Origin of the sequence: Pseudomonas sp. AMR01, from assembly GCF_041946035.1 — a bacterium.
In the GTDB taxonomy this organism is placed as follows: Bacteria; Pseudomonadota; Gammaproteobacteria; order Pseudomonadales; family Pseudomonadaceae; genus Aquipseudomonas; species Aquipseudomonas antarctica_B.
This window is the reverse complement of the sequence record NZ_JAUTYR010000010.1, coordinates 1-56424: the sequence shown is the minus strand read 5'-3', so window position 1 is coordinate 56424 and position 56424 is coordinate 1. Positions and strand designations below refer to the sequence as shown.

The 56424-nt window shown below is 59.2% G+C and carries 56 protein-coding genes, 5 tRNA genes and 1 pseudogene (1 of these 62 only partly in view); 16 read left to right on the top strand and 46 right to left on the bottom strand.

What is annotated here, in order from left to right:
* The 4 genes in view from rplT to thrS are tightly spaced (at most 59 nt apart) and all read right to left on the bottom strand, a layout consistent with a single transcriptional unit that may run on beyond the window.
* Positions 1-329 carry the 5' portion of a 50S ribosomal protein L20 gene (rplT, locus tag Q7C20_RS11840; protein ID WP_003174975.1) on the bottom strand. The gene continues 28 nt to the left of window position 1, outside the view, so only the first 329 of its 357 coding nucleotides appear in the window; its start codon is at positions 327-329; its stop codon lies beyond the left edge, outside the window.
* A gap of 27 nt (positions 330-356) precedes the next feature.
* Positions 357-551, bottom strand: coding sequence for a 50S ribosomal protein L35 (gene rpmI, locus Q7C20_RS11835; protein ID WP_002553160.1), 195 nt, complete (start codon positions 549-551; stop codon positions 357-359).
* A 59-nt stretch (positions 552-610) separates the two neighbouring features.
* The gene (gene infC, locus Q7C20_RS11830; RefSeq protein WP_015884933.1) at positions 611-1162 is read right to left on the bottom strand and encodes a translation initiation factor IF-3; all 552 of its coding nucleotides are present in this window, start codon (positions 1160-1162) and stop codon (positions 611-613) included.
* Positions 1162-3084, bottom strand: coding sequence for a threonine--tRNA ligase (thrS, locus tag Q7C20_RS11825; RefSeq protein WP_375067489.1), 1923 nt, complete (start codon positions 3082-3084; stop codon positions 1162-1164). Before thrS ends, infC begins: the two co-directional genes overlap by 1 nt.
* 366 nt (positions 3085-3450) lie before the next feature.
* Here thrS and Q7C20_RS11820 point away from each other — a divergent pair, with 366 nt between their 5' ends.
* Positions 3451-3765 carry a hypothetical protein gene (locus Q7C20_RS11820; protein ID WP_375067487.1) on the top strand — a complete coding sequence of 105 codons (315 nt, stop codon included), beginning with the start codon at positions 3451-3453 and terminating at the stop codon, positions 3763-3765.
* Between the two features lie 288 nt (positions 3766-4053).
* Positions 4054-4266 (top strand): cold-shock protein, encoded by a 213-nt coding sequence (locus Q7C20_RS11815; RefSeq protein ID WP_003234260.1) that lies wholly within the window; start codon positions 4054-4056, stop codon positions 4264-4266.
* Positions 4267-4340: 74 nt separating this feature from the next.
* Here Q7C20_RS11815 and Q7C20_RS11810 read toward each other — a convergent pair whose 3' ends face one another.
* Together Q7C20_RS11810 and Q7C20_RS11805 are read right to left on the bottom strand one after the other, a co-directional pair.
* On the bottom strand, positions 4341-4661 hold the full coding sequence (locus Q7C20_RS11810; RefSeq protein WP_375067483.1) for an I78 family peptidase inhibitor: 321 nt from the start codon (positions 4659-4661) through the stop codon (positions 4341-4343).
* Between the two features lie 143 nt (positions 4662-4804).
* Positions 4805-5113 carry a hypothetical protein gene (locus Q7C20_RS11805; protein ID WP_375067482.1) on the bottom strand — a complete coding sequence of 103 codons (309 nt, stop codon included), beginning with the start codon at positions 5111-5113 and terminating at the stop codon, positions 4805-4807.
* A 154-nt stretch (positions 5114-5267) separates the two neighbouring features.
* Here Q7C20_RS11805 and Q7C20_RS11800 point away from each other — a divergent pair, with 154 nt between their 5' ends.
* Positions 5268-5480 carry a hypothetical protein gene (locus Q7C20_RS11800; protein ID WP_348062665.1) on the top strand — a complete coding sequence of 71 codons (213 nt, stop codon included), beginning with the start codon at positions 5268-5270 and terminating at the stop codon, positions 5478-5480.
* Positions 5481-5512: 32 nt separating this feature from the next.
* On the opposite strand, the gene Q7C20_RS11795 is transcribed toward Q7C20_RS11800, so the two are convergent.
* From Q7C20_RS11795 to Q7C20_RS11765, 7 genes are read right to left on the bottom strand one after another with little or no spacing between them, the layout of a single operon-like run.
* On the bottom strand, positions 5513-6541 hold the full coding sequence (locus tag Q7C20_RS11795; protein WP_375067480.1) for a nucleoside hydrolase: 1029 nt from the start codon (positions 6539-6541) through the stop codon (positions 5513-5515).
* Between the two features lie 26 nt (positions 6542-6567).
* Positions 6568-6972, bottom strand: coding sequence for a D-ribose pyranase (rbsD, locus tag Q7C20_RS11790; protein ID WP_348059625.1), 405 nt, complete (start codon positions 6970-6972; stop codon positions 6568-6570).
* On the bottom strand, positions 6969-7886 hold the full coding sequence (gene rbsK / locus Q7C20_RS11785) for a ribokinase (RefSeq protein WP_375067478.1): 918 nt from the start codon (positions 7884-7886) through the stop codon (positions 6969-6971). Before rbsK ends, rbsD begins: the two co-directional genes overlap by 4 nt.
* A 23-nt stretch (positions 7887-7909) precedes the next feature.
* Positions 7910-8932, bottom strand: a complete 1023-nt coding sequence (locus Q7C20_RS11780) for a LacI family DNA-binding transcriptional regulator (RefSeq protein WP_348059621.1) — start codon at positions 8930-8932, stop codon at positions 7910-7912.
* Positions 8933-8935: 3 nt separating this feature from the next.
* Positions 8936-9913: an ABC transporter permease gene (locus tag Q7C20_RS11775; protein ID WP_375067476.1), complete on the bottom strand. Its 978-nt coding sequence runs from the start codon at positions 9911-9913 to the stop codon at positions 8936-8938.
* A complete protein-coding gene (locus tag Q7C20_RS11770; RefSeq protein WP_348059617.1) occupies positions 9910-11463 on the bottom strand; it encodes a sugar ABC transporter ATP-binding protein in 1554 nt (517 codons plus the stop codon). The genes Q7C20_RS11775 and Q7C20_RS11770 overlap by 4 nt, the downstream gene beginning before the upstream one ends.
* Before the next feature lie 57 nt (positions 11464-11520).
* Complete coding sequence (locus Q7C20_RS11765) at positions 11521-12480, bottom strand: sugar ABC transporter substrate-binding protein (protein WP_348059615.1); 960 nt, start codon at positions 12478-12480, stop codon at positions 11521-11523.
* Between the two features lie 564 nt (positions 12481-13044).
* Here Q7C20_RS11765 and Q7C20_RS11760 point away from each other — a divergent pair.
* The 3 genes from Q7C20_RS11760 (at position 13045) to Q7C20_RS11750 (ending at position 15265) form a co-directional block, all read left to right on the top strand.
* Positions 13045-14133: an asparaginase gene (locus tag Q7C20_RS11760; RefSeq protein ID WP_375067474.1), complete on the top strand. Its 1089-nt coding sequence runs from the start codon at positions 13045-13047 to the stop codon at positions 14131-14133.
* 186 nt (positions 14134-14319) lie between these two features.
* Positions 14320-14571: a DUF1654 domain-containing protein gene (locus Q7C20_RS11755; protein WP_375067472.1), complete on the top strand. Its 252-nt coding sequence runs from the start codon at positions 14320-14322 to the stop codon at positions 14569-14571.
* 4 nt (positions 14572-14575) lie between these two features.
* Positions 14576-15265 carry an endonuclease gene (locus Q7C20_RS11750; protein ID WP_375067470.1) on the top strand — a complete coding sequence of 230 codons (690 nt, stop codon included), beginning with the start codon at positions 14576-14578 and terminating at the stop codon, positions 15263-15265.
* 30 nt (positions 15266-15295) lie between these two features.
* Here Q7C20_RS11750 and Q7C20_RS11745 read toward each other — a convergent pair whose 3' ends face one another.
* A complete protein-coding gene (locus tag Q7C20_RS11745; protein WP_348059629.1) occupies positions 15296-15661 on the bottom strand; it encodes an SPOR domain-containing protein in 366 nt (121 codons plus the stop codon).
* A gap of 260 nt (positions 15662-15921) precedes the next feature.
* Here Q7C20_RS11745 and csrA point away from each other — a divergent pair, with 260 nt between their 5' ends.
* The 3 genes from csrA to Q7C20_RS11730 all read left to right on the top strand — a co-directional run bounded on the left by csrA (position 15922) and on the right by Q7C20_RS11730 (position 16981).
* A complete protein-coding gene (gene csrA / locus Q7C20_RS11740; protein ID WP_003192511.1) occupies positions 15922-16116 on the top strand; it encodes a carbon storage regulator CsrA in 195 nt (64 codons plus the stop codon).
* Between the two features lie 210 nt (positions 16117-16326).
* Positions 16327-16590 carry a hypothetical protein gene (locus tag Q7C20_RS11735; RefSeq protein ID WP_348059606.1) on the top strand — a complete coding sequence of 88 codons (264 nt, stop codon included), beginning with the start codon at positions 16327-16329 and terminating at the stop codon, positions 16588-16590.
* 94 nt (positions 16591-16684) lie between these two features.
* Complete coding sequence (locus Q7C20_RS11730; protein ID WP_348059604.1) at positions 16685-16981, top strand: hypothetical protein; 297 nt, start codon at positions 16685-16687, stop codon at positions 16979-16981.
* Between the two features lie 22 nt (positions 16982-17003).
* Here Q7C20_RS11730 and Q7C20_RS11725 read toward each other — a convergent pair whose 3' ends face one another.
* Positions 17004-17678 carry an HAD-IA family hydrolase gene (locus tag Q7C20_RS11725; RefSeq protein ID WP_375067465.1) on the bottom strand — a complete coding sequence of 225 codons (675 nt, stop codon included), beginning with the start codon at positions 17676-17678 and terminating at the stop codon, positions 17004-17006.
* A gap of 107 nt (positions 17679-17785) precedes the next feature.
* On the opposite strand from Q7C20_RS11725, the pseudogene Q7C20_RS11720 reads away from it, so the two are divergent.
* From Q7C20_RS11720 to Q7C20_RS11705, 4 genes and pseudogenes are all read left to right on the top strand, one after another.
* Positions 17786-18061: pseudogene (locus Q7C20_RS11720) on the top strand (alpha/beta hydrolase); the annotation flags it as partial.
* Positions 18062-18172: 111 nt separating this feature from the next.
* Positions 18173-18433: a DUF2790 domain-containing protein gene (locus Q7C20_RS11715; protein WP_375067463.1), complete on the top strand. Its 261-nt coding sequence runs from the start codon at positions 18173-18175 to the stop codon at positions 18431-18433.
* 42 nt (positions 18434-18475) lie between these two features.
* Positions 18476-19147 carry a heavy metal response regulator transcription factor gene (locus tag Q7C20_RS11710; RefSeq protein WP_375067462.1) on the top strand — a complete coding sequence of 224 codons (672 nt, stop codon included), beginning with the start codon at positions 18476-18478 and terminating at the stop codon, positions 19145-19147.
* Entirely contained in the window at positions 19144-20544 is a 1401-nt protein-coding gene (locus tag Q7C20_RS11705) for a heavy metal sensor histidine kinase (protein ID WP_375067460.1), read from the top strand. The genes Q7C20_RS11710 and Q7C20_RS11705 overlap by 4 nt, the downstream gene beginning before the upstream one ends.
* Before the next feature lie 68 nt (positions 20545-20612).
* Here the strand turns inward: Q7C20_RS11705 and pcp are convergent, their stop codons facing one another.
* The 5 genes from pcp to Q7C20_RS11680 all read right to left on the bottom strand — a co-directional run bounded on the left by pcp (position 20613) and on the right by Q7C20_RS11680 (position 25022).
* Positions 20613-21254 (bottom strand): pyroglutamyl-peptidase I, encoded by a 642-nt coding sequence (pcp, locus tag Q7C20_RS11700; RefSeq protein ID WP_375067459.1) that lies wholly within the window; start codon positions 21252-21254, stop codon positions 20613-20615.
* Positions 21255-21261: 7 nt separating this feature from the next.
* Positions 21262-22212: a DUF979 domain-containing protein gene (locus Q7C20_RS11695; RefSeq protein ID WP_375067458.1), complete on the bottom strand. Its 951-nt coding sequence runs from the start codon at positions 22210-22212 to the stop codon at positions 21262-21264.
* Positions 22209-22925: a DUF969 domain-containing protein gene (locus Q7C20_RS11690; RefSeq protein ID WP_348059590.1), complete on the bottom strand. Its 717-nt coding sequence runs from the start codon at positions 22923-22925 to the stop codon at positions 22209-22211. Before Q7C20_RS11690 ends, Q7C20_RS11695 begins: the two co-directional genes overlap by 4 nt.
* A 241-nt stretch (positions 22926-23166) precedes the next feature.
* The gene (locus tag Q7C20_RS11685) at positions 23167-23592 is read right to left on the bottom strand and encodes a GNAT family N-acetyltransferase (RefSeq protein ID WP_375067456.1); all 426 of its coding nucleotides are present in this window, start codon (positions 23590-23592) and stop codon (positions 23167-23169) included.
* A gap of 1353 nt (positions 23593-24945) precedes the next feature.
* Positions 24946-25022, bottom strand: a tRNA-Val gene (locus Q7C20_RS11680).
* A 184-nt stretch (positions 25023-25206) separates the two neighbouring features.
* Between Q7C20_RS11680 and Q7C20_RS11675 the strand changes: the two genes are divergently transcribed.
* On the top strand, positions 25207-26490 hold the full coding sequence (locus tag Q7C20_RS11675; protein ID WP_375067455.1) for an NAD(P)/FAD-dependent oxidoreductase: 1284 nt from the start codon (positions 25207-25209) through the stop codon (positions 26488-26490).
* Positions 26491-26730: 240 nt separating this feature from the next.
* Here the strand turns inward: Q7C20_RS11675 and Q7C20_RS11670 are convergent.
* The 19 genes from Q7C20_RS11670 to leuC all read right to left on the bottom strand — a co-directional run bounded on the left by Q7C20_RS11670 (position 26731) and on the right by leuC (position 45739).
* Positions 26731-26807: transfer RNA gene (locus tag Q7C20_RS11670), tRNA-Asp, on the bottom strand.
* A gap of 105 nt (positions 26808-26912) precedes the next feature.
* Positions 26913-26989 (bottom strand) — tRNA-Asp (locus Q7C20_RS11665).
* 55 nt (positions 26990-27044) lie between these two features.
* Positions 27045-27120, bottom strand: a tRNA-Val gene (locus tag Q7C20_RS11660).
* A 107-nt stretch (positions 27121-27227) separates the two neighbouring features.
* Entirely contained in the window at positions 27228-27992 is a 765-nt protein-coding gene (locus Q7C20_RS11655; protein WP_348061308.1) for an SDR family oxidoreductase, read from the bottom strand.
* An 11-nt stretch (positions 27993-28003) separates the two neighbouring features.
* The gene (locus Q7C20_RS11650; RefSeq protein WP_375067454.1) at positions 28004-29215 is read right to left on the bottom strand and encodes an O-succinylhomoserine sulfhydrylase; all 1212 of its coding nucleotides are present in this window, start codon (positions 29213-29215) and stop codon (positions 28004-28006) included.
* Between the two features lie 65 nt (positions 29216-29280).
* Positions 29281-30786 (bottom strand): amidophosphoribosyltransferase, encoded by a 1506-nt coding sequence (gene purF, locus Q7C20_RS11645; protein ID WP_348061302.1) that lies wholly within the window; start codon positions 30784-30786, stop codon positions 29281-29283.
* Positions 30787-30827: 41 nt separating this feature from the next.
* Positions 30828-31385 (bottom strand): CvpA family protein, encoded by a 558-nt coding sequence (locus Q7C20_RS11640; protein WP_375067453.1) that lies wholly within the window; start codon positions 31383-31385, stop codon positions 30828-30830.
* 260 nt (positions 31386-31645) lie between these two features.
* Positions 31646-32308, bottom strand: a complete 663-nt coding sequence (locus Q7C20_RS11635; RefSeq protein ID WP_375067451.1) for an SPOR domain-containing protein — start codon at positions 32306-32308, stop codon at positions 31646-31648.
* A complete protein-coding gene (gene folC, locus Q7C20_RS11630; protein WP_375067449.1) occupies positions 32292-33599 on the bottom strand; it encodes a bifunctional tetrahydrofolate synthase/dihydrofolate synthase in 1308 nt (435 codons plus the stop codon). The genes Q7C20_RS11635 and folC overlap by 17 nt, the downstream gene beginning before the upstream one ends.
* On the bottom strand, positions 33596-34516 hold the full coding sequence (accD, locus tag Q7C20_RS11625) for an acetyl-CoA carboxylase, carboxyltransferase subunit beta (protein WP_348061294.1): 921 nt from the start codon (positions 34514-34516) through the stop codon (positions 33596-33598). The genes folC and accD overlap by 4 nt, the downstream gene beginning before the upstream one ends.
* Positions 34517-34760: 244 nt before the next feature.
* Complete coding sequence (locus Q7C20_RS11620) at positions 34761-35393, bottom strand: phosphoribosylanthranilate isomerase (RefSeq protein ID WP_375067447.1); 633 nt, start codon at positions 35391-35393, stop codon at positions 34761-34763.
* 63 nt (positions 35394-35456) lie between these two features.
* The gene (truA, locus tag Q7C20_RS11615; protein WP_053128844.1) at positions 35457-36281 is read right to left on the bottom strand and encodes a tRNA pseudouridine(38-40) synthase TruA; all 825 of its coding nucleotides are present in this window, start codon (positions 36279-36281) and stop codon (positions 35457-35459) included.
* A gap of 144 nt (positions 36282-36425) precedes the next feature.
* Positions 36426-39020 carry a FimV/HubP family polar landmark protein gene (locus Q7C20_RS11610; RefSeq protein WP_375067445.1) on the bottom strand — a complete coding sequence of 865 codons (2595 nt, stop codon included), beginning with the start codon at positions 39018-39020 and terminating at the stop codon, positions 36426-36428.
* 162 nt (positions 39021-39182) lie between these two features.
* Complete coding sequence (locus tag Q7C20_RS11605) at positions 39183-40193, bottom strand: aspartate-semialdehyde dehydrogenase (protein ID WP_375067443.1); 1011 nt, start codon at positions 40191-40193, stop codon at positions 39183-39185.
* Positions 40194-40442: 249 nt separating this feature from the next.
* A complete protein-coding gene (gene asd / locus Q7C20_RS11600; RefSeq protein WP_375067442.1) occupies positions 40443-41555 on the bottom strand; it encodes an aspartate-semialdehyde dehydrogenase in 1113 nt (370 codons plus the stop codon).
* Positions 41556-41619: 64 nt separating this feature from the next.
* Positions 41620-42702, bottom strand: a complete 1083-nt coding sequence (gene leuB / locus Q7C20_RS11595; RefSeq protein ID WP_375067440.1) for a 3-isopropylmalate dehydrogenase — start codon at positions 42700-42702, stop codon at positions 41620-41622.
* A 52-nt stretch (positions 42703-42754) separates the two neighbouring features.
* Entirely contained in the window at positions 42755-43519 is a 765-nt protein-coding gene (locus Q7C20_RS11590; protein WP_375067438.1) for a class I SAM-dependent methyltransferase, read from the bottom strand.
* Positions 43520-43665: 146 nt separating this feature from the next.
* Positions 43666-44310 (bottom strand): 3-isopropylmalate dehydratase small subunit, encoded by a 645-nt coding sequence (gene leuD, locus Q7C20_RS11585; RefSeq protein ID WP_375067437.1) that lies wholly within the window; start codon positions 44308-44310, stop codon positions 43666-43668.
* 10 nt (positions 44311-44320) lie between these two features.
* On the bottom strand, positions 44321-45739 hold the full coding sequence (leuC, locus tag Q7C20_RS11580; RefSeq protein WP_348060250.1) for a 3-isopropylmalate dehydratase large subunit: 1419 nt from the start codon (positions 45737-45739) through the stop codon (positions 44321-44323).
* A 145-nt stretch (positions 45740-45884) separates the two neighbouring features.
* Between leuC and Q7C20_RS11575 the strand changes: the two genes are divergently transcribed.
* Positions 45885-46775, top strand: coding sequence for a LysR family transcriptional regulator (locus tag Q7C20_RS11575; RefSeq protein WP_348060252.1), 891 nt, complete (start codon positions 45885-45887; stop codon positions 46773-46775).
* Between the two features lie 66 nt (positions 46776-46841).
* Positions 46842-50120, top strand: coding sequence for an EAL domain-containing protein (locus tag Q7C20_RS11570; protein WP_375067435.1), 3279 nt, complete (start codon positions 46842-46844; stop codon positions 50118-50120).
* A 2-nt stretch (positions 50121-50122) separates the two neighbouring features.
* On the opposite strand, the gene Q7C20_RS11565 is transcribed toward Q7C20_RS11570, so the two are convergent.
* The 7 genes from Q7C20_RS11565 to Q7C20_RS11535 all read right to left on the bottom strand — a co-directional run bounded on the left by Q7C20_RS11565 (position 50123) and on the right by Q7C20_RS11535 (position 56423).
* Positions 50123-51400 carry a hypothetical protein gene (locus Q7C20_RS11565; RefSeq protein WP_375067433.1) on the bottom strand — a complete coding sequence of 426 codons (1278 nt, stop codon included), beginning with the start codon at positions 51398-51400 and terminating at the stop codon, positions 50123-50125.
* A gap of 45 nt (positions 51401-51445) precedes the next feature.
* The gene (locus Q7C20_RS11560) at positions 51446-52339 is read right to left on the bottom strand and encodes a hypothetical protein (RefSeq protein ID WP_375067431.1); all 894 of its coding nucleotides are present in this window, start codon (positions 52337-52339) and stop codon (positions 51446-51448) included.
* 148 nt (positions 52340-52487) lie between these two features.
* The gene (locus tag Q7C20_RS11555; RefSeq protein WP_375067429.1) at positions 52488-53555 is read right to left on the bottom strand and encodes a hypothetical protein; all 1068 of its coding nucleotides are present in this window, start codon (positions 53553-53555) and stop codon (positions 52488-52490) included.
* A 377-nt stretch (positions 53556-53932) separates the two neighbouring features.
* A complete protein-coding gene (locus Q7C20_RS11550) occupies positions 53933-54898 on the bottom strand; it encodes a tRNA dihydrouridine synthase (protein ID WP_375067427.1) in 966 nt (321 codons plus the stop codon).
* 55 nt (positions 54899-54953) lie between these two features.
* On the bottom strand, positions 54954-55388 hold the full coding sequence (locus Q7C20_RS11545; protein ID WP_375067426.1) for an acyl-CoA thioesterase: 435 nt from the start codon (positions 55386-55388) through the stop codon (positions 54954-54956).
* Between the two features lie 145 nt (positions 55389-55533).
* Positions 55534-56073, bottom strand: a complete 540-nt coding sequence (locus Q7C20_RS11540) for a TetR/AcrR family transcriptional regulator (RefSeq protein ID WP_348060265.1) — start codon at positions 56071-56073, stop codon at positions 55534-55536.
* 274 nt (positions 56074-56347) lie between these two features.
* Positions 56348-56423, bottom strand: a tRNA-Glu gene (locus Q7C20_RS11535).
* Between the last annotated feature and the right edge of the window lies 1 nt (position 56424).

Below are 56424 nucleotides of genomic sequence, written 5' to 3'. Positions count from 1 at the left end.
ACAATCGCAGCAAACACCGCTTTTTCGTTCACGGCCAGTTCAGCCAGAACCTTACGGTCGATTTCGATGGACGCTTTTTTCAGGCCAGCGATGAAACGGCTGTACGACAGACCGTTAACACGTGCACCAGCGTTGATACGAGCGATCCACAGAGCGCGGAACTGACGTTTTTTCTGACGACGGTCACGGTAGGCGTATTGGCCGGCCTTGATTACCGCTTGCTTGGCAACACGGAATACGCGTGAACGCGCGCCGTAGTAGCCTTTGGCAAGTTTCAGAATTTTTTTGTGACGTTTACGGGCAATGACGCCACGCTTAACACGAGCCATGAGTTATTCCTCTATTCTTGACTAAAATTAACGAAGGCGCAGCATGCGCTCGACTTTTGCCACGTCAGACGGATGCAGCAAGCTGCTACCGCGCAGTTGACGCTTACGCTTGGTCGACATTTTGGTCAGAATGTGGCTCTTGAAAGCGTGCTTGTGCTTGATACCGTTAGCAGTTTTCAGAAACCGCTTAGCAGCACCACTTTTAGTTTTCATCTTTGGCATGTTCGGTACTCCGCATTCAGTTGATAAACATAATCAGAAGGCCTGCCGTGCCCTATTGATTACTTCTTCTTTTTCGGGGCGATGACCATAATAAGTTGGCGTCCTTCCATCTTAGGATGCTGTTCGACCGAACCGTACTCGAGCAGGTCAGCTTCAACCCGCTTGAGGAGTTCCATCCCCAGCTCCTGGTGCGCCATCTCACGGCCGCGGAATCGCAAGGATACCTTGGCCCTGTCCCCATCACTCAGGAAACGTACCAGGTTGCGCAGTTTTACCTGGTAATCCCCTTCCTCCGTCCCTGGACGAAACTTGATTTCTTTTACTTGAATCTGTTTCTGGTTCTTCTTCGCTGCGGCAACCTGTTTCTTCTTTTCGAAGATCGATTTGCCGTAGTCCATCACCCGACAAACAGGTGGGATTGCATCGGCGGAGATTTCCACCAGGTCCAATTTGGACTCTTCAGCAATACGAAGTGCTTCATCAATCGAGACGATGCCAATCTGCTCGCCGTCAGCACCAATTAACCGAACCTCGCGTGCAGAGATATTCTCGTTGATCGGGGCTTTCGGTGCAGCTCGTTTATCTTGTCTCATTTCACGCTTAATAATAATTACTCCGAATCTGGGCGACCACGCCGGGAAACCGCTTGCGCGAGGAACTCAGCGAACTGGGCGACGGGCATCGAGCCCAGGTCAGCACCTTCACGAGTACGCACAGCGACAGTCTGCATCTCGACTTCCCGATCTCCGATAACCAAAAGATAGGGAACCTTGAGCAAAGTATGCTCGCGGATTTTAAAGCCGATCTTTTCATTTCTCAAGTCGGACTTGGCACGAAATCCGCTTTCGTTGAGTGTTTTTTCAACTTCGGCGGCAAAATCTGCCTGTTTATCAGTGATATTCATGATCACTGCCTGAGTCGGAGCCAACCACGCAGGGAACGCGCCCTCGTAGTGCTCGATCAGGATACCGACGAACCGTTCGAACGAACCGAGAATCGCCCGGTGCAACATAACCGGGTGTTTACGGCTGTTATCTTCGGAGACGTATTCGGCTCCCAAACGGATCGGCAGGTTAAAATCGAGCTGCAGGGTACCACACTGCCAGACGCGGCCAAGGCAATCTTTCAACGAGAACTCGATCTTCGGACCGTAGAACGCGCCCTCCCCCGGCTGCAGGTCGTACGAGAGGCCCGCACTGTCGAGTGCTGCGGCCAATGCAGACTCGGCGCGATCCCACAGCTCATCGGAGCCGACGCGTTTTTCCGGACGAGTGGACAGCTTCATTTCGACTTCGGTAAAGCCGAAGTCGCGATAAACGTCCATGGTCAGCTTGATGAACGCAGCGGATTCAGCTTGCATCTGCTCTTCGGTGCAGAAAATGTGGGCGTCATCCTGAGTGAAGCCGCGCACGCGCATGATGCCGTGCAGCGCGCCCGACGGTTCGTTCCGGTGGCAGGCACCGAACTCGGCCAGGCGCAGCGGCAACTCGCGGTAGCTCTTCAGGCCTTGGTTGAACACCTGCACGTGGCATGGGCAGTTCATCGGCTTGATGGCGTAGTCGCGGTTTTCCGACTGGGTGGTGAACATGTTGTCGGCGTAGTTGGCCCAGTGCCCGGATTTCTCCCACAGGCTGCGGTCAACGACTTGTGGAGTCTTGATCTCCAGGTAGCCGTTGTCGCGCTGAACCTTGCGCATGTACTGCTCGAGCACTTGATACAGGGTCCAGCCGTTCGGGTGCCAGAACACCATGCCCGGCGCTTCTTCCTGAAGGTGGAACAGGTTCAGGCGCTTGCCGATTTTACGGTGGTCGCGCTTTTCAGCTTCTTCGATGCGCTGGATATAGGCCGCCAGCTGCTTCTTGTCTGCCCAGGCAGTGCCATAGACACGTTGCAGCTGCTCGTTCTTTGCGTCGCCGCGCCAGTAGGCACCGGACAGCTTGGTCAGCTTGAACGACTTGAGGAAGCGCGTGTTCGGCACGTGCGGGCCACGGCACATGTCGACGTATTCTTCGTGGTAGTACAGGCCCATGGCCTGCTCGTCCGGCATGTCTTCCACCAGACGCAACTTATAGTCCTCGCCACGGGCGGTGAACACGTCGATCACTTCTGCGCGCGGCGTGACCTTCTTGATCACGTCGTAATCTTTTTCGATCAGCGCGTGCATGCGCTGCTCGATAGCCGCCAGATCGTCCGGAGTAAAAGGACGCTCGTAAGCGATGTCGTAATAGAAGCCTTCGTCGATGACCGGGCCGATGACCATTTTCGCGGTTGGGTACAGTTGCTTGACCGCATGGCCAATCAAATGCGCGCACGAGTGGCGAATGATCTCCAGCCCCTCTTGGTCTTTTGGCGTGATGATTTGCAGGCTGGCATCGCTGGTGATCAAGTCACTGGCGTCAACCAGCTTGCCGTCGACCTTGCCGGCCACGGTGGCTTTGGCCAGGCCAGCACCAATGGATGCGGCGACCTCGGCTACGGAAACCGAATGATCGAAAGAACGTTGACTGCCGTCGGGAAGAGTAATAGTTGGCATGGCGCCTCCTCTCCTAGTGGTGACCCCTACCAAAGGTCACGTGGGTTGGGATGAGCCAGTACAAGATCCAATACCAGGCCGTTCATTGCTGAACGCCTGCCTTACAGCGGCAGGAGCCTTTCGGCCAACCGATAATCGAACCAGAGTGACTGGAGTGAGCTAAAAAGAACCTGGCAAGGCGGCAAATGGCGCGCCTGGAAATAGCCAAGCGCAGGATCCTAGCACAGATGAACGGTCATCGCCCCCGCGCGCCCTTACGAAACACAAATTCCAGCCTTTATAGGCGCAAAAGTGAACTTGAGCTGTACGCCGAGCCTCAAACCCATCGAGAATCGCCGTTCGTCCTCGACCCAAAGGAGCATCCACATGATGCGTTTTACCTCGACCCTCGCCCTCGCTGCTTCCCTGGCATTCCTTTCCCTTGGCGCGCAGGCAGCTGCCCCATCGAACTGGCCGGCAGGCGCCCGCGATAGCTTCGTCAAAGACTGCAGCTCAGCTGCCCAGCAGAACGTAGATGCCAAAACCGCCAAAGACCATTGCGAATGTGGCGCCGACAAAATCAATGCCGAATTGAGCACTGCAGAAATCAAAGAGCTCATGACCAACCCGAACGCCAGCCAAGCGCTGAAAACCAAAGCGGTGACGGCTATTTCGTCCTGCAAAGTCGTGAAGAAAAATTAAAATCCGTGACTGATCAGACGGCTGTTTTGCTGAAAAAACAGCCTTAAAACTGCTATTTCTCACAAATTACGCAGCTTTTACGCTTTTTTTTAGAGTCGAAATTTTGCCTGGAAGCCCCGTAATTCGGGGCTTCCAGCCAACCAAGGCGCTGAACGCAACGCTATTGATTAGCAAACAATGCCTTGGGGGGGCTCCCAAGCCGAACATTTCGACTATGATATCCCGGTGTGCCCAGTTGGCCTGAGCAGCACAGCACTACTGAAAATATATGTTTCTTGGAGATACACCATGTCTAATCGCCAAACCGGCACCGTTAAATGGTTCAACGATGAAAAAGGCTTCGGCTTCATCACTCCTCAAGGTGGCGGTGACGACCTGTTCGTACACTTCAAAGCTATCGAAAGCGACGGTTTCAAAAGCCTGAAAGAAGGCCAAACTGTTTCCTTCGTGGCTGAGAAAGGCCAAAAGGGTATGCAAGCTGCACAGGTTCGCGGCGAGTAATTCTCCGCTGAGCCAAAAAAAACCCCGTCCATGTGACGGGGTTTTTTATGGGCGCTACAAAAGCTGCGAGGCTATCAGCCGCAGTTAACACGCGTGATCACCAGTTTGTTGTCAGTGTTCAGGTTCAGGCGGTCGGAGCGGTATTCCAGGGTCACCATGTCATCTGGCTTAAGAATGCGTGCATTCTGCGCACCGGAACGGGTACGTGCCTGCTCCAGCAACTGGGGAGAGGCGGTCTGACCGATTGCGAACTCGGCGGCCTTTGCCTCACAGCGGCCACTGCCTGCTTCGGTCGCGACGGCATCTTTAGCTGGCACGGAGGCACCCGGGGTGCTGCAACCCGCCAATGCGAGTGCTGCCAACAAAGTACCGAATGATGCAAGCTTCCAAGGCATGAAGCCTCCTATGATAAAAATGGACAGAGATCGTGCGACAGCGATATCGCGGTATGGTTTCAAGAAGTAAACCGGCTGCGGGCAAGTCTGCCTGACTCTCGACACGCATTCGCCCGGTCAATCGTCACCAGATATGAACGCACTCAATAGATATCGATGTAGTCAAACGCCGGCTTTGGCCAGTTCTGTTTCAACGCATTGAAAATCTGCATCACCCACACCTCATCGCTGGCCGCCACGTTGCCGACATAGCCGGACCCCTTGGCCCAGGTTTCCAGGCGAAACAGCAGCCCATCGATGTCCACGCCGCCCACGGCGTTACCGGAGGATATATAGGCAATGCCGGCTTTGGTCACGCGCAACTGCGTATGCTCGTCGTCGCTGGCACTGGCGATCAGTTGGCGCACGGCGGCCAGGGTGAGGTTTTCGGGGTTGTTCAAATCGATCTGCACGCGCTGTTTCCTGGCAATTAGACAGAACAACAGTGTCGCACAGCGCTCCCGTCATGCCTAAGTAGCAGTGCCAAACGCCGCGCGAAATGGTTAACTGCCCCGGTTAAACCGCGTTATAGCGCGTCGCCCCGTACTCCCAGCTCGCGAGACACCCATGACCACCGTAACCCTGCAAGCCGACATCAAAGCCAAATGGCCACAAGGGCAAAGCTCCTACAGCCCTGGAAGCCCTGAAGAGTTGGCAATCATCGGTATCGATCTGCTGGTCAAAGAACTGGGCACCAGCGCTGCGCAAGCGTTCATCGGCCAGGTATTCGAGAAATACCCGGCCGACCACATGGGGGCACATAACCCCGAGCGCGAATAGAACCGGCCGGCGAGCGCCGACCGGCAAACACCTTACTTCAGACGTGCCAGGCGCTCGGTCAGCAGATCGAAGAAGCCCTGGGCGTTGCCGTTCTCAACCCAGAATGCGTTCTTCGGCTGTTTGAGACCGTCATACCAATCGACGATGGTCTGGCCGAAGGTCGGGCCTTCGCGGCTGTCTACGACTACGTTGACTTCGCGACCGCTGAACAACTCGGGTTTGAGCAGGTAAGCAACCACCGTGGCATCGTGAACCGGGCCGCCTGGAATGCCGTAGTGCTCCATATCGCCTTTGACGTACTCATTGAGAATACTGCTGACGACTTTGCTCGCGTTGTTGTTCAGGTCGGCGATTTTCTTGAGGCGAGCCTCGCTGGTCAGGACTTTATGGGTCACGTCCAGCGGCAGATACGTCAGCTTCACACCACTTTTGAGTACGATTTCGGCCGCAACCGGGTCGGCAAACAGGTTGAATTCGGCCACCGGCGTGATGTTGCCGCCGTTGAAGTGCGCGCCCCCCATCACCACCACTTCCTTGATGCCCTGAGTGATTTCCGGTGCCTGGGTCAGCGCCAGTGCCAGGTTGGTCTGCGGGCCGAGCATGGCGATGGTAATGCTGTGCGGCTTGGCGGTGCTCAAGGTCTTGATCAGGTAGTCAACCGCATTGCCTTCGGCCAGGCCTTTTTTCGGCTCGTGCACGGTCACGCCGGAAATGCCTTCCTTGCCGTGAATATTCTCCGCGTAGATAGGCGTGCGCAGCATCGGCTTTGGCGCCCCGGCGTACACCGGAATGTCCTCGCGCCCTGCCCACTCGCGCGCCAGGCGCGCATTGCGTGAAGTTTTGTCGAGGCGCACGTTACCGGCGACGGTGGTCAGCGCACGAATGCTCAGTTCCTCGGGGGACGCCATGGCGAACAACAAGGCCACTACGTCATCGGCACCTGGATCGGTGTCGATGATCAGGTCGATTTTTTCCGCCGCGTGGGCGCTGGCTGCGGTGAGTGCGGACAAAAGCAGGACACTCCGAAACAGGTTTTTCAGGGTTGGAAGACCATGTTGCATGAAACACTCCTTGTCGTGGGAAAACGCTAGAACGTGACGCCGGAGACCAGCGCGATATTGCAGTAAGGCTGGCATTCGCCTGTGCGCACAACGGCACGGGCCTTGCGGCTCAGCTGTTTGAACTCGTCATGACTGACCAGACGACGCTCACCCAACGCCGCCTGTTCAGCCAGGCTGTTGAGGTCTGTCAGCGCCGGCGGCTGCTTGAGCAGGATTTCTTCCGCCAGCACATGGCTTTCTACCTGCATCTCGCTCAGCACAATGCGCAAGGTGCTGATGAAATCCGGGATGCCCTGGGTCAGCGCCAGGTCGATCAATTCGACGCCCGGCGGCACCGGCAAGCCGGCATCGCCGATCACCAGGATGTCACCGTGCCCCAGGGACGCAATCACGCGCGACAGGGCGATATTGAGCAAAGGTGTCTTTTTCATGAGGGCACAAAACCTTGAACGTCGTGCAGCGTGGGAATAGAAGGTTGCGCACCGGCGCGGGTCACCGACAGTGCCGCCGCGACCTGGCCAAAACGAATGGCCTCGGCTTCGCTTTTGCCACTGGCGAGGGCTGCGGCAAAGCCGCCGACAAAAGTGTCACCGGCAGCCGTGGTGTCCACCGCCTTGACCTTCGGCGCCATCAAGTGCTCAAAGCTTTTGCCATCGGTGAATAAAGCGCCTTGAGAACCCAGGGTGATGATGACTTTGCCTGCACCGGCCTCTATCAACTTCATCGCAGCGGCCTTCGCGCTGTCGAGGGAGTCGACCGTCACGCCGCTCAAGGCCGTGGCTTCGCTTTCGTTCGGAATCAGGTAATCGACCGAGGCGTACCACTCGGCAGGCAACGGCGCGCTGGCCGGCGCCGGGTTCAGGATAACGGTCTTGCCCAACTCTCGACCGCGTTTGAGGGCATGGCCCACCGTGTCCATCGGCACTTCCAGCTGGCAGACAATCACCTCGGCGGCCTGCAACACGGCGTCAACCGCCTGCAACGAAGCGGGCGTCAGCTCACCATTGCTGCCGGCCACGATCACTATCGCGTTCTGACTGCTGTCATCCACCACAATCAGTGCTACGCCGCTGGAGCCGGGCACGGTGCTGACCGCCTGGCAGTTAATGCCCTCCACCAGCAACGCATCGCGCAATTGAGTGCCGTAAGCGTCGGTGCCGACGCAACCGATCATCGCCACCTCTGCCCCCAGGCGCGCCGAAGCCACCGCCTGGTTGGCGCCCTTGCCGCCGGGAACGGTGGAGAACGTCTGGCCGATCAGGGTTTCACCGGCACGCGGCAGCCGACTGGCACGCGTGACCAGGTCCATGTTCAAGCTGCCTACTACCACTACTTTTGCTGGCATACATCAGTTCTCATCAATTCGGTTCAGCGACATTGGGCGAATACGCCGGCAAACGGCGCCGTGGACTCACGCAATACAATGCTCGGCGTCACGATGCGTTGATCGATCGGCAGTTGGGGTGTCGCAATTCGTCGCAATAAAAGCTCGGCCGCCGTTTCGCCCAGTTGCACGATCGATTGCCCGACCGTGGTCAGCGCCGGGTACACATAGCGGCCCATCTGAATGTCATCAAAGCCGATCACCGACAGTTCACCAGGGACACGGATATTGCGCTCTGCCGCAGCGCGTAACACGCCGAAACCGATCATGTCGTTGCTGGCGAAAATCGCGCTGGGCGGCTGGTCCGCCAGCAATTGCACCGCAGCGGCATAACCGCCAATGCTGGTGAAATCGCTCTCACGGGTACGGTCTGCTGCCACTTCGACGCCCGCTTCACGCAGTGCACGGTGATACCCCGCTAGACGCATTTGCGCCACGCGGGTGTGGCCGGGGCCGCCTATGCAGGCGATGTCCCGATGCCCCAGCTCCAGCAAATGCCGGGTGGCGAGGTAAGCGCCCTCCTCGTGGTCGATGCGCACCAGGTCGACATCAATGCCATCCAGTGCCCGATCGACAATCACCATCGGCGTGCGCACTGCGCTCAAACCTTCGGCAAGGCCACTGTCGTCGCCGCCCACCGAGGTCACGATCAAGCCGTCGACGCGCTTCTCCAACAATACGCGCAAGTAACTGCGCTGCTTTTCAGCGTTGTCATCGGAGTTACAAAGGATCACGCAGTAACCATTTCGCTCACAGTAATCCTCGATGCCACGGGCCAGCTCCGCAAAATACGGGTTGAGGCTGTTGGGCACCAGCAGGCCGATCGTCGCAGTGGTCTTGGCCTTGAGCGAGCGCGCAACCGCGCTCGGAACGTAGTCCAACTGCTTGATGGCTGCCTCGACCTTGATCCGCACAGGCTCACTGACCGGGCGCGTCTTGTTCACCACATGGGACACCGTGGTGTAGGAAATACCCGCAAGCGCTGCCACATCCTTGATCGTTGCCATGGTTTAGCCCCGCCGACTGGCGCGCTGGCTGCGGTAGGTATCAAGGACCACGGCAATCACGATAACGGCACCCGTGATGATACGTTTGGTAGGCTCCGTGGCACCGATCTGCGCAAGGCCGGCGGCCAGTACCGAGATAATCAACACGCCAAAGAAAGTGCTGATGACCGAGCCACGCCCGCCCATCAAGCTGGTGCCGCCAATTACCACAGCGGCAATCACCTGCAACTCCAGGCCGGAACCGGCATTCGGGTCCGCCGCTTCCAGACGCGAAATCTGGAACAGCGCAGCCACACCGGCGAGCAGGCCCATCAGGCTGAACACCAGGATTTTGTAGGGCTTGGGGTTGATGCCGGCCAGGCGCACAGCCTCTTCGTTGGTGCCGATGCCGATCAGGTAACGACCAAACACGGTACGGGTCAAGACCAACTGCGCCGCGATGATCACCACTAAGGCGATGATAAACGACGGCGAAATACCGAAAGCCACCGGGTTGGACAGCCACGCAAAGGAGTCACCGATGTAGGCGGTGCGCGAACCGGTCATTTGGTAAGCCACGCCGCGGGCCATTTCCAGCACGCCGAGGGACACGATAAACGACGGGATGCGCCACGCCACGGTGATCGAGCCCGTGATGGTACCGGCCAACGCTGCGCAGCCCATGCCGAGCAAAGCGGCAGGCAACACGCTCCAGCCCCAGCCGAGAATCGCCACGCTGACCGCCGATGCGGCCAGGGCCAGCACCGAGCCCACCGACAGGTCGATTCCGCCGATGATCAGGATGAAGGTCATGCCAACAGCCAGCACCATCAAGTCGGGAATCTGGTTGGCCAGGGTGCTGAAAGTGTCGTAGGAGAGGAAGTGATCGCTCAACACCGAGAACAGCGCAATCATCGCCAGCAAGGCGCCGGCCAGCCCCAGATAGGTACCCAGGCCGTAGAAGTTGCCGCCCGCTTTACCGGGAGAATGTGTGGTTTTCATGGGGTATCCCTAAGCACTGCGTCGTTGAGCAGCGCGTCACGTTTTTGATAGCCGGCAAAGGCGGCGGCGAGCAATTCGTCCTGGGTCCAGCTGTCGCGCTCGAAGGTCTCGATCAGGCGCCCGGCGGACAACACGCCGATGCGATCGCAGATCAGCATCAGCTCGCGCAGGTCGCTGGACACCACCACCAGCGCTTTGCCTTGGCGAGTCAGTTCGCCGAGCAAGGCATAAATGTCGAACTTGGCGCCGACGTCGATGCCCCGGGTAGGTTCATCGAACAACATCACCGCGCAATCGCGCTCCAGCCAACGGCCGATGACGACTTTCTGCTGGTTGCCGCCGGACAGCTCGGAGACCAGTTGCGCCGGGCTGGAACTGCGGATACTCATTGCATCGACCTGGCGCTTGGCCAAGGCGGTTTCGTCGCGGCGGTTGACCACGCCGCCACCCGAGATTTTCGGCATGTTGCCCAGGGCGATATTCGCGCTGATCGATTGGGTCAGCAGCAGTCCTTCGCCCTTGCGGTCTTCAGTGATCAAGGCGATGCCATGGCCCACGGCGTCAACCGGCGAACGAATGCTCACCACTTGAGCCGGCGAGCCAAGCGCCACGGTGCCGCTGTCGGCAATGTCGGCGCCGAAAATCAGACGCAACAACTCGGTACGGCCCGCACCGATCAGGCCGGAAATGCCGTAGATCTCGCCGGCACGCACTTCAAAAGAAACGTCGCGGACCTTGTCCGAACGCGTCAGACCTTTCACCGTCAGTGCCGGGCCGCCAATACTGCGCGGGCCCAGGTCGATCTTTTCGCCCAGCTCGCGACCGACCATCAAGGTGACCAGTTGCTCGCTGTTGTAGTTGGCCATCGGCTCGACGCAGACCAGCTTGCCATCACGCAATACCGCAATGCGCTGGGCGACACGGGCCAGCTCTTCGAGCCGGTGAGAAATATAAATGATCGCCACGCCTCGGGCCTGCAGGCGGGTGATTTGTTCAAACAGCATCTCGACTTCACGCGCGGTCAGCATGGCCGTGGGTTCGTCGAGGATCAGTACGTGGCAGTCGCCGATCAGGTTGCGGGCGATTTCAACCATCTGTTGATGGCCGATGCCGAGGCTGCCGACGAGGGTGTCCGGGTCGATCGCTTCCAGGCCTACGTGGGCCATGGCTTCGATCGCGGCTTTGCGCAGTTGCTTGCGGCTGATCCAGCCACATTTACTGGGCAAGTTATCCAGGAACAGGTTTTCAGCCACGGTCAGGGTCGGCAGCAAGTTGAGCTCCTGCATGACCATGCGCACGCCCAGCCCTTCAGCCTGGGTGCGGCTGCCGGGGCGGTAATCCTGACCATTGAATTGCATGTGCCCGGTAGTCGGCGTAACCAGCCCGCCGATAATTTTCGACAACGTGCTTTTACCTGCACCGTTCTCACCGGTCAGCGCCAACACTTCCCCGCGATTGAGCGTCAGGGTGATGTCGGACAGAACCGGCTGGGCATAGGTCTTGCCGATACCGCTGACCGAGAGGACAGCGTTCGGGGCGGAAGATGACATAGGAAAATCTCCAGGCGCCCGCTCAGGACGAGCGGGCGCTGTTGGGTGCTGCCAGGATTACTTCTTGAGGACGAGTTCGACCGGGGTTTCGATCACGCCGTCTTTGGAATCGACCTTCTCACCCTTGACCAGCTTGAGCGCGTTCTGGATACCGAACACCGCTTGCTGGGCAGCTGCCTGGTCGGCGGTCGCCAACACGCGGCCGTCTTGCAGCATCGGCTTGATGGCTTCGATGTTGTCGTAGCCTACGACCAGCACTTTGCCAGCCTTGCCTGCAGCACGTACGGCGGAAACAGCACCCAGGGCCATGTTGTCGTTACCGGCCAGCAGTGCCTTGATTTTCGGGTACTCACTCAACATCGCGGAAGCCACTTTCTGGCCCTGGTCAATTTCCCAGTTACCGGATTGGGTGGAGACGATTTTCATGCCGGCAGCGTCCATCGCATCCTTGTAGCCTGCGGTGCGTTGCTGGGCATTGGTGGTGGTCGGCACGCCTTCAATGATGCCGACCTCATCGCCTGCCGCCAGCTGCTTGGCCAGGTAATCACCGACCAGCTTGGAGCCTTTGCGGTTGTCCGGACCTACGAACGGGATATCGAGGTTTTTGCTTTTCAGCACATCCACATCAAGACGGTTGTCGATGTTGACGACTTTGATGCCTGCATCGGAGGCTTTCTTCAGCACGGTGACCAACGCCTTGGAGTCGGCGGGGGCGATCACGATGGCGTTAACCTTTGCCAGGATCATCTGGTTGACGATATCGATCTGCGCGCTGGTATCGGTTTCGTTCTTGATCCCGTTGGTGATCATGTCGAAATCGGCAGCGTGTTCTTTCTGATAAGCCTTGGCACCGTCTTGCATGGTGACGAAGAATTCGTTGGCGAGGGATTTCATGACCAGGCCAACCTTGGGTTTGGCGGCGGCGTCATCGGCAAATGCAGAGGAGAGAGGCAGGGCAGCGGATGCGGCAGCAAGCACAGCGACAGCAAGAAGGCGTCCAGCAAATGGCAGCTTCATGGGTTCACTCCGATCTTATGATTATTGTGAGCAACGCTTGCACCGAAGCAGGGTTCGGCAGCCCACCCACCCGGGCGGCTGAAACGAGCGATCACGATACTCCAGGAGTGTGCCGTGAAACATCTCGCAAACGTTTGCGTTAGTCAAACTATGAGAACCTTGTCGGGTTTTGTCAACGGGAGAAAACGGTCTTTCATCCAGGCCCGCTTGCCGCCTGCCATCATGCTGTTGAGCTGAAACGATTAAACATCGCCTACGCCCGGTCGTTCTTTAAAACGACAGGCTGCCACCCTCACGTCGCACACGAGCTATCGACATTCCATCATAGTTTTCGGACAACCGAACACAAGGCCCTTCACCGTTCGGAAAGCCGGACAACAGCTTGTCAAAGCATCCCAAAAATTCGATATAAATTGTTTTAAATCAACGGCTTAATTTATATCAGGGAACACAATCGGCTTGGTACAAATCCTGCTCTTTCTCAGCACCTCGTGGCATTCAGAACCGCCCGGGTGTTCTAGATGAACCTGCTACCGCACTCATCAAAAACCAGAGAGAAAAATAATGAAATCTGCACTGAAGACCTTTGTTCCGGGCGCCCTCGCCCTTCTGCTGCTGTTCCCCGTTGCCGCCCAGGCAAAGGAAGCTGAATCCAAGACCACACTCTCCAACGTCGTTATTCTCGCCACCGGCGGCACCATTGCCGGCGCTGGTGCCAGCGCTGCTAACAGTGCCACCTACCAGGCGGCCAAGGTCGGCATCGAGCAATTGATTGCCGGTGTTCCCGAGCTTGGCCAGATCGCCAATGTACGCGGTGAGCAAGTGCTGCAAATTGCCTCCGAAAGCATCACCAATGAAAACCTGCTGCAACTGGGTCGTCGCGTGGCCGAACTGGCCGACAGCAAAGACGTGGATGGCATCGTGATCACCCACGGCACCGACACCCTGGAAGAGACCGCCTACTTCCTGAACCTGGTGGAAAAAACCGACAAGCCAATCATTGTGGTGGGCTCCATGCGTCCGGGCACTGCGATGTCGGCGGACGGCATGCTCAACCTGTACAACGCCGTGGCCGTAGCCGGCAGCAAAGAGGCGCGCGGCAAAGGCGTACTGGTCACTATGAACGACGAGATCCAGTCGGGTCGCGACGTCAGCAAGATGGTCAATATCAAGACCGAAGCATTCAAGAGCCCATGGGGCCCACTGGGCATGGTGGTTGAAGGCAAATCCTACTGGTTCCGCTTGCCTGCCAAGCGCCACACCATGAATTCGGAATTTGACATCAAGACCATCAAGAGCCTGCCGGACGTGGAAATCGCCTACGGCTACGGCAACGAGGGCGACACCGCCGTCAAGGCCCTGGCCCAGGCTGGCGCCAAAGCCATCATCCATGCCGGTACCGGCAACGGCTCGGTGCCTGCCAAAGTCGTCCCTGCCCTGCAAGAGCTGCGCAAACAAGGCGTGCAGATCATTCGTTCTTCCCACGTCAATGCCGGCGGTTTCGTTCTGCGCAATGCCGAACAGCCTGACGACAAATACGACTGGGTCGTCGCACACGATCTGAACCCGCAAAAAGCACGGATCCTGGCCATGGTTGCGTTGACCAAGACTCAGGACAGCAAAGAGCTGCAACGGATGTTCTGGGAATACTGATTCCAGATAGCACCTCGGTAGAGGCGGGTTTGCCCGCCTCTACTTCCCGCCAAGCTGACTTGATGCAACTCCCCGCCTCACCGGAATACACCGCCGCTGTCCGACGAACTTCTTGAATGTTAAGTAGTTGCGAAATTGCTCACAGTTAAATACTGTATGCACGTACAGCAAACTAAGGAATATTCCGTGGCCAAGTCTTCTTCCGCAGCACCCACCCCACCTGACGCCTATGCGCGCCTTGCTGTTCGCGTGCAAAAAATCATCAACTCGACCAATGCCCAGAAAGCCAAAGCTGCATTGATCTTTCGTTTACCGGATGAGCCGGAGGATGACTGGGCACAATTGCTGGAAGAAATTGCCGAGAACGACAACGTCACCCTCGCCTACCGGGATGACGGCGGCGTGCAGATTTTCTGGGTTGTGCCGAAGGAAGATTGATTCAATGAGTGCCCGCTTTATTGCTGTGTTTTGCCTGTTTTTTACTGTTGCCGCCCATGCCCAGGCGCCTCGCACGTTCAGCGAGGCAAAAAAAGTCGCGTGGACGCTCTACGCCCCGCAGTCCACCGAGTTTTATTGCGGCTGCAAATACACCGGGAATCGTGTGGACCTCAAAGCCTGCGGTTACATCCCGCGCAAAAATGCCAAGCGCGCCGCTCGCGTCGAATGGGAGCACATCGTTCCGGCCTGGCAAATCGGGCACCAACGCCAGTGCTGGCAAAACGGTGGGCGCAAGAACTGCACGCGCCGGGATGACGTATTCAAGCGCGCCGAGGCCGACCTGCACAACCTGGTGCCGAGCATCGGCGAGGTCAATGGCGACCGTAATAACTTCAGCTTTGGTTGGTTGCCGGTACAACTCGGGCAATACGGCTCATGCCTGACCCAGGTGGACTTCAAGGCCAAGAAGGTGATGCCACGCCCATCCATTCGCGGCATGATCGCGCGAACGTACTTTTACATGAGCAAACAATACGGCCTGCGCTTGTCAAAGCAGGACCGCCAATTGTACGAAGCCTGGAACAAGACTTACCCGGTGCAAGCCTGGGAGCGCCAGCGGAACCAGACCGTGGCGTGTGTGATGGGGCGCGGCAATGAGTTTGTCGGCCCGGTGAACCTGAAAGCCTGCGGTTGAAGGTGGGCGGAGTTCCCGCCCAGCCGACCCTTACTGCGCAGTTTTATGCTCGACAACCTGCGACTCAGTGTCGCTTTTTTTGGCGCGCGCCAGTTTTTCAGTCAGCTGCGCCTGCTTGGCTTCGGCTTCTGCCTTGCTGGCGAACGGCCCCAAAAATACCTCATCCTTGCCATCGACTTTCACGATATAAAAATTAAAACCATGTTCCAGTAACCAGGCAGTCAGGTCGGTGATCGCCTGCAACTTATGATCCGGCGGGCCGACCCACACGTCCCATTCCTGGGCGGCAATAGTTGCAGTTTGTGGCAGGGTTTCGGTCACGGCAGGCTTGGCCTTGGGGGTCTCGACGCTTTTACCTTCACCGCAACCGGCCAATGCCAACACCGCAATTGCCATCGCTACTTTACGCACTGCCCTGCTCCTTTAAGGAAAAGAGGCAACTTTATCATTCACTGTCTATTCTGGCCGTCATAAACGTTGGCTTAAACAATGCGAATGATGTATCGCAGACCTGTATGATGCCGCCATGGGAATTAATGTCGCCTCTATGCGTCCTAGAGAGGCAGTCACAGGGAAGCGCTTAGCAGTAAGCTACACACATCTGACATCTGCCCTGTCTGAAACATGTGTCCTTAAAAGTAATCAAGGAGAAGTCCATGCTTATACTCACCCGCAAAGTCGGTGAAAGCATAAACATCGGTGATGACATTACGATCACCATCCTGGGCGTCAGCGGCCAGCAAGTACGAATCGGCATCAACGCACCCAAGGACGTTGCCGTGCATCGCGAGGAGATTTACCAGCGCATCCAGGCAGGTCTGACTGCTCCGGACAAAAACCAGACTCCATGAAGCACCCTCAGTAGCCAGCCCTTTCGTTCACTGTAACGGCTGGCGAAAACCTTTCGGCTTTTCCCGCATTTTGTCGCGTGTTCTGCGCACCCTGCGCCTATTGCTTTGCGCCAAGATAAAACTGTCTGGACGTGTGGAACTTGTTACAAAATTCATAGCCGAATCCCCTGACTGTTATCTTGCCGTCCGAGCGAATTCGGGAGTACGTCAATGCGGCCTGCGATAAGGCAAACACTTGCCTCCAGAGCCTGGATGATCGCCCTGCTGATCGGGTTGGTCTTTGTGGGACTGGGGTATGCCTTGAAATTCGAAATTGAAGACGTCAGCGACCCTGGCAAGCGTTCCTGGCTGGACCTGTTGCTGTTTCTCTGCGGCTACCTTTTTGTGTTCTGCCTTAAGCCGATCCAGAAGGCCATCCTGCGCAAATTGTGCCAGCGCGCCGCTCACCGTGGTCACCAGAAAACCGCACGCTGAAAGCCGTGCGCTCGCTATCAGATCATCGGTATTTACAGCGCCGCAGCAAGACCTATGCTTGGACTTGCACGATCTGTGAAAGGCGCTGAATCAGATGGACACCCTGAGTAAATCTGAAATCGAATCTGCACTGGCGGCCCGCCTGCCCAGCTACAGCGTCGCCTGTACGCTGCACGCCGACGGCACCCTGTCGGCCGTTCTCAGCGGCCCGGAAACCGATCATTTTGCAATCACCGGGATTGTTCGCGCGCACTATCGCGATGCACAGGCAATTGCACGACTCGCCAACGAGATCCTCAGGGAAATGGTGCTGTCACGCCAGGGCATCAAAAGCAGCCGATTGCAGGCGTCCTCTGATCCGAGCCCTTGCCAATACGGCCAAAAGCGTTAATCGCCCCGCCCCATGCGGGTTATCACGCCAGGTTATGCACGCGTAATAAACCCGCGGCGTCGCGCTCCACCTGCAGCGTCTCATACCCCTCAATACATGTATGCGCCGTCGCCATAGGCTCCACATGGGTTGAGGTCACGACCATCACGTCTGCCCCGGCGGCCTCTGCTGCTCGGATCCCCACCGCTGCATCCTCGAACACCAGGCAATCCTGCACTGGCACGCCCAAACGCTGCGCACCGAGCACAAAGCAGGCCGGATCAGGCTTGCCACTCGCCACATCCTCGGCCGTCACCAGCACCGCCGGCGGTGCGATGCCCGCCGCTTGCAGGCGACGCAATGCCAGCGCTCTGGGCGCAGAAGTCACCAGCGCCCATTGATCCCCAGGCAAACGGTTCAGAAACTCGACCGCACCAGGAATCGCGACAACACCGTCGACGTCATTGATTTCTGCTTCGGTAATCCACTGTGCCTCAACCTCAGGATCCACCCCGGGCAATGCCTGGCGAGTAATGGTATCGATCGCCCGTGCGCCATGGATGGTTGCCAGGAAGGCCGCAACATCCAAGCCATGGCGTTCAGCCCAACTGCTCCACACGCGTTCTGCCGCGGCAATCGAGTTGAGCAACGTGCCGTCCATATCGAACAAAAAGGCACGGTAATGTCTGGCAAACACGGCGGGGCTTGAGGTGGACACTGCTGGGCTTTCCTTCTAGTCGGTAACAAATACTGAGCCCGATGCAATCTACGGATCACACCCTCGCTTGTAAACGTTGCGAAATCATTCCCATGGCGTTGCATTTCGTTCCGCGCGCCAAGGCAATGGCGCTGTACGCCGTGCAGCAGCCGATCAACAAGAACCTGTTCAGCGGCCGCACCGTGAATGCCGCCTGGCACACCAAGCCATCCTGGTACGCCGTGTCCAGCAATGACCAAACCATCAACCCAGTCCTGGAACGCTTCCTCGCCAAGCGCATGAACGCCACCACGATCGAGCTGCCATCGAGCCACTTGTCGCTGGTGTCCCACGCTAAGGAAATCACCGACCTGATTCTCGAAGCCTCCGGCCGCCAGCCTTAATCCGTAAATGACGAACTTGTAATGATCCTGTCGGTTGGCTGTTTGTCACCGCTGGTTACTGTGAACTCACTGCCACGAACCAGCAGCCAACCCTTAAAGAGAGAGACCGCCATGAAACTGTTTATCCTCGGCTTTACCGCTTTGCTTGCCACCGGCTCCGTGTTTGCTGCCGACACTGCCTCCGCCGCCGACGTGATCCACGACAAGACAAGCTTCTTCGTGCACCTGGACGTCGATAAAGTGCTGTCGAGCACCGACACCTACGGCCAGTGCGGTATTGTCCCGGCCCGTCTCGACTACCTCGATCATCAGGGCCGTGAACACGTGCTGGACTACCAGGTACAGGGCATCGGTTGCGCCAGTGACAATTGATCCGGCTACACTTGCGCAACGCTATAGACCAGGGCACTTCCCATGAACATTCTTGTTGTCGAAGACGAACCCAAGGCAGGCAATTACTTGCTCAACGGCCTGCAGGAACTGGGCTACTCGGTCAGCCTCGCTCGCGACGGCGTGGACGGGTTGCACCAGGCACTGGAAACGCCCTTCGACGTGATCGTACTGGATGTGATGATGCCGAAAATGGATGGCTGGGAAGTGTTGCGCAGGCTGCGCAAAGAGGCCGACACGCCGGTGCTGTTTCTCACCGCCCGTGACGACATCGCCGACCGCATCAAGGGCCTGGAACTGGGCGCCGATGATTACTTGATCAAGCCGTTCTCCTTCGCCGAACTGGTCGCGCGCTTGCGTACCCTGACTCGGCGTGGTCCAAGCCGCGAAGAAGAACAACTGCAGGTCGCCGACTTGCAAATCGACGTGCTCAAACGCCGCGTCACCCGTGCCGGTACACGCATCACCCTGACCAATAAAGAGTTCGCGCTGCTGCACCTGTTCGCCACCCATCAGGACCAGGTATTGTCGCGCTCAATGATTGCCTCACGGGTGTGGGACATGAATTTCGACAGCGACACCAATGTAGTGGACGTGGCCGTGCGGCGACTGCGCCTGAAAATCGACGACCCGTTTCAGCTCAAGCTGATCCACAGCGTGCGGGGCATCGGCTACCGCTTCGACACCCAGCCATGAGCAACCGTCGCCATTATTCACTGACCCTGCGCCTGGCGTTGATCTTCGCCCTGCTCGCTTTCGCATTGCTCGCCACCCTTGGCGTCGCGCTGTACCGCGAGCTCGAACGTGAGCTGATCAAGCGGGATGACGCAGCGTTGATCTACCGCGCCGACCAGTTGCGCAACCTGCTCAATGACAGCAACACCCTGGACCTGATCAAGACCAAACCGGAGCTGTTTCAGAACATGCTCGGTAACAGCGAGTCGGTGTTGAGCATCGCGGCGCCGGGGCAAAAGCCGTTGCTGCTGGTTAACCCGGGCAACATTGAGATGCCGACCGTAACCCCAGTGCCAAAAAACCGCGCGCTGGGATTTTCCGACGTGCACCATTTACCCGGTGTGAATGGCGTGCCGTTCGCCACTGTAGCCGCCTCCATCGACTCTGGCGACATGGGCAGCCTGCAGGTCACCACCGGGCGCTTGATGACTGAGCGCACCGCCATGCTCGCCAGCTATCGCCTGAGCGTGTTTATTTTGGCGAGCATTGCCGCGATCATCCTCGCCGTGGTGAGCTACGTAATGGTGCACCGAGGCCTGGTGCCATTGCGGCGCCTGGCAAAGCACGTTCAGGGCATTGGCGTGGGCAACCTGGCCGCCCGCCTGGACAGCCACGGTGCGCCGAAAGAGCTGCTGCCAATGATCGACTCTTTCAACACCATGCTCGAACGGCTGGCGAAGGGGTTTGTGCAATTGGGCCAGGTGTCCACGGATATGGCCCATGAACTGCGCACACCAATCAACAACCTGCTGGGAGAAACCCAGGTCGCCTTGCAACAAAGCCGCAACATCGAGAGCTACCAGCAACTGCTGGCCTCCAATGTGGAAGAACTCGAACGATTGGCGCGGATGCTCGACAACATGCTGTTCCTGGCTCGCACCGACCCGGCCAGCGCCCTGCGTCAACGCCAGGAGCTGAGCGCGGCGGATGAAGTGGAACGCATGGCTGACTACTTCGAGGGGCTGGCGAGCGATGTGGATATCCAGATTCTCGCCACTGGCGAAGGCGTGATCTGGGCCGAACCGATGTTGCTGCGCCGGGCCCTGGCAAATTTGTGCGCCAACGCCATCAACTATGGCGCGCCGAGCTCCGAACTGGTCATTCAGGCAGTGCCGGACGCTGAAGGTATAACGCTCAAGGTCAGTAACAGCGGCGAAACCATTCCCGCGCAGCATCTCCCAAGGCTGTTCGAGCGTTTCTACCGCGTAGACGAGTCCCGCGAACGCTCGGCGCAGTCCAATGGGCTGGGGTTGTCGATCGTGGCAACCATCATGCAACTGCATAACGGTCGGTACAGCGTCACCAGTGAGCAGGGTTTAACGTGTTTTGAGTTGTTCTTTCCCGGACGAGAAGACTGAACAGCGCACGCCAGACATCGGCTGTTATTTAGCACGGCCTGAACCGGTTGCTGAGCGATCAAGGCAGGTCAGCTGACCTGCCCGCCGACTTCAACGGCATCCAACTCGGTTTCCCACGCGGCGCAGACTGCCACGCGCAACCCTTCAACCTGCGTTGTCAGCGCCATGGACGGTTTCCCGTAAGCAACCCCTTGCTCCGGCAGATACGGTACGTGGATAAAACCACTGCGCACCGCTGTTCCCGCCAACGCGTGTTGCAACAGATAGAACAACTGATTGCACACGAACGTACCGGCTGTCTGCGAAACCGACGCCGCAATCCCTGCCTCACGCATCGCCTTCACCATGGCCTTTATCGGTAATGTGCTGAAATACGCGGCGGGCCCACCGACGGCAACGGCCGTGTCGACAGGCTGCTCACCCAGATTATCGGGGATGCGTGCATCGTTGACATTGATCGCCACTCGCTCGACGCAGATGTCACTGCGCCCAGGCCCAAGGCCGGTGGCAATCACCATGGCGGGCTGCAATTCGTCGAGCATCTGCGCCAGGCACTGCCCCACCGTAGAAAACGCACAGGGCAGCTGGCGCGCAACAATTTTCACGTCATCACCGAGTTTCATCCCGTCCAGCTGGCGCACGGCTTCCCAGGAAGGGTTGACAGGGTCTGTATCAAAGGGCTCGAAACCCGTCAGCAATACGGTAGGCATCGCGTCCTCACATCAGCAAATACAGCAGGACAATATTGACCACCAACATCATCAGCGCGGTCGGCAGTTGAGCCTTGATCACCGCGTTTTTATCCGGCAGTTCCAGCAACGCCGCCGGGACGATATTGAAGTTCGCGGCCATGGGTGTCATCAGCGTACCGCAGTAGCCGGAGAACATGCCGATCGCCGCCATGACCGCCGGGTTACCACCGTAGATGCCCACCAGTACCGGCACGCCGACACCGCCGGTCATCACCGGAAAGGCCGCAAAACCGTTGCCCATGATCACCGTGAACAGCGCCATGCCCAATACGTACACCATTACCGCGACCAGCTTGAAGTCCAGGTTGATGTAGGTAGTGGTGACATGGGCGACGGCCGTGCCAACGCCGGCTTCGTTGAACAACAGCCCGAGCATTGCCAGCATTTGCGGCAGCACCATGGCCCAGCCGAGTGCTTCAGTCAGGCGCCGCGATTCGCGCAAGGCTTGCACCGGCGTGTCGCGGGTCAGCCAGCACGCCAGGCCGAGGGCGATCAGGCAACCGATGCCCAGGGACACGAACGTGGTGTTTTTCGGGTCCAGCAGCGGCACGCCGCCGATTTCCGTGTGCTTGAGCAGGACCGAGCCAATCACCGTGGTCAGGGGAATGGCCAGTGCTGGAATAAACAGTTTGTGACCAAGGCGACCGGCACTGGCGCGGGCAGCCTTGTCATGCAACTGGTTATGCGTGCCGCGGCCGACACCGCCAAGCCCGGCAATCAGCGCCATCACCACCACGCCTGCGCCGATGACCACTGAGGGCAAGCGCTCACCCACCAGAAATGGAATGGCGAACAACAACCAGAACAGCGCCGTGGACCAGCGTTTGGGATGAGTGCGATCCATCAGGATCATGCCGGCGGTGATCAGCAACAAAACGCCTGCCAGCCAGTAGAGGTATTGAATGGAGATGATCATTGCGCGGCCTCCACCGGGGCCGTCGCACCCGCCATGTCGCGGGTCAGCCTTCGATCAAATCGATGCAGGCGGATGGCGTGGATGATGAACGCGCATATCGCCGTCGGAATGCCCCACACCGCAATGTGCAACGGCTCTACGTCAATCCCCGAGCCGAGCAGGAACGTGTGCATCAGCGCAATCGCACCAAAGGCGACGAAGATGTCCTCGCCAAAGAACAGCCCGACGTTATCCGTTGCAGCGCACATGGCCAACACCTTGTGGCGCAGCTTGTCCGGCAACTTGCCGTAGCGCTTTTCAGCCGCGCCTTCGGCCATGGGCGCCAGCAAGGGCCGCACCATCTGCGGATGCCCGCCGAGGCTGGTCAGCCCCATGGCGGCGGTGGTTTCACGGACAAACAAGTAGATGATCAACAAGCGCCCGACGGTCGCGCGCTCGAAACGCGCGATCCAGTTCTGCGCATGCAGGCGCAGGCCATGACGCTCCAGCAGGCCGATGACCGCCAGGGGCAATAGCAGGATCAGTTGCAGGGCACGGGTCTGAAGGAAACCTTCACCCATGCTGGCGAGAATTTTTTCCAGTGGAAAGTGGGCGGCGAGCCCGGTGGCGATGGCGGCTGCGGTGACCACCAACAGCGGGTTGAAGCGCAATACGAAGCCAACCACGATCACTAGCACACCGATCAATGGCCATAGGTTCACAACAGTTTGCATGGTGGTGAGGTCCTTTAGTGCGCGCTGCGGCGCCATTAAAGCAGGACGTGAGCAAAGGGCTCACAGCATGAAAGTGGCGTGCAGTCGGCTCGGTTTTTTTATTGTTGACCTGAAAGGTCGAGCGTCAGTGGCGGCATCTTTGCCGCTTGGGGCGGGGGGTGTCCAACAAGAAAAATTGTTGCTGCGAACCAATAAATTTTGTGGGGGATAAGCGCCGGGTGATCCGGCGACACCCAGAGATTCAGACCAGACGTTTTTGGAAGAAATGCCGCTGATGGCCCAGCGGGTAATCGTCCATATGACCGAACTCAGTGAAACCCAACTTTCGATAGAACCCTGGCGCCTGGAAACTGAACGTGTCCAGCCAAATCCCCACACACCCCTGCTCACGGGCAAATTCTTCGGCGGTGCGCATCAAACGCGTGCCGGTGCCTTGCGTGCGCATCGCGTCCGGGATACTCAAGAGTTCGACGAACAACCAACCGTAGGAAATCTTCCCATAGAGGCCGCCCACAACCTCTTGGGTCGCGGGGTCGCGCAGTAAAATCCCTACTGTTTCGAACGGCATCGCCCCGGTATGGCTGAGGTTGTAGGCCCTCAGCGGCTTGAGGATTGCCTCACGGTCTTGCTCGGTCACCTTGAACGACACTTCCATAGCCAGCTCCATCTCTACTTCCTCACGTTTAAAGTCCAACCCCCTCGATTATGCACAGCATGCTTGACGATGCTACGTGGCAATGTTGATGGCGCCTGAGGCACACAGTGCGAAGCGTTGCTGCCTCGTTGATGTTTTTTCAAACACTGTCAGTAACAGCTTGCATGCGGTGTTTTTACGCGTCACCGCATTCAGCGCTGTTGCGCCCTGCGTTTCGATACACCGGTGGGATGTGTTGGTCACTTTATGCAATGAGCCAAAGCCTTGAAATGCTTGTGAGTGCACAGGTGCTGCAAGGCGTCGTTTGTGGGGTGGAGCTGCTGGGCTTATTCGCCTTGATTGATGTGAATCGACTGCCGGCAGGGGCCAGAGAAAGTGTGCTGAATCGCTCCAAGTCGGCTCATCCGTGAAGATTCCTGTTCCGCGCCTATACTCAATACAGCCACTGCGCGTTCCCGCGCAGCGCTGACTAAGGGGAAAGCCACTATGTACGCCGGACAAATGGGCATGGCGACAACAAATGGTGAGATACGCTGCCAGATGGTGGTTCAATTCATCTGCCTGCTGTCGGTGGCTTCGCTTTTCTGCTGACTACTGCGCTTCACCCAGTATTGGCTTGAGCGCCAAAGCAGACGCTTGCCATAAATCCAGCGCAAAAAAAAGGCCTGCTCGCCCTCCGGAAAGATCCTTGCGACGAATTTATCGAGCCCTCTAGTTAACCGTACTTGCGGGGGGTTCGTTGACAACGGGATTCGCTACATCTGCTGGCTGCCCAGTCTCTACGTCACGAACTTCGTATCTCCACCAGGTCAACGACGAGATTCCGTAGAGTCCATAAGTGCGGCCGCCTACCAGCACCCAGTCGATATTCGCTTTGGCGACTCAACCAATAAAGGGTTTGATCGTTGTCGAAATTAAATATCGTCACAACTCGACAGCCGAAAACAGCAGTGAGGTCGTTCCTATTACCACCAAACCATGCCCAAACGGACGCACGTATTTAGGGAACATATTCTTCGTCTACTTGATGAAACAAAAATTGCAAATTTCCCCACCTTGTAACTTCAGGACAGCCGAAACCACGTTGGTCAACGCGTGAAGATGTGCAACTCTGGCGGTTGCTGCCAGTAATCAGTGGTATGCAGCGCTAAAGAGAAATCTGCTGGGACTGCTTAATGAATAACGCCTTTAGAAACGTCGCTGAGGGCGAGAAGATGACGAAGCACTACCAGGAGAGGCACGACGAAAAGAAGATCGAGTACCTAGAGGTGGGAGTTTTGCAAAAGTTTTGCAAATCCAAGACAACAAAAAAGGGCTCACCTTTCGGTGAGCCCTTCTAGACCGCCCAGCAGAGCGGATTTTGTTTGGTAGGCGCGATTGGACTCGAACCAACGACCCCCACCATGTCAAGGTGGTGCTCTAACCAACTGAGCTACGTGCCTGCTGTGAGGCGGCATTCTACGGAATTCCGAAGGGGTGTCAACATCTTTTTTGCAGCTAACCCTATGAATATGCGAATTATTTATGGGTGGCGGGTACACCCTGGATTTTCGGGTGGCTGGCAGCCAATTTTCAACTGAGGTAGGATCGCGGCACTCGTAAAAAATATAAAACAGAGGTTCCAGGATGGCGAACACCCCCTACCCCCAGTCGTATTACGCCGCGTCCGCGAATGCAGTTCCACCTCGCCCGATGCTGCAAGGTGAGGTCGAAACGGATGTGTGCGTAATCGGAGCCGGCTACACCGGGCTGTCCAGCGCGCTGTTTCTGCTGGAGAACGGTTTTCGCGTGACGGTACTGGAGGCCGCCAAGGTGGGGTTTGGCGCCTCGGGCCGTAACGGTGGGCAGATCGTCAACAGCTACAGCCGCGACATTGATGTGATTGAGCGCAGCGTCGGCCCCAAGCAGGCGCAGTTGCTGGGACAGATGGCCTTTGAAGGTGGCCGGATCATTCGCGAGCGAGTTGCCAAGTATCAGATCCAGTGCGACTTGAAAGACGGCGGTGTATTCGCTGCTCTCAACAGCAAGCACATGGGCCACTTGGAATCGCAGAAGCGCCTGTGGGAGCGCTACGGCCATACGCAGCTGGAGCTGCTCGACGAGCGCCGCATCCGTGACGTGGTGGGCTGTGAAAACTATGTCGGCGGCCTGCTGGACATGAGCGGCGGGCATATTCACCCGCTCAACCTCGCGCTGGGCGAAGCGGCGGCCGTGGAATCCCTGGGCGGTACGATTTACGAGCAATCGGCGGCGGTGCGCATCGAGCGTGGCGCCAACCCGGTGGTGCATACCGCTGAGGGTAAAGTCAGGGCCAAATTCATCATCGTCGCGGGCAACGCCTACCTGGGCAACCTGGTGCCGGAGTTGGCGGCCAAGTCGATGCCGTGTGGCACGCAAGTGATCACCACTGCTCCGCTGGGCGATGAGCTGGCCAAGACATTGCTGCCCCAGGATTACTGCGTTGAAGACTGCAATTACCTGCTCGACTACTACCGTCTCACAGGCGACAAGCGTCTGATTTTCGGCGGCGGCGTGGTGTATGGCGCGCGCGATCCGGCGAACATCGAAGCGATTATCCGACCGAAGATGATCAAGGCCTTTCCGCAGCTCAAGGATGTGAAGATCGACTACGCCTGGACCGGCAATTTCCTGCTGACCCTGTCGCGCTTGCCGCAGGTGGGCCGCCTGGGCGACAACATCTATTACTCCCAGGGCTGTAGCGGCCATGGCGTGACGTACACGCACTTGGCGGGCAAGGTGCTGGCGGAAGCGTTGAGGGGCCAGGCGGAGCGTTTTGATGCGTTTGCCGACCTGCCGCACTATCCGTTCCCGGGCGGGCAACTGTTGCGCACACCGTTTGCGGCGTTGGGGGCCTGGTATTACGGGCTGCGGGATAAGCTGGGGTTCTAACCCGATCAAACTGTGGGAGCGGGCTTGCCCGCGATGGCGTCGGATCAGTCAACATACTCACTAACTGATACACCGCTATCGCGGGCAAGCACGCTCCCACACTTTTGACCCAGGTGGTCTCTGGACCAAATCGCAGACACAAAAAACCCCGGTCTTTCGACCAGGGTGTTTGCTATCGGATCAAAGAGGCTTAACGCTTTCTTTGTGCTTCAAGGCGTTCAGTGGGCCTTGATGCAGATATGGCGCAGCGGACGGGACTCGAACCCGCGACCCCCGGCGTGACAGGCCGGTATTCTAACCGACTGAACTACCGCTGCGTATCGCTTGACATGCTGAGCGTAAACCCTCAACCGTCTTTAAACATCTGATTGTTCAGCCTCGGCTGTTCAATCTCAAGCCTGACACATCAGACCTGGAAAATATGGCGCAGCGGACGGGACTCGAACCCGCGACCCCCGGCGTGACAGGCCGGTATTCTAACCGACTGAACTACCGCTGCGCGTCGGTGCAACCTTTAACGTTGCGTCTTGCCCGAAGGCAAAACTCTCAAGAAGTGGTGGGTGATGACGGGATCGAACCGCCGACCCTCTGCTTGTAAGGCAGATGCTCTCCCAGCTGAGCTAATCACCCTTTGCTTCGTTGAGGCCGCGAAATTTACGCAGGTAGCGGACCTAAGTCAATAGCCTGCTTGAAGTTTTTCTGAAAAAGGCAAAATTGCTTCAAGACCGCTACCGGCCCTACTCGCTGTAAATCATCTTCTTGCTCATGCCGCCGTCCACCACGAACTCTTGCCCGGTAACAAACCCCGCCTGACGCGACAGTAACCACGCCACCATCGCCGCCACATCTTCAACCGTTCCCACCCTGCCCGCTGGATGCTGGGCGTGATCGGCGTCGGTCAACGGCGCTGCGCGACGCGCTGCCGGATCCCGCGCATCAATCCAGCCAGGGCTGACAGCATTGACCCGCACCTCTGGCCCCAGGCTCATCGCCAGCGCGTGCGTCAGCGCCAGCAGGCCGCCCTTGCTCGCGGCATAAGCCTCGGTGTCGGGTTCCGACTGATGCGCCCGGGTCGACGCCAGATTCACAATCGCGCCACCGTGAGCGCGCAGGTACGGCGCACAGTGTTTAGCGAGCAGCATCGGCCCACTGAGGTTCACCGCCAACACGCGGTTCCAGTACGCCAGGTCCAGGCTTTCCAGGGTGATATTGCGCGGGTCGGCCACCGCTGCATTGCACACCAACGCATCCAGCCGACCAAATTGCCCAAGCACTTCAGCGACACCTTGGGCCACCTGCTTCTCGTCGGCCACGTCCATGGTGATAAACCACGCATTTTCGCCCAACACCTTGGAGACCTTGGAACCGCGCTCGCGGTCCAGGTCGGTCAACACCACCTGCCAGCCTTCGCTGATCAGCCACGCGGCGATCCCCAGGCCGATACCCCGCGCCGCACCGGTCACCAGCGCCACGCGACCGTTACCGGCCGGCGCCGCCTCCATGGACCACTCGATCACAAGGCCGCCAGCCCGCGAGCCAGGTCAGCTTGCAAATCGGCGACATCTTCCAGGCCCACCGCGATGCGGATCAGGCTGTCACGGATGCCGGCGGCTTCACGCTCCTGCGGCGCCAGGCGCCCATGAGACGTCGTGCCTGGATGGGTAATGGTGGTCTTGCTGTCACCCAGGTTGGCGGTGATCGAAATCAGGCGCGTCGCATCGATAAAGCGCCAGGCGCCGTCTTTGCCGCCCTTCACTTCAAAGCTCACCACCGCACCGAAGCCACGCTGCTGGCGCTGGGCCAACGCGTGCTGCGGGTGGCTCTTCAGGCCTGCGTAATACACCTTCTCGATGCCGTCCTGCTGCTCCAGCCACTCGGCCAGGGCCTGAGCATTGGCGCAATGGGCCTTCATTCGCAGGCTGAGTGTTTCCAGGCCTTTGAGGAAGATCCACGCGTTGAATGGGCTCAAGGTCGGGCCGGCGGTGCGCAGGAAGCCCACAACTTCTTTCATTTGCTCGCTACGGCCGGCAACCACGCCGCCCATGCAACGGCCCTGGCCGTCGATAAATTTTGTGGCCGAGTGCACCACGATGTCCGCGCCCAGCTTCAACGGTTGCTGCAACGCAGGCGTGCAGAAGCAGTTGTCGACGATCAGCATCGCGCCTTTAGCGTGAGCGACTTCCGACAGCGCGGCGATATCCACCAACTCGGCGAGCGGGTTGGACGGCGACTCAACGAACAGCAGCTTGGTGTTGGACTTGATCGCCGCGTCCCAGCCGGAAAGATCCGCCAGCGGCACGTAATCCACTTCAACGCCGAAGCGCTTGAAGTACTTCTCGAACAGGCTGATGGTCGAACCGAACACGCTGCGCGACACCAGCACGTGGTCACCAGCGCTGCACAGGCTCATCACCACCGCCAGAGTCGCCGCCATGCCGGTGGCCGTGGCGACCGCCTGCTCAGCGCCTTCCAGGGCCGCGATACGCTCTTCAAACGCACGCACGGTCGGGTTGGTGTAGCGCGAATACACGTTGCCCGGCACCTCACCGGCAAAACGCGCAGCGGCGTCAGCGGCGGTACGGAACACGTAGCTGGACGTGAAGAACATCGGCTCACCATGCTCACCTTCCGGGGTGCGGTGGTGGCCGGCGCGCACAGCCAGGGTATCGAAAGCTACGCCATCGAGGTCGCTGTCCAGCCGACCGGCATCCCATTCCTGACTCATGCTGCGACTCCTCTCTCAACGCTTTATTTAAGATACAAAACCGGCCCCTCAGGGCCGGTGTTTACTCAGTTGTTATACAGATCAATGATCGCGCTGACCGCCTGGGTCTTGATCTTCGACGAGTCATTACGCGCCTGCTCGATCTTGTTCAGGTAGGCCTCGTCGACATCACCGGTCACGTACTTGCCGTCGAACACGGCGCAGTCGAACTGCTCGATCTTTATCTTGCCACCGCCGACCGCTTCGATCAGGTCCGGCAGGTCCTGATAGATCAGCCAGTCAGCGCCGATCAGGTCAGCCACGTCCTGGGTCGAACGGTTATGCGCGATCAGCTCGTGGGCGCTCGGCATGTCGATACCGTACACGTTCGGGTAACGCACGGCTGGGGCTGCGGAACAGAAGTACACGTTCTTCGCACCGGCTTCGCGGGCCATCTGGATGATCTGCTTGCAGGTGGTGCCACGCACGATGGAGTCATCCACCAGCATCACGTTCTTGCCGCGAAACTCCAGCTCAATGGCGTTGAGCTTCTGGCGCACCGACTTCTTGCGCGCGGCCTGGCCCGGCATGATAAAGGTACGACCGATGTAACGGTTTTTCACGAAGCCTTCGCGGAACTTGACGCCTAGGTGGTTGGCCAGTTCCAGCGCGGCGGTACGGCTGGTGTCCGGGATCGGGATCACCACGTCGATGTCGTGCTCTGGACGCTCGCGCAGGATCTTGTCGGCGAGCTTCTCGCCCATGCGCAGGCGTGCTTTATAGACCGAAACGCCGTCGATGATCGAATCCGGACGCGCCAGGTAGACGTGTTCGAAGATGCACGGGGTGAGCTTCGGTGCTACAGCGCACTGACGGGTGTGCAGCTTGCCGTCTTCGGTGATGTACACCGCTTCGCCCGGCGCGAGGTCGCGAATCAGGGTGAAACCCAACACGTCCAGAGACACGCTTTCGGACGCAATCATGTACTCAACGCCTTCGTCGGTGTGACGCTGGCCAAACACGATCGGGCGGATGCCATGGGGGTCGCGGAAACCGACGATGCCATAACCGGTGATCATCGCCACCACGGCATAACCGCCGACGCAACGGTTGTGCACGTCAGTCACGGCGGCGAACACGTCTTCTTCGGTCGGCTGCAGCTTGCCGCGCTGGGCCAGCTCGTGGGCGAACACGTTGAGCAGCACTTCCGAGTCGGAGTTGGTGTTGACGTGGCGCAGGTCAGATTCGTAAATCTCCTTGGCCAGCTGTTCAACGTTGGTCAGGTTACCGTTGTGCGCCAGGGTGATGCCGTAAGGCGAGTTGACGTAGAACGGCTGAGCTTCGGCCGAGGTGGAGCTACCGGCAGTCGGGTAACGCACATGGCCAATGCCCATGTGCCCGACGAGGCGTTGCATGTGACGTTGATGAAACACGTCACGCACCAGACCATTGTCCTTGCGCAGGAATAACCGGCCGTCATGGCTGGTTACGATACCGGCAGCGTCCTGGCCGCGGTGCTGGAGGACGGTTAGCGCGTCATACAGCGCCTGATTCACGTTCGACTTACCGACGATACCGACGATGCCACACATGCGACGCAACCCCTACTTAATGAATCTTGACTGAACCCAACTCACTGAGGCGTTTTGGCCGGTAAGAGGTGTTCCTTGAACGGAAGATCAGCGGGTATGCTGATTCCGCTGGCCAGCCACTGACTGCTCCACCCCAAAATGAGGTTTTTGGACCAATCTGCAACCAATAGAAATTTTGGCACGAGTACCGACTCTTGCCACCACAAATCCTGCTGTACTGGCCCCAGGCTCAACAGCCCGACCGCCACAACCACCAGCAACGCGCCACGCGCAGCGCCGAAGGCCATACCGAGAAATCGATCGGTCCCGGAGAGGCCGGTGACACGTATCAACTCGCCAATAAGATAATTGACCATTGCCCCCACCAGCAGCGTGGCGATGAACATGATGGCGCAGCCCGCGATGACGCGAGCCGAAGGTGTTTCGATGTACCCGGCCAGGTAAACCGACAGTGAACCACCGAACATCCAGGCGACGACTCCTGCGATGATCCAGGTCAGCAACGACAGTGCTTCTTTTACGAAGCCGCGGCTTAGACTGATCAAAGCGGAGATGGCGACGATTGCAACGATCGCCCAGTCAACCCAGGTAAATGGCACAGTGCAGCCTACGGACAGATGAGGCGGCGCATTTTAGCAGAGCGCCGGGCTATCGGTAAGCTGTGATTGCGGGTGCTTTGCAAATCAATGGGTTGTGCCGAGCCCACCCACTTTTATAGCCACCACAAAAACCATGTGGGAGCGGGCTTGCTCGCGAAAGCGCCGGACCAGTCAACTTGTGTATCGACTGTCACACTGCCTTCGCGAGCAAGCCCGCTCCCACATTTGGCCTGCATTCCAACCCGCAAGTCGCTCGTTGATCAGCCGCGCTCAGGCTGAAACCGCACCACAAACCCATTCAGGTTCTGCTGGCGACCCAACAGGTCACGCAGGCGGTCCGCCTCGGCACGCTCGATCAGCGGCCCGATAAACACACGGTTCTTGCCATCAGCGCTGCGGATATAGGCGTTGTAGCCTTGGGCGCGCAGCTTCTTCTGCAAGGCATCGGCGCTTTCGCGGTTCGCCAAGCTGGCCAACTGGATCGACCAGCTGATCGGCAGACCATTCGGATCAATGCGACTCTGGCCCACGTCCGGCTTGCCCGGTGCGGCAGGCTGCGGCGCTACAGGCTTGGGTGCAGGCGCTGGCGCGGCAGGTTTGGCAGCGACAACCGGTGCGGGCGCTGGCGCCGGCTTGACCACTGGCACGCTCGGTTGCACCGGCATCGTAGGCGCCTGTTGCTGGGCGACCTCCACGTCAGACGGTACTGGCTCCTGTGGCAGGGCTTGCGGCTCGGGCACCACCACTGGCTCAACCTGAACCTGCGGCATGACCGGTGCCTGTGGCGCAGCCGGGGCTTCTACCACCACCTGGCGCTGTTCATCCTGACGGGAAAACAGCATCGGCAGAAAAATCACTGCCAGCGCCACCAACACCAGGGCTCCGACCATTCGCTGCTTGTATGCGCTATCCAGTAATGCCATCTGCAGCTTCCTCCGTGGAGCGCCGGGCCAACCACTCAAGCGCCTCGGCAACACAATAAAATGACCCGAACAACAGTATCTCGTCCTCGGGCGTCGCTTGCGCGCATTGCGCCTCAAGGGCAGCGGTAACGCTTGCATACGACGCCACCGGCGCGCCAAGGTTCTGCAAGGCCACCCCCAACTCAACCGCCGGGCGGCTGCGCGGCGTGTCCAGCGGCGCTACTGCCCAGGACTGGACATCGCCAAGCAAGGGCGCAACCACGCCGCCCAGGTCTTTGTCGGCCAACAGCCCGAACACCGCCAGGCGGCGGCCAATCGGCGGCGTACGCGAGAGGCGCTGCGCCAGGTATTCGGCAGCATGCGGGTTGTGCCCCACATCCAGGAGCAGGTTCAGGCGCTTGCCCTCCCACTCGAATGCACGACGGTCCAAACGCCCAACAATACGGGTCGCCAGTAATGTCGCGGCAATCTGCTCGGCATTCCATGGCAGGTCCAGCAGCAAATAGGCTTGCAACGCCAGCGCGGCGTTTTCCATCGGCAGGTTCAGCAGCGGCAAATCACGCAATTGGACGACGTTCCCGCGCACATCGCGCCCGCGCCATTGCCAATGCTGACTGCCAATCTCCAGGTTGAATTCGCGACCGCGCAGGTAGAACGGGCAGTCCAGCTCGCGCACCTTGTCGAGCAAGGTATGGGGCGGATCAGTATCACCACACAACGCAGGCTTGCCCTGGCGGAAGATTCCGGCTTTTTCATACGCCACGGATTCGCGGGTGTTGCCGAGGTATTCAGCATGGTCGACGCCAATGCTGGTGATCAGCGCAAGGTCGGCATCGACCACGTTGACGGTGTCCAGACGCCCACCCAGGCCGACTTCCAGAACCACCACATCCAACTGCGCACGCTCGAACAGCCAGAAAGCCGCCAGGGTGCCCATTTCGAAGTAAGTCAGGGAAATCTCGCCGCGCCCCGCATCGAGTGCGGCGAAGGCTTCGCAGAGCTGCTCGTCAGTGACTTGAACGCCATTGAGTTGCACCCGCTCGTTGTAACGCAGCAGGTGCGGAGAGCTGTACACGCCCACTTTAAGCCCTTGGGCTTGCAGCAGCGCCGCGACAAAGGCGCAGGTCGAGCCTTTGCCGTTGGTGCCGGTCACCGTGATCACACGCGGTGCCGGACGGCCCAACCCAAGGCGGGACGCTACCTGTTGCGAGCGCTCCAGGCCCATGTCGATGGCGGACGGATGCAACTGCTCAAGGTAGGCGAGCCATTCGCCCAGGGTACGTTGGGTCATAGGTTCGCAGGCACCGGCGGAACAACGATTGGCTCGATTTTAGGCGCGACGTACACCGGGCTCGGCAGGCCCATCATTTGCGCCAGCAGGTTACCCAGGCGTGGGCGCAGCTCACCGCGCGGGATGATCAGGTCGATCGCGCCGTGTTCGAGCAGGAACTCGCTGCGCTGGAAGCCTTCTGGCAGCTTTTCACGCACGGTCTGTTCGATAACGCGTGGGCCGGCGAAACCGATCAGCGCCTTTGGCTCGCCGACGATTACGTCACCCAGCATTGCCAGGCTGGCGGAAACGCCGCCGTAAACCGGGTCGGTCAAAACAGAGATGAACGGGATGCCTTCTTCGCGCAGACGCGCCAATACCGCAGAGGTCTTGGCCATTTGCATCAGGGAAATCAGGGCTTCCTGCATCCGCGCACCACCGGAGGCGGCGAAGCAGATCATCGGGCAACGGTTTTCCAGGGCGTAATTGGCAGCGCGAACAAAACGCTCACCAACGATGGCACCCATGGAGCCCCCCATGAACGAGAACTCAAAGGCCGACACCACCACTGGCATGCCCAGCAGCTTGCCGCTGACGGAAACCAGTGCGTCTTTCTCACCGGTCTGCTTCTGCGCAGCGGTCAGGCGGTCCTTGTACTTCTTGCCATCGCGGAACTTGAGACGGTCAACCGGCTCCAGGTCAGCACCCAGCTCGGCACGGCCATCGGCATCCAGGAAGATGTCGATACGCGCGCGGGCGCCGATACGCATGTGATGGTTGCACTTGGGGCAAACGTCCAGGGTCTTTTCCAGCTCCGGGCGGTACAGCACCGCGTCGCAGGAAGGGCACTTGTGCCACAGACCTTCAGGAACCGAGCTTTTCTTTACCTCGGAACGCATGATCGAAGGGATCAGTTTGTCTACTAACCAGTTGCTCATGCTTTCTTTCTCCAGTACCGGTGGCTTGAACACAGCCCCGCGTATGCCCTTGAGCTAAATTCATATGTGGCGATGATGCTTGCGGGACGGGGTCAGACGTTCGACCTGCCATTTCCCGCCTGCGTCCTCAGCCTTCCAGACAACCTGCCAACGCAGGGTTGCCACTTCATTTCCGGCCCACCCACAGGCGGCGCCGGGCTGTTTTACACAGTGGTAGTTATGGACGGCGGCAGACTGCCAGCCGTCACATCCCGCCACTGCTGTTGCGCACGGCGTGCATGAATGCGCGAATCTTGCTGTGATCCTTGATGCCCTTGCTCTGCTCTACCCCGCCGCTGACGTCCACGGCGTAGGGCCGAACCTGCTCGATCGCCGCGCCGACATTGCCCGGATTAAGCCCGCCAGCCAGGATAATCGGCGTGCTCAGGCCTTCGGGAATCAGCGACCAGTCAAACGCTTCGCCGGTACCGCCGGGTACGCCTTCAACATAGGTGTCCAGCAGAACCCCGCGAGCGCCGGCGTAGGCAGCACACGCGGCGGCGATGTCATCCCCGGCCTTGACGCGCAGCGCCTTGATGTACGGGCGCCCGTAGCTTTCGCATTCGTCGGGGCTTTCGTCGCCGTGAAATTGCAGCAGGTCCAGCGGTACCGCATCCAGGGTTTCGTTCAGTTCGCAGCGGCTGGCGTTGACGAACAAGCCCACGGTGGTCACGAACGGCGGCAGCGCGGCGATGATCGCGCGTGCCTGCAACACATTCACCGCCCGCGGGCTCTTGGCGTAAAACACCAAACCAATGGCATCCGCCCCCGCCTCGACTGCCGCCAGCGCGTCTTCTATGCGGGTAATCCCGCAAATCTTGCTGCGAACGGCTGGCATGTCGTGGAAACCTCAGGGTTTGACCGGGAAAGTCCCGGATGGTAACAAAAGCTATTCCGGGCGTCAGCCGCCAAGTTCGCTGAAACCTGTGAGGAAGTGTGGCCCGATGAAACGTTGCGGCAGCTCGAACTCGTCGCGGTACTCCACATCCACCAGGTACAGGCCAAACGGATGCGCGGTCACACCGCCAGTGCGGCGCACACGACTCTCCAGCACTTCCCTGGCCCACTCCACCGGGCGCTCGCCGGTGCCGATGGTCATCAACACGCCGGCAATGTTGCGCACCATGTGGTGCAGGAACGCCCCGGCACGGATATCCAGCACGATCATCTTGCCGTGACGGGTCACGCGCAGATGATGGACTTCCTTGATCGGCGATTTGGCCTGGCACTGGCCGGCGCGGAAGGCGCTGAAATCATGCACCCCGACCAGATGCTGCGCGGCCTCGGCCATGCGCTCGGCATCCAGCGGGCGGTGGTTCCAGGTGATTTCTTCGTTGAGGTGCGCCGGGCGAATCTGATCGTTGTAGATCACATAGCGGTAACGCCGGGCAATGGCCTTGAAGCGCGCATGAAAATGCGCAGGCATGACCTTGGCCCAACTGACGCTCACGTCATGGGGCAGATTGATATTGGCGCCCATCACCCACGCTTTCATGGTGCGTTCGGCCTGGGTATCAAAGTGCACCACTTGGCCGCAAGCGTGCACGCCAGCATCGGTGCGCCCGGCACACATCAAGGAGACCGGCGAATCGGCGACTTTCGACAGGGCCTTTTCCAGGGTTTCCTGCACCGTCAACACGCCAGAGGCCTGGCGTTGCCAGCCGCGATAGCGCGAGCCTTTGTATTCCACGCCGAGGGCGATGCGGTAAAAGCCTGCGGCCGCCATTTCGGCGGCCGCGTTATCTAAATTTGCCAAGAACTGAGAGCCTGATGAGTTGCGCAAAGGCGGCCATTATAAAGGCGACAGACCCATGAAGGGCGCTTTTGTTGACGTGCCTGGCACAGACCCACATTGGACTTGCATCAACCTTCAGATTTTACCCAGCATTTCCTTGGCTTCACCGCGCTGGCCGTCATTGCCTTCGGTCAGCACCTCGGAAAGGATGTCTCGCGCACCGTCGGTATCACCCATGTCGATGTACGCCTGAGCCAAATCCAGCTTGGTGGCGACCTCGTCGGTGCCGGAGAGGAAATCGAATTCCGGCTCATCATCCCCCAACGCTGCATCTTCTGCGGTGAAGGACGGCTCGATCGGCGGATGTTCCAGGCTCTGGGACAGACGATCCAGCTCGGCATTGACGTCATTCAGCTCCGACGCGAAGCCATCCGGCTTTGCAGCTGCCGCAGCCGCAGGCTCGTCGGCCAGGGACAGGTCGAAGTCTTCCGGCAGGTCGAAGTCGTCCAGTGCGGCAGGCGTCAACGTCGGCGGCTCAACCGCTGGCACATCCTTCATCTGGTCTTCAAGGCCTGAGAGGAAATCGTCATCGGATTGCGTAGAAGCCGGCTCCGCCAACTGCAAGTCCAAGTCGAAATCAGACAAGTCATCCGGGCTGGCCTTGGCTTCGGTCTGCTGTTGCAGCACCGACTCAAAGCTCAGCTCATCTTCCGGGCGGACCACGGCAGGCGAGGCCGCTTCCAGGTCGTCCAGGCTCAAGTCGAAATCAGTGTCGAAGGCATCGGGCTCAGCAGCCGGTGCAGCAGGCTTATCCTCCAGCAGGTCCTTGACGTACTGAGCATCCAGGGCTGCCGCAGCGACGGCGGCACTCACACCAGCGGCCATCACGGCCATGGCCGGGAAGCGGCTCTTGAGCTGCTCAACCTGGGCATGGTTTTGACCATTGGCCACCAGTTGACGCTCCTGGGCAACGAAGCCGTCCTTATCGCCTTGCAGGCCATACACTTCAAGCAATTTCAAACGCAGATCGCTGCGCTTGGGCTCGTGCTTGATCGCTTGTTGAAGAACATCCGCAGCCTGGTTCAGATGACCACGGTCGATATGCGATTGAGCTTGTGCCAGCGCATCGCTGGAGTTTTGCGGAGCGACCGCAACAGCCAGGGGCGCGAGGACGGAAGCCACGGTTGGCACAACCACCGGCTCGACCACCGGAGCGGCTACCGGCGCGGCGGCCATCTTGACGTTAGGTGGCGCTACTTCCAAACCTTCGAAACTGTCCGCTGGCAGGTCGTGATCCACGCTTGAGGTGAACACGGGCTCCTCGGCCAGGGCTCGCGCCATCCGCAGGTGTTTCTCCTCTTCAAGGCGAGCATTGCGATGGCGTGCCCACAGCAACAGGAGCAACAACACGATCAAGCCGGCTGCACCGCCGATCACACCAAGGACGATCGGGTTGGTCAGCAGGTCATTGAATTTGCCTTCGGTGCTGGCAGGCGCGGCATCCGGCTTGATCGGCTCAGGCGCTGGTACTGGCGCTACGGCAGCAGGCGTCGCTGGCGGCTCCTCGGGAGCAGTGGCGGCGGGCTCACCGGCTAATTCAGCAGGCATCGCCGCAGTAGCCTGGGCGGCCGGATCACCTTTTTCAGCCTGCAAACGGGCCAGTTGATCGTTTTTCAGCTGGATCAGCTTTTGCAGCTTGTCCAACTGGCTTTGCAGATCCGCCGCACGGCTTTTCAGCTCGTCGTTGTCGCGGCGGGTGGTGTCCAGTTGTTCCTGGGTCATCGCCAGCTTGTCGCTCAGCGCCCGATCATCCGAGGCCTTGCCCTTTGCGCCTTTCTTGGCGGACTCCGCCGAAACCAGGCTCAAGTTGTCCTTGGCAGCGGTGGTCGACGGCGCGTCCCCCGCCTCGGTGCGCTTGGTAGCGTCGAGTTGTGGCTTGCCCTGCGCTTGGTTACTGGCCGTACGACGGCCTTCACGCCAGGCCGCGTTTTGCGCGGCCACTTCGGCAATCGCCTGAGGCTGCGGCAGGCTCGTTGCCTGCACGCGATCCGGCAGGCGCAGCACCTGCCCGGTTTTCAGGCGGTTGATGTTGCCGTCGATAAACGCGTCGGGGTTAAGCGCCTGGATGGCCAGCATGGTCTGTTGGACCGAACCACCGTTGCGGTTCTTCGCGGCGATTTCCCACAAGGTGTCGCGCGAAGACGTGGTGTGACGGGCAGATTTGCTTATGGCAGGGGCAGTGTTTTTGCTGACGGTAGGGGCAGTGTTGCCAGGCGCGCTCAAACGCGGCGCGGCGGCGGGCGCGTTGGCGGTCGGCGCCGGCTGTTCGAACTTGGCCGGGTCGAGCAACACGCTGTAATCGCGCATCAGGCGGCCATTGGGCCATTGCACCTGCAGCAGGAAGCGTACGTAGGAGTCGGGCAACGGCTTGCTGGAGGTGACACGCACCACGCTGCGACCATTCGGGTTGACCACCGGGGTAAACGTCAGGTCATTGAGAAATGCCTGGCGGTCGACGCCCGCATCCACAAACGCCTGGTCCGAGGCCAGGCTCGGGCTGATCTCGGCAGCCGTGAGGCCACCGACATCGAGCAATTCGATTTCCACCGACAAGGGCTGGTTCAACGTCGACTTGAGGGTCATCTCCCCCAGCTGCAGCGCCTGCGCCATACCGGAGGACAGCGCCGAGGCGGCCGCTATTGCTAACACCAGTTTGCGAACTTGAACCATAGCCTCATCCTTTGTCTGAACACTCCCCGGCCTGCGAGAAGGTTGGTAACCGCTGCCATAAGGCATGGCGAGCCGATAGGTCACCGACGCGCAACTGTTCCTGCTTGGGCCCAAGCATAGCGCTTGGTTAGAATCAATCTACAAATTGACGCCAAGTATCTTTTACGTAAGGTCTTTTATCAACAACTGAGCCAACTGAACGGCGTTCAGCGCGGCGCCTTTGCGTACGTTATCTGACGTCAGCCACAGATTTAGTTCCGCCGGGTCGTCCACCCCTGCTCGGACACGTCCTACATACACCACGTCCTGACCGACCGCATCGCCCACGGCAGTAGGGTAATCGCCCTCTTCCACCCACTCGATACCTGGCGCGGCGTCGAGTACGCGGTTGACCGCAGCCAAATCAACCGGCGCGCCCAATTGCAATGACACAGTCAAGCTATCGCCGAAAAACACCGGGGCTTGAACGCAGGTTGCGGAAATCTTCAGCAATGGAGTTTCCAGCACGGCACGCAGTTCGTGTACGAGACGTTTCTCCAGGGCTGTATGACCTTGAGCATCCGGGGTGCCGACTTGTGCCAACAGGTTGAAGGCCATCTGCCGATCAAAGAACTTCGGCTCCAGCGGGCGCACATTGAGCAGCTCGGCGGTCTGACGCGCCAGTTCGCTGACCGCTTCACGGCCCTGGGCAGATACGGCCAGGTTGGCGGTAACACTGACGCGCTGGATGTCCAGCAAACCGCGCAATGGCGCAAGGACTACCGCCAGGTTGGTCGCCGATGGGCTCGGGCTGCCCAGCTGGAAGGGCTTTTTCAAACCTTTGAGGATATGGGCGTTGGCTTCCGGGACCACTTGAGGCGCCTGATCGGCGTGCAAGGCGCCGGACAGATCGATCACCGAGCAGCCGGCGGCGATAGCGCGCGGGGCAAAGCTCAGGGTGACCGCCGGGCCGGCGGCAAAGAAGGCTAACTGCGCTTTTTTGAAGTCAAACTCATCGACTTCCTTGACCCGCACGTTTTTGCCACGAAACGGCACCGATGCGCCGGCCGAGTTGCTGCCGGCCAGCAGGTAAAGAGTGCCTACCGGAAAACTCAGCTCTTCGAGGATCTGCACCAGGGTCTCGCCGACAGTGCCGGTGGCGCCAATTACGGCGATTTCAAAGGTCTGGGTCATGGGAGTTGCCTCGGGCATAGCGGGGGGAGCGGCACTTTACCGGGTGGCTGGGGGTGAGGCAATTGGCCCGGTTTTTTGTGGTGGGGCTGATGGCCCTATCGCAGGCAAGCCAGCTCCCACATTCGACCGAGTTCCACCCTGAAATGCGGTCGAATGTGGGAGCGGGCTTGCTCGCGAAGAGGCCCGAATCAACCATAAAAAAACCCGCGCCTGTCACCAGTCGCGGGTTTTTCTTACAGCCCTAAGCGATCAACGCTCCAGCAAAATCCGCAGCATGCGACGCAGAGGCTCCGCCGCGCCCCACAACAACTGATCACCCACGGTGAACGCACCAAGGAACTGGCTGCCCATATTCAACTTGCGCAACCGCCCAACCGGTACATTCAGGGTGCCGGTTACCTTGGTGGGGCTCAGCTCCTGCATGCTGATATCACGGTTGTTCGGCACCAACTTGACCCAAGGATTGTGCTGGCTGATCAACCCTTCGATATCCGCAATCGGCACATCCTTGTTCAACTTGATGGTCAGTGCCTGGCTGTGGCAGCGCATGGCGCCGATGCGCACGCAAATGCCATCCACCGGAATCGGGCTCTTGAAGCGACCCAGAATCTTGTTGGTCTCAGCCTGCGCTTTCCACTCTTCACGGCTCTGGCCGTTCGGCAGTTCCTTGTCGATCCAAGGAATCAAGCTACCCGCCAATGGCACACCAAAGTTCTCGGTCGGATACGCCTCGCTGCGCATGGCCTCAGCCACACGACGGTCGATATCCAAAATCGCGCTGGCAGGGTCCGCCAGTTGATCAGCAACGGCTGCATGGGTAGCGCCCATCTGCTTGATCAGTTCACGCATGTTCTGCGCGCCGGCGCCGGAGGCTGCCTGATACGTCATGGCGCTCATCCACTCAACCAGGCCGGCTTCGAACAAGCCGCCCAGGCCCATCAGCATCAGGCTGACGGTGCAGTTGCCACCGATGTAGTTTTTGGTACCGGCATCCAGCTGCTGATCGATAACCTTGCGGTTGACCGGGTCGAGAACGATGACCGCGTCATCCTGCATGCGCAGGCTCGACGCGGCGTCGATCCAGTAACCCTGCCAGCCGGCTTCACGCAGCTTGGGGAACACTTCGCTGGTGTAGTCGCCACCCTGACAGGTCAAAATCACGTCGAGGGTTTTCAGCTCTTCAATGCTGTAGGCGTCCTTGAGCGCAGAGATATCCTTGCCCACGGAAGGCCCTTGGCCACCCACGTTCGACGTGGTGAAGAACACCGGCTCAATAAGATCGAAATCCTGCTCTTCCAGCATCCGCTGCATGAGCACGGAACCGACCATACCGCGCCAACCGATCAGACCTACACGTTTCATCGCAACTACACCTTGTTAAAAAGTGGGCCGCCTTGCAGCAACAACTGCAAGCGGGCCGCAGAGATTACAGATTCCGTAGCGCGGCGACTACTGCGTCGCCCATTTCTTGCGTCCCAACCCTGGTGCAACCTTGTGACCAAATGTCACCGGTGCGCAAACCCTGGTCCAGCACCAGGCTCACGGCCTTCTCGATGGCATCGGCCGCGTCGCTCAGGTTGAAGCTGTAACGCAGCATCATCGAGACCGACAAAATGGTCGCCAGCGGGTTGGCAATGCCCTGCCCTGCGATGTCTGGCGCCGAACCGTGGCACGGCTCGTACATGCCCTTGTTGTTGGTGTCCAGGGACGCCGACGGCAGCATGCCGATGGAACCGGTGAGCATCGAGGCCTGGTCGGACAGGATGTCGCCGAACAGGTTGTCGGTGACGATCACGTCAAACTGCTTCGGTGCGCGCACCAGTTGCATGGCCGCGTTGTCGACGTACATGTGGCTCAGTTCGACGTCCGGGTAATCCTTGGCGACTTCTTCGACGATTTCACGCCACAGTTGGCTGGAAGCCAGTACGTTGGCCTTGTCGACCGAGCAGACCTTTTTGCCGCGCACGCGGGCCATGTCGAAACCGACACGGGCGATACGGCGAATTTCACTCTCGCTGTACGGCAGGGTGTCGTAGGCCTGGCGCTCACCATTCTCCAACTCGCGCACACCGCGTGGCGAACCGAAGTAGATACCGCCAGTCAGCTCGCGCACGATCAGGATGTCCAGGCCCGCCACCACTTCCGGCTTCAGGCTCGACGCGTCAGCCAATTGCGGATAGAGGATGGCCGGACGCAGGTTGCCGAACAGGCCCAGTTGCGCGCGAATCTTCAGCAGGCCGCGCTCAGGGCGGATGTCACGCTCGATTTTGTCCCATTTCGGGCCACCTACCGCGCCCAACAGCACGGCGTCGGCCGCGCGGGCACGCTCCAGGGTTTCGTCGGCCAGCGGCACGCCGTGCTTGTCGATGGCCGCGCCGCCGATCACGTCGTGGCTCAGCTCAAAACCCAGGCTGTACTTGGTGTTGGCCAATTCCAGGACCTTGACCGCTTCGGCCATGATTTCCGGACCAATACCGTCGCCAGGGAGAATCAGAATCTGCTTGCTCATGGGTTCCTCATTTCATCAAGCGACCCGCCCGCAGGCAGGCCGGGAAAATTAATCAGCGTTGGGCAAACACCACCAGCACGTCGGTGCTGAAGGTGCCGTCGGCTTGAATCTCGTAGTAATCACGCACTTCCTGGCCCATCGCCTTTTGCAGCTCAAGGATGGCGGCGCGCAGTACCTCGGGTGTGCGCATGCGCTCCACCCACGAGGTGTATTCCAGGCGCAGGCGCTGGCAGTTGCTGTTACGTACATGCAACCCGGCTTCGCTGAGCTGACGCATCCATTCGCCGGCGGAATAATCGCGCACATGGCTGGTGTCGCGCAGCACTTCGACGGTTTGCAGGTAAGTGTCCAACAGCGGGCTGCCCGGTGACAACACGTCAACAAAGGCCGCCACGCCACCCGGCTTGAGCACGCGGCGCACTTCGCGCAGGGCCACGCCGAGGTCACTCCAGTGGTGAGCCGAATAACGGCTGAACACGAAGTCAAATTCGCCATCGGCGAATGGCAGGCTTTCGGCAGCGCCGTGCACCGTACTGATATTGCTCAGGCCACGGTCTTTTGCGGCGGCGGCAACCACGTCAAGCATCTGTTGGGACAGGTCATAGGCCACCACTTCTTTAACCAGCGGCGCCACGTTGAAACTCACATGACCGGCACCGCACCCCAAATCCAGCAGTCGTGCAGCGCCCTGCCCGGCCAGCTCGGCCTGGAGCAGCGCGAATTCGGTGCCTTGGGCGTGCACAGCACTGCTCAGGTAAGCGGAGGCCTGCTCGCCGAATTGTTTTTGCACGACTTGGGTGTGGGCGGTGTTGGTCATGGTGGGTCCCTTGGTTTTTGTGTTGTTAACACTGGCCTCATCGGGAGCAAGCCCCCTCCCACATTTGATTGCATTTCAACTGAAGATACTCGGTCAAATGTGGGAGGGGGCTTGCTCCCGATGGCGTCTGTCCTGTCTACCGCCAATCAGGCATCGCGAAACAACCAAGGCTGGCTGGCGCGGTGTTTGGCTTCAAACGCCGCAATCGCATCGCCGTCCTGCAAGGTCAGGCCAATGTCATCCAGGCCATTGATCAGGCAGTGCTTACGGAAAGCATCCACTTCAAAGTGGTACACCTTGCCGTCCGGGCGGGTCACGGTTTGCGCGGCCAGGTCGACGGTCAGCTGGTAGCCCACGTCGGTTTCCACTTGCTTGAACAGTTCGTCCACTTCGGCGTCGCTCAAGACGATCGGCAGCAAGCCGTTCTTGAAGCTGTTGTTGAAGAAGATGTCGGCGTAGCTCGGCGCGATGATGCTGCGAAAGCCATATTCTTCCAGAGCCCACGGCGCGTGTTCACGGCTGGAGCCGCAGCCGAAGTTTTCCCGCGCCAGCAGCACGCTGGCGCCCTGGTAACGCTCGGCGTTGAGCACGAAGTCCTTGTTCAACGGGCGCTTGGAGTTGTCCTGGTAGGCGTAGCCCACGTCCAGGTAGCGCCACTCGTCGAACAGGTTCGGGCCGAAACCGGTGCGCTTGATCGACTTCAAGAACTGCTTCGGGATGATCTGGTCGGTGTCGACGTTGGCGCGATCCAAAGGGGCGACAAGGCCGGTGTGTTGGGTAAAAGCTCTCATCGGGTATTCCTCAGATCAATTCGCGAACGTCGATGAAACGACCGTTGACGGCAGCCGCAGCGGCCATGGCCGGGCTGACTAAGTGGGTACGCCCGCCGGCGCCCTGGCGCCCTTCGAAGTTACGGTTGGAAGTGGACGCGCAATGCTCGCCCGACTCCAAACGGTCCGGGTTCATGGCCAGGCACATCGAGCAGCCCGGCTCACGCCATTCAAAACCGGCTTCGAGGAAGATCTTGTCGAGGCCTTCGGCTTCGGCTTGTGCTTTGACCAGGCCCGAACCCGGCACCACGATGGCTTGCTTGATCGTCGAAGCGACTTTGCGGCCCTTGGCGATCACCGCCGCAGCGCGCAGGTCTTCGATCCGCGAGTTGGTGCAGGAACCAATAAACACGCGATCCAACTGAATGTCGGTAATCGCCTGATTGGCTTTCAAGCCCATGTACTTCAGGGCGCGCTCGATGGAACCACGCTTGACCAGGTCGGTTTCCTTGGCCGGGTCCGGCACGTTTTGATCAACAGCCAGCACCATTTCCGGCGAGGTGCCCCAGCTGACTTGCGGCTTGATCTGGGCCGCGTCGAGTTCAACCACGCTGTCGAACACCGCGTCGGCGTCGGAGACCAGGTCTTTCCAGGCTTCTACTGCAGCATCCCAATCAGCGCCAGCCGGTGCGAAGGGGCGACCTTTGACGTATTCAATGGTCTTTTCATCCGCCGCGACCATGCCGACACGGGCACCGGCTTCGATGGACATGTTGCAGATGGTCATGCGGCCTTCGATGGACAGGTCGCGAATCGCGCTGCCGGCGAATTCGATGGCATGGCCGTTACCGCCGGCGGTGCCGATTTTGCCGATCACGGCCAGCACGATGTCTTTGGCGGTCACGCCGAACGGCAGCTTGCCTTCGACCGACACCAACATGTTCTTCATTTTCTTGGCGACCAGGCACTGGGTGGCAAACACGTGTTCCACCTCCGAAGTGCCGATACCGTGGGCCAGGGCGCCGAACGCACCGTGGGTGGAGGTGTGGGAATCGCCGCAGACCACGGTCATGCCCGGCAAGGTGGCGCCCTGCTCAGGGCCGATCACGTGAACGATGCCTTGACGCACGTCGTTCATCTTGAATTCGGTGATGCCATATTCGTCGCAATAGTCATCGAGGGTTTGCACCTGCAAACGCGATACGGTGTCGACGATGGCCTCGATCCCGCCCTTGCGCTCCGGGGTGGTGGGCACGTTGTGGTCCGGGGTGGCGATGATCGAGTCGACGCGCCAAGGCTTGCGCCCGGCCAGCCGCAGGCCTTCGAACGCTTGGGGCGAGGTCACTTCATGGATGATGTGACGGTCGATATAGATCAGCGACGAGCCATCGTCGCGCCGTTTCACTTCATGGGAATCCCAAAGCTTGTCGTAAAGCGTTTTGCCGGCCATCACGCGGTCCTCATCAGGTGTTTCTATGCCCCGGGTCTTGAGACATTCAATAACCCTTTGGCTTGTGAGGCTGATGGTATGGCGCTACATTAAATAACTCAAATTCATATTTTTTATGCTTTGGATAACCAACTGGAATACCACCATGGACCTGGCCAACCTCAACGCTTTTATCGCCATCGCCGAGACCGGCAGTTTCTCCGGCGCCGGTGAACGGTTGCACCTGACGCAACCGGCCATCAGCAAGCGCATCGCCGGGCTGGAGCAGCAATTAAAGGTGCGATTGTTTGACCGTTTGGGCCGCGAAGTCGGCTTGACCGAGGCCGGCCGCGCCCTGCTGCCGCGTGCTTATCAGATTCTCAACGTGCTCGACGACACGCGCCGCGCCCTCACCAACCTGACCGGCGAAGTCAGCGGCCGGCTCACCCTGGCCACCAGCCACCACATCGGCCTGCACCGCCTGCCGCCGATCCTGCGCACCTTTACCCGGGAATACCCGAACGTGGCGCTGGATATTCAGTTCCTCGATTCGGAAGTTGCCTACGAAGAAATCCTCCACGGCCGCGCCGAACTCGCAGTGATCACGTTGGCGCCCGACCCGCACCATCTCGTGCGTGCCACTGCGGTGTGGGACGACCCGCTGGATTTCGTGGTGGCGCCGGAACACAGTTTGACCAGCCATGGCCGCGTCAACCTTGCGGATATCGCGGGCCACCCGGCGGTTTTTCCCGGCAACAACACCTTTACCCATCATATTGTCAGCCGTCTGTTCGAGGCCCAGGGCCTGACGCCAAACATCGCGATGAGCACTAACTATTTGGAAACTATCAAGATGATGGTGTCGATCGGCCTGGCCTGGAGCGTGTTGCCGCGCACCATGCTCGATGATCAGGTAGCGAGTATCGCTTTGCCGGGCATACAGCTCAGTCGCCAGCTAGGCTATATCGTGCACACAGAAAGGACGCTGTCGAATGCTGCGAGAGCTTTCATGAGCCTTTTGGATGCACAGATCGATCTGCCAGGGATACCGGCATGAAGCTGTGCGGCCTGAAGCTCTGAGAAAAGCCGCGCCAAATGCCCATTGAGCCAAGGCCCTTTGATAATGCGCAACCCAGTCGATCACGTGCCACCGTTGCCCCGCGTCTACGCCCGTGACCCTCAAGAGGCCGAGCAAAGCTGGGACAGCGCCCCGCAACTGCTGGCCGCCCTGAATGCTGCACGGCTGGGTGCGTGGTGTTGGGAGATCGACACCGGGCGCATCAGTTGGTCACGCGGTACCCAGGCGTTATTCGGCTTCGACCCCCGGCAGCCATTGCCCAAAGACCTTGATTATCTCGACCTGCTGGCGCCTCAGGACAGCGCCCGGGTGCTGAGGGCGTTTCATGCCGTGCTGGCCGGCGAGCCGTTCGAGCATGCCATGCACCATCGTATCCAGTGGCCCGACGGCAGCCTGCACTGGCTGGAAGTCAACGGCAGCCTGGTCCCGGACAAGACCGGGCGCCGTCGAATGATCGGCGTGATTCGTGAGATTACCCACCAGCGTGACCGCGAGAGTGCCCTGAGCAGCTCCGAAAAGCGCTTCGCCACACTGTTCCACCTGTGCCCGAACATGGTCCTGCTCACGCGCCAGTCCGATGGGCGGATCAGCGAGGCCAACCACTATTTCGAGGTGCTGTTCGGCTGGCCAGTGGCCGATGTGATCGGTCGAACCACGCTGGACCTGGGCCTGTGGCGCTATGCAGAACAGCGCGCGCTGCTGGTCAAGGCCACCCAGCGCAAAGGCCAACAGATCACTATGGAGGTGCAGTTTTGCGCAAGTACCGGGCAGGTTCACGACGGCACCCTCAGCGCGCAAAAGGTTGAGCTGGAGGGTGAGGCTTACCTGATCAGCACCTTCGTCGACACCACGGAGCGCAAAAATGCCGAGCAAGCGCTGAAGGACAGTCAGGATCGCCTCGACCTTGCGCTGGACTCGGCGCAACTCGGCACGTGGGACTGGCACATCCCCAGCGGCATGCTCTACGGCTCGGCCCGCGCGGCGCAACTGCACGGCTTGCCGCCGGAGCCGTTTCACGAACCCTTCGATGCGTTTTTTGAAGGCGTATCCGATGAAGAACGCGAGGGCATGCGCAACGCTTATCGCAGCCTGCGCGAAGGCGCGAATGGCAATTACCAACTGACCTACCGCGTGCAGATGGAAGACGGCAGCGCGCGCTACCTGGAAAGCCGCGCGCGCCTTTACCGCGATGACGCCGGCAGACCACTGCGCATGGCCGGCACGCTGCTGGACATCACCGACCAGGTAGAGCGTGAACAACGCCTGACGGCCTCCGAAGAAAAATTCGCCAGCCTGTTTCAGGCCAGCCCCGACCCGATCTGCGTCACCTGCCTGGAGAGCGGCGCGTTTATTGAGATCAACCCGGCGTTTACCCTGACCTTCGGCTGGACCGCCGCAGAGGTCATCGAAAAAAGCGCCGAGCAAATCGGCCTGTGGGACGATTCGAGCAAGCGCCTGCAACGTATCGAACAGGTGATCCGCGAGCAGTCATTGAGCAATGTGGCCATGGTGGTGCATCACAAGAATGGGCAGATCCTGACCTGCGTGATCTCCAGCCGGCTGATCAAGGTGGGCAACCAGCCGTGCATCGTCACTACCCTGCGCGACATCACCCAGCAACAGCGCTCGGAAGCCGCCCTGAAAGCCAGTGAAGAGAAGTTCGCCAAAGCCTTTCATTCAAGCCCCGATGCGATCTCCATCACCGAGCGTGACACCGGCCGTTATGTGGAGGTCAACGACGGCTTCTGCCGCTTGACCGGCTACCGCGCCGAAGAAGCCATCGGCCTGACGCTGTACCAGATCGGCATCTGGGCAGACGAAAACCAGCGTTCCGCGCTGTTGGCCGAACTGCAGATCAAGGGCCGCATTCACCACTTGGAAATGCTCTGGCACAACAAACAAGGCGACATACTCTCGGTTGAGGTTTCGGTAGAACCGATCACCCTCAACGAAACCCCCTGCCTGCTCCTAACCGCGCGGGATGTGAGCCTGCTGAAAAACGCCCAGGCGCAGATTCGCCACCTGGCCTATCACGACCCGCTGACCAACCTGCCCAACCGCGCCTTGCTGATGGACCGCCTGAGCCAGCAAATCGCCCTGCTCAAGCGCCACAACCTGCGCGGCGCCCTGCTGTTCCTGGATCTGGATCACTTCAAACACATCAACGATTCCCTCGGCCACCCGGTGGGCGACACGGTGCTGAAAATCGTCACGGCGCGCCTGGAAGCCAGCGTGCGCACAGAGGACACGGTGGCGCGCCTGGGCGGTGATGAATTCGTGGTGCTGCTCAGTGGCCTCGAAGGTTCGCGCACCGAAGTCACCCACCAGGTGCAGGTGCTGGCCGACACCCTGCGTGAATTGCTCTCGGAGCCGATGTTTCTCGACGGCCATCGCCTGCAGGTCACGCCCAGCATTGGTGTGGCGCTGATTCCCGATCACGGCTCGACCCCGGCCGACCTGCTCAAGCGCGCCGACATTGCCCTGTACCGCGCCAAGGATTCGGGGCGCAACACCACGCAGATGTTTCACAACAGCATGCAAAAAACCGCCAGCGAACGCCTGCGCATGGAAACTGACTTGCGCCTGGCCCTGTCGCGTGGCGAGTTCAGCGTGCATTACCAGCCCCAAGTGGACGCACGCGGCAACAAGATCATCGGCGCCGAAGCGCTGGTGCGCTGGCAGCATCCCCAACTGGGCGCGCAGTCACCCACCGAATTCATCAAGGTGCTGGAAGACAGCGGCCTGATTCTCGAAGTCGGCACCTGGATCCTCGATGAAGCCTGCGGCGCCTTTGCGCAGTTGATTGCCGAAGGCCTGGTGGACCCGCTGAATTTCAGCCTGTGCGTGAACATCAGCCCCCGGCAGTTTCGTCAGAACGACTTTGTGGAGCGGGTGGAACGCAGCCTCAAGACGCATCAGTTGCCCTTCAGCCTGTTGAAGCTGGAAATCACCGAGGGCATCGTGATTCAGAACATGGACGACACCGTGCTGAAAATGCGTCGCCTGAAAAAACTCGGCGTGAGCTTTGCCATGGATGATTTTGGTACCGGCTACTCATCGCTGACCTACCTCAAGCGCTTGCCGGTGGATGCGCTGAAAATCGACCAATCCTTTGTACGCGACGCCACCCATGACCCCAACGACGCCGAAATCATCCGCGCCATCGTGGCCATGGCGCGCAGCCTGAACCTCGACGTGATCGCTGAAGGCGTAGAAACCCCGGAACAGTTGGCCTTCCTGCAAAAGCTTGGCTGCCATGTGTTCCAGGGGTACTTGCACAGTCGGCCGTTGCCGATTGAGGGGTTCAGGCGACTGCTGGAGTAGGTTCACACGAGTTTGAGCGCGCGATAACTGCTGTTCATCCATTCGGACGACGCCAGGCTATGGCGCTGACCGTAGTAGTCCAGTACGCCCCCGATCACCGCCATTGAATGACTGCTATCGGCCAGGGTGCCGATGGCGCCGCTGGCCAGCTCAGCCACGTTCGAGTCCCTGACATAGGCAGAAAGCCCCAACCTGCGCAGGGATTGCCCTGGGTATTCGCCATCGTTCAACGTCTCCATGGCCACCTCGAAGCTTTGGTTGCCGCGAAAGTCGTTGTTCTCCAACTGCGCGCGCTTGGCGCTGACGGCATATAAAAAGTTGGCGTCCTTGAGCATCGCCGTATCACTGCCGCGCAGGTTTGAGCCGCGTGTGGCGCTGTCCAGTTCGTCATGGCTCAACGACAGCTTGAAACCATCACGCATGGTCACTTCATAGCCACCTGGCGTTGCACCGATGTGCGTGTAGATGCCAGCCGGGTTTTGCCCGAACCGCATCATGGCCACCTTGATCGCCGACACGGTGACACAATTGCCTTCAGCGCCTTGATAAAATCCGGACCAGATATTCTTGGGTTTCAGTCCGACTGCTACCGTGGATACAGCTACGGAGTCACGGGGTTGCACTGCGTCGGTGAACTTGAGCAAGCGGTAACCGTAGCCTCGATCCACAGGGTACGGATCACCGTGGTCACGCTTCACCCCGTCAACGACCAGTGCACTCGCCCGGTAATGCGTGTCCAACACACCGGCCACGTCCTTGCCCACCATGTTCTGGAGCGGCACATACTGGGCCAGCCCGGAAACCCCCATGCCTTTCAAGCAATGGAGGGTGAACTCGCCCTTGAGTGTTTCCGCCAGCGCGGACGCAAAATCGGGATAGCCGCCTGTCAGTTGTTTGCGCTTCACGAACGCTGCGAATACGAAATTGGCGTCCCGCACCGCAGCGTTGTCTGCCCCTGTGAACCTCGACGCAGAGGCTGCCAGTTTCAGTTCCTGACAGGTTATTTCGAGTTTGAACTCATCCTTCATGGTGATGGCATACCCGCCGAAAACCGGCTTGACCTGATCGAACATATCGACCGGCGTTCGGCCGAAGGTCATCATCATCATTTTGATGACCGCCGCATGGGTGCTGGTTTCAAAGCTTTCGTCGAAACGCCGCTCACTCGCGCTGAATGCGGGAATAAGGGCTGCTGATTTTTGATGTGTGGCGTGCAATGAACGGTCTGCGCGCGGCCCTGGCTCCGCAGCCCATGGTCGATGTGCAATTGAGAGATTCATACCTGCTGATCCTTTGAAGTAAACAGAAAAATGACCGGGTAGCGGTCAGACCAAGGCGATTGCATCACCGCGCCAGGGTGCACGGCCGCGCGTGCCCCATAACTCCTCGCGACCGTTGATCACGGCAGCCGAATGCCCCGCACGGTTGTTCATGCCGACCAGCCCACGGGCAAGGTCATGTGCACTCACCGTGCGCATATGCTTGCGTAGACCCAGGCGCAAAAATCCTTCGCCCGGCCCGAGCTCATCTTCCCTGTCGTTCAAACTGCGCATCGCTGCATAAAAGCTGCTGCTCGCCGTACCGTCGTTGTTTTCCATCTGTGCACGCTTGGCACTGACGGCGTACAAAAATTGCGCATCCTTGAGCATTTCCCTGTCGGCCCCGACAAACCTTGCACCGCGTGCGCCGAGCCTCAATTCGTGGTCAGTGAGGCCGAGGGCAAAGTCGTCGCGCATGATCACTCGGTACCCTCCGGCGACCTTTGTGACCTCCTTGTAGATATCCGTAGGGCTTTGCCCAAAGCGGTGCATCGCAGCCTTGATGGCGGATACCGTCACGCAGTTGCCGTCCGGCCCTTGGCGAAAGCCGCCGAAGATGTCGTTGGGCTTTTCACCGTTGCGTTTAGTTGAAAGACCTGGAATGTACCCGGCAGGGTCAAGTTTGGAAGTCGCCCGTTCAGGTTTAAGTTCGGGAACTGTTTCAAGGGTTCGCTCTATACGCGGGTTTGTATTGGCAACTGCATTAACGGGCGCGCCCTTCATGAAGCAAGAAAACTTATTAAATAACGATGCAACAGACGTCTTCAGCCAGGAAATCGGATTAAATCCAGCGGTTACCGTGGAGCGCTTATGCAGTCCGTTATTGGCTGGGTTATGCCGCACCTTGAAACGACTGCTGTGGATTGAGTTATACCGTGCCACTTTACTTGTAGTATTCATGACCGGCGCCTGATGCACATCCAGACTACGAACACTACGATCGACCGAACAACAACGCATATATTTCTCCATACGCAGGTACTTCTCCGAGCTGACAGTTCGGAGAAGTACCTGCGCTATTCAAAAAATTTAAACGAGGTGTAGTTTGTTAGAAACTGAAGTTGGACCGGGCATTAAAGTGCCCTTCCTCTTGATCAACGTAATCTTCAGCAGGCCCCGGGCTCGTTACATCAAGCGGCGGCTCGTCAGGTTGGTACTCCGAAGTAACCTCGCCATCAAGCTGCGGAGTCATTTGATGGTCAACGGGCGGGGTTTCAGGCGTCACACTCAACGCAGGGTCGCGCTTCACGTCATCCTCGGTGTGCAGCCCCACCTCAGGCGTGCCGGGCAGCGGCAATTCCTGCGCAGGTTTCGGAGTTATCTGAGGCTCAATCGGCGGCGTCGTTTCGGACGTTACGTCAACATGAGGAGGGGCTGGCACCAAGCGTACATCCGGCAGGACCCGTGATGTCAGCCCGTTGTTCAGCGGCAAGCCTGTCTCAGGGCAGTGGCAGCGATCGATGTTTACATTCACATTCACATTGGCCTTGGCATCATTATTCACGCTGACCTCTGGCTTGGGCGCCGCAGGCAACACCGCTTTCAACTGCGGCCTGAGCGTGCTCCACCGGGTGACTGGCAGGTCGTTTGTGTTGTGATCATGGCTATCGATGGTGTCGGACTCCATCGCACGCATGGCAGTCAATCCCGGGGATTGCTTGGAGATCTCACACAAAAAGCCAGGCATTCCGCCTGACTTTGCATCAGTGGTTCCGGTGGAATCTGGCGTGTTTTGCAACGAGGTAAGCGGCACCGATTGCTGCTTGGGCGATTCACCTTTCACTGCCAGCAATTCGCTTGCCTTGACGCTCGGTGGCAGCTTGCCAACTTCCAGCTCTGTGACCGGCGCGTCAGCCTTGTCAGGCAATACGCTGGACCTTGATTGCTTACCGGCAAACATTTCCCGCAGCGCCTTGAACACAAGCTCCAGCATATCGAACAGTTTGTTAAGGGTGCCAGCGTCAACTGTAACTTCGCCCTTTGGCGGGTAAAAAGTGTTATCCCCATGCGTCTGCGCTGCCGACGGCAGGTTAAGTGTGGCAGGCGTGTGCAGAGGTTGATCAAGGTGGCCGTTATCAACGTTAACGAAGGCGGGCGTGTTTATCGAGAGAGACATAACAAAGTTCCTTATTCAGTCAGACGCGGCTCTATTAGCGAGCCGGTAAAGAGTGGCTTTAAAACGTGGAAGCAATCAGCATCGCCTCCAGTCCCTAGATTCGTGGGGTTTTATTCCGCCGAGTTCCAGAAATCGCGTTTCATATAAGGAAACCAAAATGAATCTTCAGACTTTTCCTCATGGCTTTATGAGCAAAGGTCCTTTGCGCACGCGTTTCGCACGCCATTAACCTGACACACACGCTCATAAACCCCGACTCGCGCAACTTACAGACATCATTGTGCAACGGCTGCAATAGGCAATTATGCTAGCGCACAAAAAAGGCGCCAATGGCGCCTTCTGTGAAGTGAATGAAACTTTTATATATATTTGATATTTTACGCTGCAACTATCGCCGGGTGAGCCATTCCCAACATCCGGCTGACCTGCTGCAAGTCGGTCTCGCGACGCATCGCCGTAAACAGCTCAACCGCCTCTGGATAATTGCGCGTCAGCATCGCCAGCCACTGCTTCAAACGGCCGGGCGCCTGGCGTTCAGTGAGCTGCGCCACCGACTGGGTCCAGAATTCCTGGAGCATCGGCTGCATCTGCGCCCAGGTCATTTCCACCACCTCTTCGCCCGCCTTTGCCGCCGCGATCTGCCGCGCCAGGTCGGGGCGCGCCACCAGGCCGCGACCCAGCATGATGTCTTCGGCGCCGCTGACTTCGCGGCAACGCTTCCAGTCTTCGACGCTCCAGATATCGCCGTTGGCGAACACCGGCACCTTGACCACATCCTGCACCCGCGGAATCCACTCCCAGTGAGCCGGCGGCTTATAGCCGTCGGCCTTGGTGCGCGCATGCACCACGATATGCGCCGCGCCACCTTCGGCCAGGGCCGTGGCGCACACCAGCGCGCCGTCCGGGCTGTCAAAGCCCAGGCGCATCTTGGCAGTCACGGGGATGTGCGCGGGGACGGCGCGGCGCACGTGTTCGACGATCCTGTTGAGCAGCTCCGGCTCTTTGAGCAATACCGCACCGCCTCGGGACTTGTTGACGGTCTTGGCGGGGCAACCGAAGTTGAGGTCGATCACCTGCGAGCCTAATTCACAGGCGAGCGCGGCGTTTTCCGCCAGGCACACCGGGTCGGAGCCGAGCAATTGCACACGCAGCGGCACGCCGGCAGCGGTCTGGGCGCCGTGCAGCAGTTCCGGGGCGAGCTTGTGGAAATACGCGGGGGTGAGCAGGCGCTCGTTGACACGGATGAACTCGGTCACGCACCAGTCGATACCGCCCACACGGGTCAACACGTCCCGCAGGATGTTGTCGACCAACCCCTCCATGGGCGCCAAAGCAATTTGCATGGAAAACACTCAACAAAAATCGTGGCGCAGTTTACTGGGTTTCCTGGAGCAACCGTTAACCCCCTGTCAGTGCGGGGCCATAACCGTCGAGAAACTCAGCCGGCATGCGCTTGGGCTTGCCGGAAGACAGCTCAATGCAAACAAACGTGGTGTGCGCACGCAGCAGGGTTGCGCCGTCGCGGGGGCGTACCAGTTGGAAACGCCGGGTCATTTTCAGGCGCTGGTCCCAATCGACGATCCAGGTGGCGAGTTGCAGCTCATCGCCCTCGTAGCCCGCCGCGAGGTAGTCGATCTCATGACGCACCACCGCCATGGCGCGGTCCAGCCGGCGGTATTCGGTGAGGTCCAGCCCCAAACGCTGGGAATGGCGCCAGGCGCAGCGTTCCAGCCAGGACACGTACACCGCGTTGTTGGCGTGCCCCAGGCCGTCGATATCGTCGGCGCCAACCTGCAGGTCGATGATAAACGGCGTTGCCAAATCCCAGCCCATGCCTTGCTCCAGTCGATTAATGTCGGCGGGGCAGTGTATCAGGCGCCGTGCATCGCTTGAGCGGCATGGCGAAGGTCAATTCCACTTGCCAGATAAACGCTGAGCGTGCGCGCGGCGCGAAATGCGCCCGTTGTGCGACTGCTTTTCAGCGTACCGCCGATTTGGCTGCGCGCAGCACACGGTCGGACAACTCGCCCGGCCCCAAGGCACGCGCCAGGGCCAGGCCGCCGATCATCAGCGCCATGTCTGCGAGGGCTTTGTCGGTGTCTTCGGGGGTGGCAGCCAATTGGGCGGCCATCAGCTCGCAATGCTCGTTCAGCGCCACGCGAAACTCGTCCGGCAGGCGGCTCATCTCGCCGACGGTGGCCGGTATCGGGCAGGCTTGGGTTGTTGAATCACGGTGTTTACGCGACAGGTAAAACGCGGCCACCAGGCTCCTGCGCTCTTCGCCGGGGAGTTGCGCGTCTATGTCGTCGATCGACGCGCGACGCCGGGCCAGCAGCTGGGTGAAGGCCTCCAGCATCAGCGCGTCCTTGCTTTCAAAATGCGCGTAGAAGCCGCCAACCGTAAGCCCCGCGGCGCCCATGACCTCACCCACACTCGGCTCGGCCGGGCCGCGCTGGATCAACGCGGAGCTGGCAGCCTGCAAAATGCGTTCGCGGGTTTGCGCTTTTTTATCGCTCATCAAAGCCTCCGTTTCTCATGGGTTGAATATTATTGGCATAATAATATTTGGCAAGCCATCGGTATGACCACTCGTCTGAGCGGGCCGCAAGCTGACGATTGACGGCACCAACGGCGGCTCTAAACCCTGCTCAACCAGAACGGCAATGACATCCCGCCCACAATGGTTAAGGCGCTGCTGCAGCAATCAAATAACGAAAACCCAAACGCCAGACAAACAAAAGGGCCATTCAATAATTGAATGACCCTTAAAAATCCCGCAGAGCGGGTAATCGTGGCGTCCCCTAGGGGACTCGAACCCCTGTTACCGCCGTGAAAGGGCGGTGTCCTAGGCCACTAGACGAAGGGGACA

Coding starts and splice junctions, on each gene's coding strand:
- rpmI (WP_002553160.1), bottom strand. CDS start 551: ATGCCAAAGATGAAAACTAAAAGTGGTGCTGCTAAGCGGTTTCTGAAA.
- thrS (WP_375067489.1), bottom strand. CDS start 3,084: ATGCCAACTATTACTCTTCCCGACGGCAGTCAACGTTCTTTCGATCAT.
- Q7C20_RS11820 (WP_375067487.1), top strand. CDS start 3,451: ATGATGCGTTTTACCTCGACCCTCGCCCTCGCTGCTTCCCTGGCATTC.
- Q7C20_RS11815 (WP_003234260.1), top strand. CDS start 4,054: ATGTCTAATCGCCAAACCGGCACCGTTAAATGGTTCAACGATGAAAAA.
- Q7C20_RS11810 (WP_375067483.1), bottom strand. CDS start 4,661: ATGCCTTGGAAGCTTGCATCATTCGGTACTTTGTTGGCAGCACTCGCA.
- Q7C20_RS11800 (WP_348062665.1), top strand. CDS start 5,268: ATGACCACCGTAACCCTGCAAGCCGACATCAAAGCCAAATGGCCACAA.
- Q7C20_RS11795 (WP_375067480.1), bottom strand. CDS start 6,541: ATGCAACATGGTCTTCCAACCCTGAAAAACCTGTTTCGGAGTGTCCTG.
- rbsD (WP_348059625.1), bottom strand. CDS start 6,972: ATGAAAAAGACACCTTTGCTCAATATCGCCCTGTCGCGCGTGATTGCG.
- rbsK (WP_375067478.1), bottom strand. CDS start 7,886: ATGCCAGCAAAAGTAGTGGTAGTAGGCAGCTTGAACATGGACCTGGTC.
- Q7C20_RS11780 (WP_348059621.1), bottom strand. CDS start 8,932: ATGGCAACGATCAAGGATGTGGCAGCGCTTGCGGGTATTTCCTACACC.
- Q7C20_RS11775 (WP_375067476.1), bottom strand. CDS start 9,913: ATGAAAACCACACATTCTCCCGGTAAAGCGGGCGGCAACTTCTACGGC.
- Q7C20_RS11770 (WP_348059617.1), bottom strand. CDS start 11,463: ATGTCATCTTCCGCCCCGAACGCTGTCCTCTCGGTCAGCGGTATCGGC.
- Q7C20_RS11765 (WP_348059615.1), bottom strand. CDS start 12,480: ATGAAGCTGCCATTTGCTGGACGCCTTCTTGCTGTCGCTGTGCTTGCT.
- Q7C20_RS11760 (WP_375067474.1), top strand. CDS start 13,045: ATGAAATCTGCACTGAAGACCTTTGTTCCGGGCGCCCTCGCCCTTCTG.
- Q7C20_RS11750 (WP_375067470.1), top strand. CDS start 14,576: ATGAGTGCCCGCTTTATTGCTGTGTTTTGCCTGTTTTTTACTGTTGCC.
- Q7C20_RS11745 (WP_348059629.1), bottom strand. CDS start 15,661: ATGGCAATTGCGGTGTTGGCATTGGCCGGTTGCGGTGAAGGTAAAAGC.
- csrA (WP_003192511.1), top strand. CDS start 15,922: ATGCTTATACTCACCCGCAAAGTCGGTGAAAGCATAAACATCGGTGAT.
- Q7C20_RS11735 (WP_348059606.1), top strand. CDS start 16,327: ATGCGGCCTGCGATAAGGCAAACACTTGCCTCCAGAGCCTGGATGATC.
- Q7C20_RS11730 (WP_348059604.1), top strand. CDS start 16,685: ATGGACACCCTGAGTAAATCTGAAATCGAATCTGCACTGGCGGCCCGC.
- Q7C20_RS11715 (WP_375067463.1), top strand. CDS start 18,173: ATGAAACTGTTTATCCTCGGCTTTACCGCTTTGCTTGCCACCGGCTCC.
- Q7C20_RS11710 (WP_375067462.1), top strand. CDS start 18,476: ATGAACATTCTTGTTGTCGAAGACGAACCCAAGGCAGGCAATTACTTG.
- Q7C20_RS11705 (WP_375067460.1), top strand. CDS start 19,144: ATGAGCAACCGTCGCCATTATTCACTGACCCTGCGCCTGGCGTTGATC.
- pcp (WP_375067459.1), bottom strand. CDS start 21,254: ATGCCTACCGTATTGCTGACGGGTTTCGAGCCCTTTGATACAGACCCT.
- Q7C20_RS11695 (WP_375067458.1), bottom strand. CDS start 22,212: ATGATCATCTCCATTCAATACCTCTACTGGCTGGCAGGCGTTTTGTTG.
- Q7C20_RS11690 (WP_348059590.1), bottom strand. CDS start 22,925: ATGCAAACTGTTGTGAACCTATGGCCATTGATCGGTGTGCTAGTGATC.
- Q7C20_RS11685 (WP_375067456.1), bottom strand. CDS start 23,592: ATGGAGCTGGCTATGGAAGTGTCGTTCAAGGTGACCGAGCAAGACCGT.
- Q7C20_RS11675 (WP_375067455.1), top strand. CDS start 25,207: ATGGCGAACACCCCCTACCCCCAGTCGTATTACGCCGCGTCCGCGAAT.
- Q7C20_RS11655 (WP_348061308.1), bottom strand. CDS start 27,992: ATGGAGGCGGCGCCGGCCGGTAACGGTCGCGTGGCGCTGGTGACCGGT.
- Q7C20_RS11650 (WP_375067454.1), bottom strand. CDS start 29,215: ATGAGTCAGGAATGGGATGCCGGTCGGCTGGACAGCGACCTCGATGGC.
- purF (WP_348061302.1), bottom strand. CDS start 30,786: ATGTGTGGCATCGTCGGTATCGTCGGTAAGTCGAACGTGAATCAGGCG.
- Q7C20_RS11635 (WP_375067451.1), bottom strand. CDS start 32,308: ATGGCATTACTGGATAGCGCATACAAGCAGCGAATGGTCGGAGCCCTG.
- folC (WP_375067449.1), bottom strand. CDS start 33,599: ATGACCCAACGTACCCTGGGCGAATGGCTCGCCTACCTTGAGCAGTTG.
- accD (WP_348061294.1), bottom strand. CDS start 34,516: ATGAGCAACTGGTTAGTAGACAAACTGATCCCTTCGATCATGCGTTCC.
- Q7C20_RS11620 (WP_375067447.1), bottom strand. CDS start 35,393: ATGCCAGCCGTTCGCAGCAAGATTTGCGGGATTACCCGCATAGAAGAC.
- truA (WP_053128844.1), bottom strand. CDS start 36,281: ATGGCGGCCGCAGGCTTTTACCGCATCGCCCTCGGCGTGGAATACAAA.
- Q7C20_RS11610 (WP_375067445.1), bottom strand. CDS start 39,020: ATGGTTCAAGTTCGCAAACTGGTGTTAGCAATAGCGGCCGCCTCGGCG.
- Q7C20_RS11605 (WP_375067443.1), bottom strand. CDS start 40,193: ATGACCCAGACCTTTGAAATCGCCGTAATTGGCGCCACCGGCACTGTC.
- asd (WP_375067442.1), bottom strand. CDS start 41,555: ATGAAACGTGTAGGTCTGATCGGTTGGCGCGGTATGGTCGGTTCCGTG.
- leuB (WP_375067440.1), bottom strand. CDS start 42,702: ATGAGCAAGCAGATTCTGATTCTCCCTGGCGACGGTATTGGTCCGGAA.
- Q7C20_RS11590 (WP_375067438.1), bottom strand. CDS start 43,519: ATGACCAACACCGCCCACACCCAAGTCGTGCAAAAACAATTCGGCGAG.
- leuD (WP_375067437.1), bottom strand. CDS start 44,310: ATGAGAGCTTTTACCCAACACACCGGCCTTGTCGCCCCTTTGGATCGC.
- leuC (WP_348060250.1), bottom strand. CDS start 45,739: ATGGCCGGCAAAACGCTTTACGACAAGCTTTGGGATTCCCATGAAGTG.
- Q7C20_RS11575 (WP_348060252.1), top strand. CDS start 45,885: ATGGACCTGGCCAACCTCAACGCTTTTATCGCCATCGCCGAGACCGGC.
- Q7C20_RS11570 (WP_375067435.1), top strand. CDS start 46,842: ATGCGCAACCCAGTCGATCACGTGCCACCGTTGCCCCGCGTCTACGCC.
- Q7C20_RS11565 (WP_375067433.1), bottom strand. CDS start 51,400: ATGAATCTCTCAATTGCACATCGACCATGGGCTGCGGAGCCAGGGCCG.
- Q7C20_RS11560 (WP_375067431.1), bottom strand. CDS start 52,339: ATGAATACTACAAGTAAAGTGGCACGGTATAACTCAATCCACAGCAGT.
- Q7C20_RS11555 (WP_375067429.1), bottom strand. CDS start 53,555: ATGTCTCTCTCGATAAACACGCCCGCCTTCGTTAACGTTGATAACGGC.
- Q7C20_RS11550 (WP_375067427.1), bottom strand. CDS start 54,898: ATGCAAATTGCTTTGGCGCCCATGGAGGGGTTGGTCGACAACATCCTG.
- Q7C20_RS11545 (WP_375067426.1), bottom strand. CDS start 55,388: ATGGGCTGGGATTTGGCAACGCCGTTTATCATCGACCTGCAGGTTGGC.
- Q7C20_RS11540 (WP_348060265.1), bottom strand. CDS start 56,073: ATGAGCGATAAAAAAGCGCAAACCCGCGAACGCATTTTGCAGGCTGCC.